We start from the raw sequence: 43,315 nt of genomic DNA, 5'->3' as shown, positions 1-43,315 counted from the left end.
CGGAGAGGGAGCCGAGCTGGAGAGGCGGTCGGGGACGTGCGGTGAGGGGGCGAAGACGGGGAGGCGGTCCGGGAGTGCGGTGAGAGAGCCGAGCCGGGGAGGCGCTCTGAGACGGGCGGTCAGTGACGGAGGAGCCGGTCGTGCGATCCGGGACGGGCGGTGAGGCGGCGGAGCCGGAGAGGCGGTCCGGGAGTGCGGTGAGGCGGCGAAGACGAGGAAGCGCTCCGGGACGCGCGGTCCGTGACGGAGGAGCCGGGCGTGCGGTCGGGGACGCGGCGCGTGGTCCCCGGGGTGTGGGCCGGTGGTCCTGGCGGTGCGGGCCGCCGGTCGTGGCGGTGTGGGCGAGTCGGGGGGCGTCGGGACGGTCGCGTGGGTGGCTGCCGGTCGGTGGCCGCGTCACGATGATCCGGCGGGCGGCCCGGAGGGCACGAGAGTTGTTGCCGGTTCGGCAAAACGCGAGGCAGCCGGGAGCCCTGCACCCGGCTGCCTCGCACCCGCTGCCGACAGGGCGCGCATACGCCGACGGCCCACCTGCTGGTCGCAGGTGGGCCGTCGGTCCGGGTGGGCGATACTGGGTTCGAACCAGTGACCTCTTCGGTGTGAACGAAGCGCTCTCCCACTGAGCTAATCGCCCGGGCGCAGGAAGAACATTACCCCATGTCAGCGGGTGGTTCCGACCGGGGGCCGAGCGGCGGGCACCACCCGCCCCCGAAGCCGCGTCACTGGTCCTTGATCTTCCACGGCATGACGAGGCCGAACTTCCACAGGTAGGTCCCGGCGAGCACGCCGATGATCACCAGCCCGATCACGGTCAGTGTGATGTTGCGGCGGCGCACCTTGGGGTCGAGGGCCCGCTGGGCCGCCTCGGTGACCTTGCGTTTGGTCCAGCGGAGCACTAGCTGTGCCCAGACGAACTCGGTCGCCCAGATGGCCATGCCGCCGAAGATCACCACCCAGCCGGGCCCGGGCAGCGGCAGCATGACGATCCCCGCGCCGACCACCGCGAGGCCGATCACGAAGACCCCGACCTGCCAGCTCAGGTGCAGGAACCGGCGGGCCTTGATGAATTCCGGCGCCCTTGAGCCGAGCCCGTGCTCGGCCTCCCGCCCGGCCTCCGGCCGGTCCGTCCTCGCCTTGTCCGCTGCCACGGCGACCTCGCCCGGCTCGTCACTCCCCGTATTCATACAGACAAACCCTACCTGAGTGAATCCAGTCACCGGAATGGTCGTAGGTCTGGTACGAGTTCTCGGCCGGAAGAGTTACGTAAACACACGCAAAACCCTCAGAGGGGTTTACAACGGCACCGTAGGTGGCATGTCGATTTCGCCGACGTGCGAATCCCCGAGCGCACACTGAGCGAAAGGCCCTGGCGCTTATGAACACCACGGTCAGCTGCGAGCTGCACCTGCGCCTCGTTGTGTCGAGCGAGTCCTCCCTGCCTGTCCCCGCAGGCCTGCGGTACGACACGGCCGACCCCTACGCCGTGCACGCCACCTTCCACACCGGAGCCGAGGAGACCGTCGAGTGGGTGTTCGCCCGCGACCTCCTCGCCGAGGGGCTTCACCGGCCCACCGGCACCGGCGACGTCCGCGTCTGGCCATCCCGCAGTCATGGTCAGGGCGTCGTGTGCATCGCCCTCAGCTCCCCGGAGGGGGAGGCACTGCTCGAGGCCCCGGCGCGGGCCCTGGAGTCCTTCCTGAAGCGAACCGACGCCGCCGTGCCGCCCGGCACGGAACACCGCCACTTCGATCTGGATCAGGAGCTCTCGCACATCCTGGCGGAGAGCTAGGTCGCGGCCCTTCCAAGCAGCCCGGCGCCGTCCACTCGGGGAGACGGCTCGGGCCAAGACAACCGCATACGGCACAGGCCGGCGCCGTCACCGTGAGCCGTCACGGAGGCGGCGTCGGGCTGTGCCCGCCCGGCTGCCCTCCGTGTGCTCCCACTGCCCTCCGTGCGCGTCCGACTGCGTTGCGTCCGGGCGGCGGCCCCGGGAACCCTTGGGGGATCGGCGGCGTTCTACAGGCGAGCGAGAGGTCGGGCACACACGGGTGCGGTGGGCGCTGTTGTCGCTACCATCGGCCAGCATCGGCGGGCGCCCGCCCGACCCCCCAGGCCAGGGAGCGAAACGTGCTGATCACCCACGACACCCGGTGCGCCCTCGACACCGTGGTGGATCTGGTGAACACCGCGCCGGAGGACGACGCGGCGGCGGACGGACTGCCCGATGTCCCGGCTCTTGCGGATTTCGTGCGAAACCACAAGATGAGCGATGTCGGCTTGCTCTCGGAGTTCGACCTCTCCGCGGTGCGCAGGGTCCGGGCGCGGTTCGCGGCGATCTTCGCGGCCCCGGACGCCCGGTCCGCCGCCATGATGATCAACGAACTGGTCGCCGCGGCGGGCACCACGCCCCGTCTGACGGACCACGACGGCTACGACTGGCATGTGCACTACTTCGCACCGGGCGCGTCCGTGGCCGACCATCTCGCAGCGGACTGCGGGATGGCACTCGCCTTCTTCGTGGTGGCCGGCGAGCAGGAACGGCTGCGGCGCTGCGAGGCACCGGACTGCCGCCGCGCCTTCGTGGATCTGTCCCGCAACCGCTCGCGGCGCTACTGCGACAGTCGCACCTGCGGCAACCGGCTGCATGTCGCCGCCTACCGGGCCCGGCGCAAGGAGGCGGCGGGCTGAGGAGGCGGCGGGCCGAGGTGTCCCCCGCCCGCCTCGGTGCGACGTCGGTCCCGGCGGGTGACGCCGGGACGGACGTGTACGGCTCACAGCAACAGCAGGTCGTGCAGCGCAGCCATGAGGAGCAGACACCCGATCACCGCAAGGAAGATCATCAGCGGTGGCTGGGAAAGGGCGAAGAGGCACCCGCGCGGCTCGTCCTTCGGCGGCGCGGCCTCGCTCTGTTGCGTGTCCAGCATCTCGCGGCCGATGATGGCGCACCCGGCAGCCACTCCGCGATCAACACACACGGATCTTGCGGGAGTTCGCCGAATACCACGAGGTCTCGTTCGGCTCGTGAACGATTCCGGACGTCCGTGGACCCACTGTGTCGTTTCAGTGAGTCATGTGACTGTCATATGCCGTGCTTCTTCAGGATGGCCTCGATGTCGCTGAAGTCCTCGGCCGAGTCGGCGGCCCGGGGCGCGCCGGTCCGGGGTCCGGCCGTGGGCCGGGGTGCCTCGCGTGCCGTTTGCCGGGGCGCCTCGCCCAGGGACGGCGCCGAGGCCGCGGGCGCCACCGCCTCCCGCTCGGCCCGCCCGGCCGCCCTGCGCCCGGCACCTCCGCGCCGCCGCTCCACGGCGCGTGTGCCGGCGAACAGCAGCCAGGCCGCGCCCAGCACCCCGAAGCCCGCCCAGGCGGTGGGGCTCAGGGCGGTGTCGGCGAGCCAGCCGACGACCCCGGTCATCACCAGGCCGACCGGCACGAGCGAGTAGGCCGCGAGGCGGGCCGCCGCCAGGAAACGCTTGCGGTAGGCCGTGACCACCGCGATACCCAGGCCCGCCGCGGACACGGCGGAGCAGACTGTCTCGGCAATCATCCGTCCTCCTGGCGGGCTCGTTCGTCGCTTCCATCGTGCACCGCCGGGTCCCCTCGATGCCATGCCCCGGCCAGACATCAGGGACATCTCCGGGTCCCCTCCTACTGGAGTGCCGGTCAACGGGCCTGGCGTGCCGGTCCCGGGCTCCATGGCCCCGCTCAGGTCCCGATTGGGTCGCCCGGGTCCGGCCTGGAAGACTGGTGGGCATGAGCGACTCCTCCCCCGCACGCACCGAAGCCCTCGTCCTCGACGTCTGGTGCGAGTTGCAGTGCCCCGACTGCCGCACCGCCCTGGACGACGTCCGCGCCCTGCGCGCCCGCTACGGCGACCGGCTGGAGCTGCGGCTGCGGCACTTCCCGCTGGAGAAGCACAAGCACGCCTTCGCCGCCGCCCAGGCCGCCGAGGAGGCGCTGGAACAGGGCAAGGGCTGGCCGTACGTGGAGGCAGTGCTGGAGCGGGTGGCGGAGCTGGACCGTCAGGGAGAACCCTTCCTGGTCGAGGTGGCCCGGGAACTCGGCCTGGACGCGGAGGAGTTCGACACCGCGCTGATCGACGGCCGGCACATCCTGGTCGTGGACGCCGACCAGGCCGAGGGCAAGGCGATCGGCGTGACGGGCACCCCGACGTACGTCATCGGCGGCGAGCGCCTCGACGGCGGCAAGAGCCAGGAAGGCCTGCGCGAACGCATCGAGGAGATCGCGGATCGGCTGCTGGCCGACCGGGAGGCCTGACCTGGGGCGGGGCGAGCGTCCGGGGCGGCCCTGACGGGATCGGCAGCCCCGCAACGGGATCGGCAGCCTGCACAAGGGGCTCAGCAGCCCCGTGACACGGGCACGGCAGCGCGGCGGCACAGGCACGGCAACCCCGCGACATGGGCACGGCAGCCCGGCGGCACGCGTACGGCAGCCCCGCCACACGGGCGCGGCAGCCCCGCGGCACAGCCTCGCCCGGTCCTACAGCAGGGGCACGGCAGCCCCCGCCGCACAGCCTCGCCCGGTCCCTACAGCAGAGGCTTGCTCACGGAATGGGTCACCGTCTCGTAGCCGAGTGACATGTACAGCCGCTCGGCCGGGGTGTTGCCCGCGAACACGTTGAGGCCGAGGACCGTCCGGCCGGCCTCGATCGCCTGGCGTTCCGCCAGCAGCATGAGCGTACGGCCGTGTCCTCGGCCACGGTGGGCCGCGTCGGTCTCCACGTCGAAGACGTACGCCTTGGCCTCCTCCAGGGCCAGCCACAGGGTGCCCACCCGGGGGCCCTCGTGCTCCAGCACGCTGAAGAGCATGCCCTCGGTCGCGAGCCCCTGTGGCAGCAGCCGCGCGTGATCGTCGCGGGCCTTGGCCCGGGCCGCGGCCTCGGGAATGCCCCGCCCGATCCACCCGCGCGCGTACCGCTCGCTCTCCGTCTCCTGCCAGGCCGCGAACTCGGCCTCGGTCATGGGCCGCGCGTGGCTGCCCGGCGGCAGCGCGGGCGGGGCGGTGCCGAGTCGTTTCTCCATGCCGCGGTTGCGCACGGTGTAGCCGAGCGCGCCGAACAGGCGCAGCGCGGCGTCCGCCGTGGCGGGCACCACCGCCTCCATCTGTGCGCAGCCCCAGCCCCGGGCCACCTCCTCCGCGGCGAGCGCGGCCACGGTGCCGCGGCCGCGCCGCCGGTCGGGCTCTGCGATCCGCAGGTCGATGACGCGGGCCACCGAGGCACCGAGGGACGGCGAGGTGCCGAGGTGGATCTCGCCGACGGAACGGCTGTTCACGCACACCGTGTAGCGGCGCGAGCGGGTTCCGTCGGAATGCTGCTGGAGCGGCTCGGCCGGCCGCAGGGTCGTGGTCATCACAGGTGTTCTACCCACGAGGACCGCCCGCGTCAGCCCGTTTTCCGGCTCAGGGGTCCAGGTCCTGCCCGGCCCGCTCGTCGAAGATCCGCATGGCCTCGGCGGTCACCGGGCCGCCGGTGCCGGGCAGTTCGCGGTCGTCGACCTGGTGCAGGGCCTGTACGTCCCGCAGGGTGGACGTCAGGAAGACCTCGTCGGCGCGACGGAGGACGTCCAGCGGCAGGTCGGTCTCCTTGGCGCCGACCCACTCGATCACCAGGGCCCGGGTGATGCCGGACAGACAGCCGGCGGTGACCGGCGGGGTGTGGATCTCGCCGTCCAGGACGACGAAGACGTTCGACCCGGTGCCCTCGCAGAGCTGCCCGACCGTGTTGCCGAACAGCGCCTCGGAAGCCCCGTGTTGATGGGCGCGGGCCAGGGCGACGACGTTCTCGGCGTACGAGGTGCTCTTCACGCCGGCGAGGGCGCCGCGTTCATTACGGGTCCACGGGACGGTGATCGCCGCGGTGGAGTCCGGGCGGCGGCTGGTCTCGCCGACGGCGACCACCAGGGTCGGGCCCTGTTCGCCACGGTCGGAGCCGAGCGGGCCGTGACCGCCGGTGTAGGTGATCCGCAGCCGGCCCAGCGGCACCGGGTTCGCCTCCAGGACGGCCGTACAGGCGCGGCGCACCTCGTCGGGGTCGGGGTCGGGCAGGCCGAGGCCGCGGGCCGAGCGGGTCAGCCGGTCGAGGTGCCGGGTGAGCGCGAACGGCGCGCCGTGGACCGCCTTGACGGTCTCGAAGACGCCGTCGCCGACGGTCAGCCCGTGGTCGAGGACGGAGATCCGGGCGGATTCCAGGTCCCGCAGCTCGCCGTCCAGCCAGATCCTCATAGGAGCGCCCCCTCTGTCTCGTCGTACGCCCCCGACGCTACCGCGAGCAGCCGCGACGCCTTCAGCTCGGTCTCCCGCCACTCCCCCTCCGGGTCGGACCCCCAGGTGATGCCGGCTCCGGTGCCGAAGCGCAGGGCGCCCGCGGCGCGGTCGATCCAGAAGGTGCGGATGCCCACGGCCAGCTCGGCGGTGCCCCGGTCGGCGTCCACCCAGCCGATGCCGCCGCAGTACGGGCCGCGCGGTGCCGTCTCCAGCGCCTCGATGATCCTGAGGGCGCTCGACTTGGGGGCGCCGGTGACCGAGCCGGGCGGGAAGGCCGCGTCCAGCAGCTCCGGCCAGCCGGCGTCCGCGCGCAGCTCGCCTCGGACGGTGGAGACGAGATGGACGAGCCCGGGGTGCTTCTCCAGGGCGCACAGGTCCGGGACGGTCACGCTGCCGGTCGCGCAGACGCGCCCGATGTCGTTGCGGACCAGGTCCACGATCATCACGTTCTCGGCGTAGTCCTTCTCCAGGAGGTCCGCCTCGGTGCGCCCGGTCCCCTTGATGGGTCCCGACTCGACGGTACGGCCGTCCCGGCGCAGGAACAGTTCGGGCGACGCGGTGGCGATCTCCACGCCGTGCTCCGGCAGCCGGATCGTTCCCGCGTACGGCGCCGGGTTGCCCCGGGCCAGCAGGGCGGTCAGGGCGTCCACATCGGCGGCCGGGTCGACCGGCGCGCTGAGCACGCGGCAGAGATTGGCCTGGTAGACCTCGCCGGCCGCGATGTGCTCACGGATGCGGTGGACGGCCGCCGTGTACGCGGCGCGGTCCAGGGAGGAGGTCCAGTCCCCCGGCTGCGGGCCCGGCCATCCGCCGGGCACCGGCGCGGGCACCGGCTCCTCGCGTACGTCCGCGAAGCGGGCGCAGGTCAGACGGCCCTCGAAGTCCGCGCAGACGGCCCAGAAGCCGGTGGAGTCCAGGGCGGCGGGATCGCTGGTGACGTCGAGCAGGCCGGTGGCGACGCGGTCGCCGAAGCGGGCCAGCGGGGGGAGTCCGGATGGGTGGTGGAACACGTGGTCGAGTCTAGGTCGGTGTCCGGGAGGTGGCTCCGGGATGTCCCGGAGGGGGCACTGACCACGGGGTCCGTCGGGTGCACCGCAGCACGCTGCGCAAACGCGTTTTTGTGCTGGCCCGGGAATCCGCTAGAGTTCAACACGTCGCCGGGACGCGGAAGCGGACCGAAACGACAAGCGGACGTAGCTCAGTTGGTAGAGCGCAACCTTGCCAAGGTTGAGGTCGCGAGTTCGAGCCTCGTCGTCCGCTCGAAGGAGAAGGGGTCGTCCCGATCCCCTTACACTCCTGGTGGAGTGGCCGAGAGGCGAGGCAACGGCCTGCAAAGCCGTCTACACGGGTTCAAATCCCGTCTCCACCTCCAAGGACGATTAGCTCAGCGGGAGAGCGCTTCCCTGACACGGAAGAGGTCACTGGTTCAATCCCAGTATCGTCCACTGGATCTTCGGGTCCTGGATCTTCTCGAAGATCCCCGCCCGCGCGATTAGCTCAGCGGGAGAGCGCTTCCCTGACACGGAAGAGGTCACTGGTTCAATCCCAGTATCGCGCACTGTCTGTGACTCACGGGTCACAGCCCGCGGACGATTAGCTCAGCGGGAGAGCGCTTCCCTGACACGGAAGAGGTCACTGGTTCAATCCCAGTATCGTCCACACAGCAAGAAGCCCCCGGCCGTCTCGTACGGCCGGGGGCTTCTGCGTGCGCTCAGCTGACGATCAGCTGGAGAAGAGCATGTGGCCGAAGCTCTTGTGGCGGTGGTGGCCGTAGTGACCGTGACCGCCGTGGCCGCCCTGCGGGGCGCCCCAGGCGGGCGCGGGCGGGGCCGCCGGGTAGGCCTGCGGGGCCGCGGGCGGGGGCGGCGGGGCCGGCTGCGACCACTGGGACTCCAGGCGGGTCAGCGCCTCCAGCTCGCCGTAGTCGAGGAATATGCCGCGGCAGCCGCTGCACTGCTCGATCTGGACGCCGTTGCGGTTGTAGGTGTGCATCGGCGCATGGCACTTCGGACACTGCATGGTCGGCTCAACTCCTCGCCGGTCGGTCCTGCTCAGGTGTTTCCCCAGGACAGACTCCGTCCGGCCCCGGGCGGTTGCAGCCTAGTCCGGGAATCCGGACCTGGGCCGACGCGGGCGCGGGAGGCCGGCGGGGACGGACGGCATGCGCGCGCAGGCGTCCACCACGGACTGTTCCACCTCGTCCAGCGGGCGGTCCGCGGCGAGCGCCTTGGTGACCGCCAGGGCAGCCGTCTGCACGGTGAGCGCGCGGGCCGGGACGTCCAGGGCGGGCCAGGGGTCGCCGTCCTCGGGTACGGCGGGACCGCCGGCCTGTCGGTAGGCGGTCAGGAAGCGGGTCCACTCGTCGGGCGGGAGGAGTCCGCAGGCGTACCAGGCGGCCGGGCGGGCGAGGTCCCAGGCCGGGACGCCGGCGCCGAGGTCGTCCACGTCGATCAGCCTCCACGGGCCGTCCGGTGCCGGGTGCCGGACGAGCTGGCCGAGGTGCAGATCACCGTGGCAGAGGGCCGGCGGGCCGGGCATCGGCGCCTCCGCCCGGGCCCAGGCGGGCAGGGCGGCCCAGGCGTCCAGGACGGGGCGGGCTGCCGTGTGCGTCGCTGTGCCGGGTGAGGTGCGGGGGGCCGAGCGGAGGGCCGAGCGGAGGCGGTCGAGGGCTCGGGCGGCCTTGGCGGGGCCGCGCATCGGGGGGAGGGCGGCGGGGACGGGGGTGCGGTGGAGGCGGGCCAGGAGGGTGGCGGCGGCCTCCCAGGGGGCGGCGTCCGGATCTTCCGGGTCCACGGGGACGCCGTACGGCCAGAGGGTCACCGGGCGGTCGTGCAGGGTGGCCGCGTCCGGGGTGAACGGGGGCAGGAGCAGGTCGGGGTGGCGGGCGGCCGTGGTGACGCGGAGGGTGAGCGCGGCGGGGTCCGTGTCCGCGGCGTGGGCCTTGGCGACGATGCCGGCGTGCCGGACGACGGTGGCGTCCTGGCGGTCGGCGAGGGGGGTGCTGGGGCAGGTGCAGGGGGTGGTGGGGGTACGGGGGTGAGCGGCGGCCTTGGCTTGGTCGGCCAGCGCGGATATGAGGGCGGGGTTGCCGGTGTCCGTATCTGCGGTCAAGGGTGCCTTCGTCGGGGCGGGGTGGGGTGTTGGGGCGAGGGTACTGGGGTGGGCGGGGCGGGGGGCCACTCACCGGCGCCTGCGGCGTGCGGCACGCTGCCGCTGACCGGGGGTCGGATAGCTGGCCCGCGCCGGCGGGGTGCCGCGCGGTGCCGCTGACCGGGGGTCGGATCGCTCACCCGCCCTGGCGGGGTGCCGCGCGGTGCCGCTGACCGGAGGTCGGATCGCTCACCCGCCCTGGCGGGGTGCCGCGCGGTGCCGCTGACCGGAGGTCGGATCGCTCACCCGCCCTGGCGGGGTGCCGCGCGGTGCCGCTGACCGGAGGTCGGATCGCTCACCCGCCCTGGCGGGGTGCCGCTGCGCCCACCCGTGCCGCCCCAGCGGCACGACTGCCCGCAGCTGAGTCGGTACGGCCGCCGTTGTCGGGTGTGCGTCGCCTCGGCGGCACGACCGCCCGTAGCTACGGCGGGTGGGCGCAGGCCCGGCGGCACGACGCCTACAACTAGGCGGGTACCACCGCCGCAGCCGGGTGGGCGCCGCCCCAGCGGCACGACTGCCCGCAGCTGAGTCGGTACGGCCGCCACTGCCCGGTGGGCACCGCCCCAGCCGCACGACCGCCCGCAGCTGAGTCGGTACGGCCGCCGCCCCGGCCGCACGACCGCTCGCAGCTGAGTGGGTGCTGTTGCCTAGCGTCGTCCGCTGGGCTTTTCCAGGGGCGCGGGGAGCTGTGTGATCAGGACCCGCTCGGGCGCAGTCGGTGTACGGACCGCAGGGCGAGCGGTGCTGAGAACGGCTCATGCCGGCGCAGCTCCCCAGCTGCGCCGGCATTTGTGCCGTCCGCGGTACCCCCGTCCCCACGGGGTTTCATGGGTGGATGTCCCCGCCCGGACCGCTCTTCCGGGCCTGGGGTCGCCGCTCAGCGCCCCAGCATCGCACCCACGGACGACGCCTGTGTGGCCACCGTCTCCCAGCCGTCGAAGACGAGCAGGAGCAGGGCCGCCAGGGGAAGGGCCATGAGCGTCGCCACCAGGGGGTGGCGGCGACCCGTCCGGCGGGGGGCGAACGCCGTGCGTCGCGGTGCCGTGTGGGCCATGGTCCCTCTCCTGACCGTTTCGGTTGTCGTCGGCAGCGGCGGGTGTCTGACCTCGGGGGACGAGTGCTGTCACCCGCCGCTTGACCTCAAATCTAGGCGCGCGGCGCACATCGGGCGTCATGCCCGCGTACCGATTGCCGGGCCTCCATGAGGATGAGCCATGACCTGGGAAGTACTCCCCTGGGTGGAGACGCGGGCCCAGGTCTCGGGGTCTTCCCGGAGGGGTCGTCCACTCTGTCCGCTTATTTCCGCAGCTTTCCATCAGGCAGGCGGAGTGACTTCGATCACTCCCGTCCGGGTCGGGAGGCGTGCCGGGGGTGGATCGGGATCCGGGGCGCGGGCGCGGCCGTGAGCCGTCGGCGACCAGGGGCCGGTGGGGGTACGACCCCGCGCACCGCATTCCCGCAGAACGTCAACCTCCCTGCCCCACCGAACGGTTGATGTCACCCCTGGCGTGAAGTCGCCGTAGACCGGAGCCTGCTGACCGGGTTTCACGTCCCCCGGACGGCCCACACAATCCGTCCGGCCGAGAGGGCGCGGCCTCTGCGCGCAGGCGGCCGTGGAAACGTAAGCTGTGCCACGTCACAGGGACCGGGCAGCGGGGATGAACATGGCGATGATGCGCCTGAGGCGCGAGGACCCGCGCGTCGTCGGCTCGTTCAGGCTTCACCGACGGCTCGGCGCGGGCGGGATGGGCGTGGTCTATCTCGGCTCCGACAAGAAGGGGCAGCGGGTCGCCCTGAAGGTGATCCGGCCGGATCTGGCGGAGGACCAGGAGTTCCGGTCGCGGTTCGCACGCGAGGTGTCGGCGGCGCGGCGCATCCGGGGCGGGTGCACGGCCCGGCTCGTCGCTGCGGACCTGGAGGCCGAGCGGCCCTGGTTCGCCACCCAGTACGTACCCGGGCCCTCCCTGCACGACAAGGTCGCCGAGGAGGGCGCTCTCGGCGCGGCGGACACGGCGGCGATCGGCGCGGCCCTGTCCGAGGGGCTGGTCGCGGTGCACGAGGCCGGGGTCGTCCACCGGGACCTGAAGCCCTCCAACATCCTGCTGTCCCCGAAGGGGCCGCGGATCATCGACTTCGGCATCGCGTGGGCCACCGGCGCCTCCACGCTCACCCACGTGGGGACGGCGGTCGGCTCCCCCGGCTTCCTCGCCCCGGAGCAGGTGCGTGGCGCGGCGGTCACCCCGGCGACGGACGTCTTCTCGCTGGGCGCGACCCTGGCGTACGCCTCGACCGGCGACTCGCCCTTCGGGCAGGGCAGTTCCGAGGTGATGCTGTACCGGGTGGTGCACGAGGAGCCGCAACTGTACGGCGTACCGGACGCGCTGGCCCCGCTGATCCGGGCCTGCCTCGCCAAGGACCCCGACGAGCGGCCCAGCACGCTCCAGCTGTCGCTGCGGCTGAAGGAGATCGCCGCCCGGGAGGCGCAGGGCCTGGACGGCGTACGGCCGCCCGCGCCGCGTGCCGCGGAGGCGGACCGGCCCACGGGACGGCTCGCCGACACCTACCCCGAGCAGCAGCGCACCCAGCGGCGTCCCTCCCCCGACACGCCGCTGCCGCGCGGCGGCACTCCGGCCCGGGGCGGTGTGCCCTCCGCGTCCTCCAGGGGCGCGGTGTCCGCACGAGGTGACGTGCCGTCCCGTGGCGGAGTGTCCTCGCGGGGCGGGGCGTCCTCGCGCGGCGGCAGCGGTGCGCGCGGTGGCGGTACCGCCGCCTCCTCCCGGTCCGGTACGGCGCGCCCCACGCCGGTGCCGCGCGGCGGCGGCCCGCGCTCCGGCGGCGGCCGGCCCGCTCAGCGCGGTTCCGGGCGGCCGGGGCAGCGCCCGGCGGGTGGCCTGCGGCGGCCGGCCAATCCGCGGCTGCTGCGGCAGCGGCTGTTCGTGTTCGTGGTGGTGACGCTGCTGGTGGCGCTCGGCATCGCGGTGGCCCAGGGCTGCCAGGGCCCGGCGCGCGGGCTCCGCGACGACGGTGTCCCGCAGCAGCGGCACACCCAGCCGAGCAACTCGCCGCTGGGCGACGGAACGTTCGTACCGGACCCGAACAAGTCGGCGGTGAGCCGCGACGCCGGGAACTGAGGGCCGCGTCCGGAAGGGCTCAGCGGGCGGGGGTACGCCCGGTCAGGACTCCGGTCGGCCCGTGGCCACCGCGTAGAAGGCCACCGCGGCCGCCGCGCCCACGTTGAGCGAGTCGACGCCGTGCGACATCGGGATGCGGACCCACTCGTCGGCGGCGACCAGCGCCTGCGTGGACAGCCCGTCGCCCTCGGCACCGAGCATGAGCGCCACCCGGTCCATCCTGTGCGGAGCGGCCTCGTCCAGGGCGCGGGCCTTCTCGTCCGGGGTGAGCGCGAGCAGGGTGAAACCGGCCTCGCGGACCGAGTCCAGGCCCTTGGGCCAGGTCTCCAGCCGGGCGTACGGCACCGAGAACACCGCGCCCATGGAGACCTTGACGCTCCGCCTGTACAGCGGGTCGGCACAGTCGGGCGACAGCAGTACCGCGTCCATGCCGAGGGCCGCCGCCGAGCGGAAGATCGCGCCGATGTTGGTGTGGTCGTTCACCGACTCCATGACCACCACCCGGCGGGCGGAGCGGAGCAGTTCGCCGGCCGTCGGCAACGGCTTGCGCTGCATGGAGGCGAGGGCGCCGCGGTGCACGTGGTAGCCGGTGACCCGTTCGGCGAGTTCCGGGCTGACGGCGTAGACCGGGGCCGGGAGTTCGTCGATGACGTCGCGCATGACGTCGATCCACTTGGCCGAGAGCAGCATCGACCGCATCTCGTAGCCGGCTTCCTTGGCCCTGCGGATGACCTTCTCGCCTTCGGCGATGAACAGGCCCTCGGCGGGCTCGCGCTTGCGGCGCAGCTCGACGTCGGTCAGGCCCGTGTAGTCGGTCAGGCGCGGGTCGTCGGGATCCTCGACGGTGATGAGATCGGCCACAGGGTGATACTGCCTTGTCCTGGGTGTGGTGCCAACGGCTGGGAAGGGATGGGTTACCCCGGGTTACGCGTGATCAGGCCAAGGTCACGCCGACGGCGCGGGGCCCACCCGCACCACCTCGCCGATGACGATGACCGCCGGGGGCTTCACGTCCTCGGCGCGGACCGTCTCGGCGACCGTGGCGAGGGTGGCGTCCACGCGGCGCTGCGCGGCCGTCGTCCCCTCCTGCACCAGGGCGACCGGCGTCTCCGGCGACTTGCCGTGCGCGACGAGCGTCTCGGCGATCTTCCCGATCTTGTCGACGCCCATCAGGATCACCAGGGTGCCGGTGAGCCTGGCGAGCGATGGCCAGTCGACCAGGGACCTCTCGTCGTCGGGGGCCACATGGCCGCTGACCACGGTGAACTCATGGGCCACTCCCCGGTGCGTGACCGGGATGCCGGCCGCGCCCGGCACCGAGATCGAGCTGGAGATGCCCGGAACCACCGTGCACGGGATGCCGGCCTCGGCGAGCGCCTGGACCTCCTCCATGCCCCGGCCGAAGACGAACGGGTCGCCGCCCTTGAGCCGGACGACCGCCTTGCCCTGCTTGGCGTGCTCGATGAGCGCGTTGTTGATGGCCTCCTGGGCCATGTAGCGGCCGTACGGGATCTTCGCCGCGTCGATCACCTCGACGTGCGACGGGAGTTCGGCGAGCAGGTCGCGCGGGCCGAGCCGGTCGGCGATGACGACGTCCGCCTCGGCGAGGAGTCGCCGGCCGCGGACCGTGATCAGATCGGGGTCGCCCGGGCCGCCGCCGACCAGGGCCACGCCGGGGGTGCGGGTGCGGTGGTGCGGGGCCACGAGGGTGCCGTCGCGCAGGCCCTCGACGACCGCGTCCCGGATCGCGGCGGTGTGCCGGGGGTCGCGGCCTCGCGCGTGCGTGGTGAGTACGGCGACGGTGACGCCCTCGCTGTGGCCCGTCGCCGGGGTCCACGCGGTCGCCTGGTCGGCGTCGTCGGAGCGGACGCACCAGACGCGGTGGCGCTCCGCCTCGGCGGAGGCGGCCGCGTTCGCCTCGGGGTCGCTGGTGGCGATGAGGGCGTACCAGGCCTCGGCGAGGTCGCCGTCCTCGTATCCGCGCCGCACCCAGGTGATCTCGCCCGCGTCCGCCATGGCCTCGACGGAGGGGGTCGCTTCCGGGGAGACGAGGACGATGTCCGCGCCGGCCGCGATGAGCGCCGGGAGGCGACGCTGGGCGACCTGACCGCCGCCAAGGACGACCACGCGACGGCCGGAGAGGCGGAGGCCTACGGGGTAGGCGGGGTGTTCGGCCATGAGGGGCGACTCCTCGTGCAGCTGTGCGATGGGCGCGCTGCACCTTCGGAGCGGCCCTGACGTGCAGATTTTAGGGTGTGGGCAGGGCCCGGGACACGGGTGGTCCGACAGCTGAACACCGGACCACCCGTCCTGCGGGGCCTACTTCTCCGTGACCCCCGCCGAATCGAACGTGGCCACCTCGTGCATGGCCCTCGCCGTGCTCTGGACCAGCGGCAGGGCCAGCAGCGCGCCCGTGCCCTCGCCGAGGCGGAGGTCGAGGTCGACCAGGGGGCGCAGGCCGAGCTTGTTCAGGGCCGCCACATGGCCCGGTTCGGCGCTGCGGTGGCCGGCGATGCAGGCCGCGAGGACCTCGGGGGCGATGGCCCGGGCGACGAGGGCGGCCGCGCCGGCGCTGACGCCGTCCAGGATCACCGGCGTGCGCAGCGAGGCTCCGCCGAGCAGCAGACCCACCATGGCCGCGTGCTCGAAGCCGCCGATCGCCGCGAGGACGCCGATCGGGTCGGCCGGGTCCGGCTGGTGCAGTTCCAGGGCGCGGCGGACGACCTCCGTCTTGCGGGCGAGCGTCTCGTCGTTGATGCCCGTGCCGCGCCCGGTCACCTCGGCCGGGTCGGCGCCGGTGAAGACGGAGATCAACGCGGCGGACGCGGTGGTGTTGGCGATGCCCATCTCACCGGTGAGCAGCGCCTTGTTGCCGGCCGCCACCAGGTCGCGGGCGGTCTCGATGCCCACCTCGATGGCCGCCCTGGCCTCCTCGCGGGTCATCGCGGGGCCGGTGGTCATGTCGGACGTACCACCGCGGATCTTGCGCGGCAGCAGGCCGGGGGTGGCCGGCAGGTCGGCGGCGACACCCACGTCCACGACGCACACCTCGGCGCCGACCTGGCCGGCGAAGGCGTTGCAGACGGCGCCCCCGCCGAGGAAGTTGGCCACCATCTGGGCGGTGACCTCCTGCGGCCAGGGGGTGACGCCCTGGGCGTGCACGCCGTGGTCGCCGGCGAAGATGGCGACGGCGGCGGGCTCCGGGATCGGCGGCGGGCACTGCCGGGACAACCCGCACAGCTGTGCGGAGATGATCTCCAGCATGCCGAGCGCGCCGGCCGGCTTGGTCATGCGCTTCTGGCGCTCCCATGCCTCGCCGAGCGCCTTGGCGTCGAGCGGGCGGATCTGTGCGACGGTCTCGGCGAGCAGGTCGTGGGGTTCCTCTCCGGGCAGGGCGCGGCGGCCGTACGTCTCCTCGTGCACCACCCAGGACAGGGGGCGTCGCTTGGACCAGCCGGCCTGCATCAGCTCGGGCTCGTCCGGGAACTCGTCGACGTACCCGACACACAGGTAGGCGACGACCTCCAGATGCTCGGGCAGGCCGAGCGCGCGGACCATCTCCCGCTCGTCGAAGAAGCTGACCCAGCCGACGCCGAGGCCTTCGGCGCGGGCGGCGAGCCAGAGGTTCTCCACCGCGAGCGCCGAGGAGTAGGGCGCCATCTGCGGCTGGGTGTGACGGCCGAGCGTGTGCCGGCCGCCGCGGGTGGGGTCGGCGGTGACGACGATGTTGACCGGGGTGTCGAGGATGGCCTCGATCTTCAGTTCCTTGAACTGCTTGGCCCGGCCCTTCGGCAGCGACCTGGCGTACGCCTCGCGCTGCCGCATCGCCAGTTCGTGCATCGTCCGCCGGGTCTCGGCGGACCGGATGACGACGAAGTCCCAGGGCTGCGAGTGGCCCACGGACGGCGCGGTGTGCGCGGCCTCCAGGACTCTGAGCAGCACCTCGTGCGGGATGGGGTCGCTGCGGAAGCCGTTGCGGATGTCGCGGCGCTCGCGCATCACCTTCAGGACGGCCTCGCGCTCGGCGTCGGCGTAGCCGGGCGCGGCGGGGCCGGTGGACTGTCGTGCTTCCGCCACTGCGGCCGTGCTCTCTTCCTGGTCGGCGGCCCTGGTCCGGAGGTCCTCCGCGTGCTGGACGACACCGGGGGTGGGCGCCGCGGCCGGCTCGCCGTCGCGAGGTGCGGGCACGACGAGGGGGTGCGGCGGGGTGGGCGCCAGATGCGGGGTGGTGGGCACCTGGCCCTCCACCGGCACGAACTCCCCGAACGGCTGCGGATCCGGCCCCACCGGGAGCCCGGAGGGCAACGGCTGCTCCGGGGTCTGCGCGTACGGGGCGTCCGGTACGGGGGTGTCCGCTGCCGGCTGCTGCGGTACGGCCTGGGCCTCGGCGGCGTGCGGGACGCTCTCGGCGAGCTGCGGGCCCTGGAGCGTGGCCTGCTCGGGCGCCGCGACGGCCTCGGGGGCGCCGTCACCGGCGGGTACGGCGTCCTGCCCGGGGGCGGCCGCGGGTGCGGCGGGCTGCACCGGGTTCACCTGCGACGCGTCGGCGTCGGGTACCTCTGCGGCGGCGGGGATGGGTGCCTCCGGCGGCTGGGGGGCGGTCGGCTGCGCGGCCTGGGCGGACGTCGGGTGGGCGGCGGCGACAGGCTCGGCGGCCTGGGCGGCCATCGGGTCGGCGGCCTGGACGGCCGTCGGGAGGGCGCCGTCGACCGCTACCTGGGCCGGAGCCGCGTCGTGAGCCTGGGCAGGGGGCGCGTCGGGGGCCGCGGCCGCGTTCTGGGCGGCAACCGTGTCAGCGGGTTCGCCCGCGCTGTGCGGGGCAACCGCGTCGGCCGACCCGACTGCGCCCTGGGGGGAGACGGGAGCCTGGACCTCGCCGGGCGCCTGAGGCTCGGCGAGCGCCTGGGCCTCGGCGGGAAGCTGAGGCTGTGCGGCGTCGGCGGCGCGCGCGGCGGCAGCCTGCTGCACGTCAGCGATCTGCTCGGCGCCGGTGGGCTGCCCGGCATTGGCGGTCTGCCCAGCGGCGCCGGCCTGCGCGGGACCGGCAGACTGCCCCGCGTCGGCGAGCTGCGCCGCACCAGCGATCTGCTCGGCACTGGTCGGCTGCGCGAGGTCGATGGGCTGTGCCACGCCATCGGGCTGCCCGGGAGCGGCCACCTGCGGCGCTTCGGCAAGCTGCGCGGCGTCGGCGGCCTGCGCGGAGTCAATGGGCTGCGCCGCGCCATCGGGCTGCGCGGGAGCGGCAACCTGCGGCGCCTCAGCAAGCTGCGCGACGTCGGCGGCCTGCGCGGGATCAATGGGCTGCGCCACGCCATCGGCCTGCGCGGGACCGGCAAGGGGCGCGACGTCGGCGGCCTGCGCGGCGGCGGCAACCAGCGCGGGATCGGCAGACTCCCCCGCGTCGGCGAGCTGCGGCGCACCAGCAACCTGCTCCGCACCGGTCGGCTGCGCGGGGTCGATGGGCTGCGCCACGCCATCGGCCTGCCCGGCAGCGGCAACCTGCGGCGCCTCGGCAGGCTGCCCGGCGTCGGCGGCCTGCCCGGCATCGGGAGCCTGCGCAGGACCGGCAGGCTGCCCCACGTCGCCGGACTGCGCCGCGTCAGCGATCTGCTCGACACCGGTCGGCTGAGCGGGGTCAATGGGCTGCGCCACGCCATCGGCCTGCCCGGCAACGGCAACCTGCGGCGCCTCGGCAGGCTGCCCGGCGGCGGCGGCCTGCCCGGCATCGAGAGCCTGCGCAGGAGCGGCAGACTGCCCGGCGGCGACAGCCTGCGCGGGACCGGCAGACTGCCCCGCGTCGCCGGACTGCGACGTACCAACGGCATGCCCGGCAGTGGCAGCCTGCGCTGCCTCGGTGAGCTGCGCGCCGCTGGCGGCCTGCCCAGCATCGAGAGCCTGCGTGGGACCGGCGGGCTGCGGCGCGTCAGCCATCTGCTCGGCACCGGTCGGCTGCGCGGCGTCGACGGACTGAGACGGGTCAACGGCCTGTCCAGCGGCGTCAGCCTGCGCGGAACCGGCAGGCTGCGCGGGATCGATGGGCTGTCCCGCACCATTGGCGTGCCCGGCTACGGCACCCTTTGGCACCTCGGCGAGCTGTGCCGCGTCGGCGGCCTGCGCGGCGGCGGCCTGCCCGGCGTCAGCGGGCTGCCCGGCGCCGGTGGGCCACGCGTCGTCGGCCGCCTCCGCCGGTGACGTCGGTTGAGCCGCGTCCGCCGTCACTGCCTGAGCCACCGCCTCGGCCGACGTACCGGAAGCCTCCGCAGGCAGCGCGCTCTGGTGCGTCGAGTCCGCCCCGCCCTGCCCGGCGCCCGAAACCTCGGCCACCCGCGCCGACCCTGGCTCTCCGTCAGCAGTCGCGGGCGCCGCGTCGTCACCGGAAGCCATGTCCTCCCCGGCCATGTCCGCCTGCGCGTCCTCGGCGTCCAGCGTCCCCGGTGCCGTGTACACCCCGTCGTGCGCATGGACCGGCTGGACCCCGTCATGGCCGTGCACGACCTGCACGTGCCCGGTGTCGCCGGTCGGGGACGCCGCCTGGCCGGTGAGGCGGGCCACCGCCGCCTGGGCCGCGTCGGACGGGCCAACCGTTTCGGCAGCCGGGGCCTGGGTGGCGACCTGGGCCGCGCCCCAGGGGGCCGCGCTCTGCGGAGCTGTCTGCGACTGGGCGTCGAGGTACTCGGGGCCGCCGGCCGCCGGTCCGGGCTGCCGTACCGGCGCTCCCGCGGGGCCGCGGTCGGCGAGGGAGCGGACCGGGCTGGCGGAGGTGTCGGGGATCGGCGGGCCGAGGTGCAGCGGGCGGCGCGGCGGCTGCGGGGCGGCCGTCGGGTCGTGCGGCGCCGAGAGGATGGGCGACGGCGGCACCGACGCCGGTCCCGTGTCGGGCAGGCGGACACCGCTGAGGTCGACCGAGCCGCTGTCACGGCCGGCCGTCTCGTGCGGGCCCGGCTCGTGGACGGCTTCCACCACCGGTTCCGGAGCGGGTGGCGGCACCTCGTTGCCCCACGCGCCCTGGGCACCCGGCAGCAGCAGGTCTTCGTCCTCGGCGGGCGCCTCGGAGAGGTAGGTGTACGCACCGTGCGCGGGGACGCCCGGCTGCTCCACCATGCCTGCGCTCTCCGGCTGCCCCTCGCACGGGACCTGGCCGGTGTCGGTCATGCGTACCCCTCGCCCATCGGTTAGTGCTCCTACGACCAGCTCACCCGGAACGGCGCACCGACCGCCCGCAGTGAAGAACGAGCGTCCGTGCCCAGCGGCACGAACGACCCGCCGGAAAAGGCGACAAAGCCATTCAGTGGCATTGTCCCGGCCGTCGTGCCGTCGCGACAGCAAGATCCGCGACAGCCCGCTGTGGACTGCGCCACGTTGCGCGTCCTCCGGTTCCGCAGTACCACACCCACCCCAAAACGGGCGTGCGTTCCGGACATTGGCGAACGAAGTTCGGGCCACCGGTGCGGTACAACGATCGGCCAGCCTACCGCGCGCGGTACGACAACAGGATCACGGGGCGCGATCCGGCAGTACCCCGCTGAGCAGGAACGCAACGTTCCGCTCGGTCTCGGTCCAGGCCCGCGTGTCGAGTTCGACGGACTGGAGCAGGGCGCACTCGACCCGGTATCCGTGCTCGGTCAGGTCGCGGCCGACGCGCTCGGCGGCGTCCCGGTTCGCGGCGTGCGTGACGATGCGCTGCGGGCGCCGGTCGGCGACCGCGGAGACGACGGCCGGTCCCCCGCCGCCGACCCGTACGACGTCCGGTTCGGGCAGGTTTTCGAGGACGTGCGGGGCGCTGCCGTGGACGATCTGGAGCTGGACGCCGAACCGGCGCGCGGCGCTGTCGGTGCGGGCGCAGGCGGCCGGGTCGTGGTCGACGGCGATGACGGCCGCGCCGGCGCGCGCGGCCTCGGCGGCGAACGCGCCGCTGCCGCAGCCGATGTCCCAGACGAGGTCGCCGACGCGGGGCCCGAGGCGGGCGAGTTGGGCGGCGCGCAGCAGCTGTGTCTCGCCCTCGCCGAGGCCGCCGGCCGGTCCGGCGCCGTAGCTCTCGTCGGGCTGCACCCAGCCGCGCGGGCCGGCGCCCGGGTCGCGCCCGGCGATCCAGCCGCCGCCCTCCTGTGCGCCGGCGGGCCCGCCGATGACGATGACGACGTTGGGGTCGCGCCAGGTGTGGTCGGGGGCCTTGTCGGAGGTGACGACGCTGACCTGTTCGTGCTCGGTGCCCAGTTCCTCGCAGATGACGAAGGTGCGGTGCACGCCCTCCAGGAGGAGGCCGAGTTCGGCGGGGCCGGCGCCCGGCGAGGTGAGCACGGCGACCTTGGTGTGGGCACGGCAGACGTTCACGGCCCGGCGCAGGGTGCGCGGGTGGGCGACGACGACCTGGGCGTCGTCCCAGGGCATGCCGGCGCGGGCGAAGGCGGTGGCGACGGAGGAGACGGCGGGGACGACCTCGACCTCCAGGCCGAACTCCGGTGCGCGCAGGGTGCGGACGACGCCGAAGAATCCGGGGTCGCCGTCGGCGAGCACGACCGCGGTGCCGCGGTGGGCGGCGATGCGGCGGGCGGCCAGGGCGAGGCTGCCGAGGCGGACGCGTTCGGCGGTGGGCGGGACCTCGGGCAGCGCCAGGTGGTGGGCGGCGCCGGCCACGAGGGTGGCGGCGCCGAGGGCGGCCCGTGCCGCGTCGGTCAGCGGCGAGCCGTCCCAGCCGATCACCGTGACCCGGTCGGCCATCGTCGTCAGTCTCCAGTGGTTCTGCGCAACTCTTCGGGGGCAGAGAGCCCGGGGCGGGCTCCGTGAGAGTACCTGGTGAGGCTCGGGGGGCTCAGTTCCAGTCCGAGTACGACGTGAAACCCCCCGTGTCGGCCAGCTGCTCGCTGACCCCGGCGAGGTCCTCCGGGAGCAGGCTCCAGACGATGACGTCCGTGCGCACCTCGGTCCAGGCACCGTCCTCGGTCCTGGCGCGGGCTATCCAGGCGTTGCGCAGGACGCCCTCGCTGATGCAGCCGATCTTCTGGGCCACCTGCTGGGAGGCGGTGTTGTCGGCGGCGGTGCGCAGTTCGAGCCGTTCGAACTTCTGGTCGTGGAAGAGCCACTGGGCGGTGGCGAGGACGGCTTCGGAGGCATAGCCCTCGCCGCGCGCCCAGGGGGCGATGACGTAGGCGATCTGGCTGGAGCGGACGCGCCAGTCCGTGTTCCTCAGATGCACGACGCCGACGAGCCGCTGGGTGAGGAACTCGGTGACGGCGAGGACGATGCCGCGGCCTTCGGTGCGTTCGTCGGGGGCGACGTGGGTGATCCACCGGTGGGCGTCGGCCTCGGTGCAGGGGTGCGGGACGGTGGTCCAGGCGACGACCTGTTCGTCGTTCATCATGTCGGCCAGGGCGGGCACGTCGTCCTCGTCGAGGGGACGCAGCACCAACCGCTCCGTGCTGATGGAGATGTTGGGGAAGGTGCTCGTCATGCGCCGCTCCGTAACCTTCGGAAATTCCTCGAAAGACCGTCAGGACCGTCAGGTCTGCTGAACTGCCCAGCATGCAGCATGAAACCACTGAACCGCACGACGGGGTCCACACCCGGTGAGGGAGTGGACCCCGTGCGTCGCGAAACGCCGTGTGCGTGCCGTCAGCCGCCGGTCCGCCGCACGGTTCAGAAGGACGGGATGACCGAGCCCTGGTACTTGTCCTCGATGAACTTCTTGACCTCGGGCGAGGTGAGGAGCTTGGCGAGCTTCTTGACCCGCGGGTCCTTCTCGTTGCCCTCCTTCACCGCGAGGAAGTTGCCGTACGGGCTGTTCTTCGCGGACTCCAGGACGAGGGCGTCCTGGGCGGGCTTGATGCCGGCGGAGATGGCGTAGTTGCCGTTGATCACGGCCGCGTCCACGTCGTCCAGGGAGCGCGCGGTCTGGGCCGCCTCGACCTCCTTGAACTGGAGGTTCTTGGGGTTCTTGGTGATGTCCTGCGGGGTCGCCTCGGTGCCGACGCCGTCCTTGAGGGTGATGAGCCCCTTCGCGGCGAGCAGCTTCAGGGCGCGGGCCTCGTTGACGGCGTCGTTCGGGACGGCGATGGTCGCACCGCTCTTGAGGGCGTCGGCCTTCTTGATCTTGTGGGAGTACAGGCCGAGCGGCTCCAGGTGCACCGTGACGACGGGCGCGATGTGGGTGCCGCGCTTCTTGTTGAAGTCGTCCAGGTACGGCTGGTTCTGGAAGTAGTTGGCGTCCACCGAGCCGTCCTCGGTCGCCGTGTTCGGCGTGATGTAGTCGGTGAACTCCTTGACCTCCAGGTCGAGGCCCGCCTTCTTCGCCAGCTTGTCCTTGACGAAGTTCAGGATCTCGGCGTGCGGGGTCGGGCTCGCGGCGACGACCAGCGGGCCGCTGTAGTCGGAGGAGCCGGAGTCCTTGTCCGAGCCGCAGGCGCTGAGCCCGAGGGTGAGGGCTCCGGCGGCGAGGACGGCGGTGGTGAGCTTGGCGGTGTTACGCACGAAAAGTGCCTTTCCTTAAGGGTGGTGCGACCCCGTGGTGGGTATGACGGGGAGTTCTGGGTGCTTACGCGACCTTGCTGACGTCGGCCGCCGTCGGCTCCTCGGCCTTCAGCAGGCGGAGCTTGGGCGCGGGGCCGGACCGGCCGCCCCGGCTGTGCAGGGAGCGGGCCGCGAAGTCGCCGGCGAACTGGATGAGGGAGATGACGACGGCGAGGATCGCGACGGTGATCCACATCAGCTCGGTCTCGAAGCGCTGGTAGCCGTAGCGGACGGCGAGGTCGCCGAGACCGCCGCCGCCGACCGTGCCGGCCATGGCCGAGTAGCCGATGAGGGCGATGATCGTGGTCGTGGTGGAGGCGATCAGCGAGGGCAGTGCCTCGGGGATCAGGACCTTGCGGACGATCGTCCAGGTGTTGCCGCCCATGGACTGCACGGCCTCGACCAGACCGTGGTCCACTTCGCGGACGGCCGTCTCGACCAGGCGGGCGAAGAACGGGATGCCGCCGATGGCGAGCGGCACGATCGCGGCGGTCGTACCGATGGTCGTGCCGGTGACCCAGCGGGTGAAGCTCATCAGCGCGACCATCAGGATGATGAACGGCATGGACCGGCCGATGTTCACGACCTGGCCGACCACCTTGTTGGCGACGACGTTCTGGAGCAGGCCGCCCCGGTCGGTGACGACGAGGAGGAGGCCGAGCGGAAGGCCGGCCGCGACGGCGATCAGGGTGGACCAGAGCACCATCGTGAACGTCTCGGAACACGCCTGGGACAGCAGCGGCTGCATCTCGGACCAGGTCACTTGGCACCTTCCTTCACCAGCAGGGCCTCCTGGCCCACCACGTCGATCTGGAGGCCCTGTTCGCGCAGGAACCCGACCGGCACCACGTTGTCCTCGTAGCGGCCGGGCAGTTCGATGCGCATGCGGCCGATCTGGAGGCCGCCGACGGTGTCGATGGCGGCGCCGAGGATCGAGATGTCGATGTTGTAGGTGCGCGAGAGCTGGGAGATGACGGGCTGGGTGGCGGCCTCGCCGTGGAAGGTGACGTCGAGGACGGTCCGGTCGCTGCCGGTGGCCTCGCCGCCGACGGGGAACAGCGCGGCGGCCAGCTCCGAGCCCGGGGTGGCCAGCAGTTCGCTGACCGTGCCGGACTCCACGATCCGGCCCTTCTCCATCAGGGCGGCGGAGTCGCAGATCGACTTCACGACGTCCATCTCGTGGGTGATGAGCAGGACGGTCAGGCCCAGCTGCCGGTTCAGGTCGCGCAGCAGTTGGAGGATGGAGCGGGTGGTCTCCGGGTCGAGGGCGCTGGTGGCCTCGTCGGAGAGCAGCACCTTGGGGTCGCCGGCGAGGGCGCGGGCGATGCCGACGCGCTGCTTCTGGCCGCCGGAGAGCTGGGCGGGGTAGGCCTTGGCCTTGTCGGCGAGGCCGACCAGGTCGAGCAGTTCCAGCGCCTTGCGGGAGCGGGCCCGGCCCGCCTGGCCGAGGATCTCCAGCGGCAGCTCGACGTTGTCCTGCACGGTCCGCGAGGAGAGCAGGTTGAAGTGCTGGAAGACCATGCCGATCCGGCTGCGGGCCCGGCGCAGTTCCCTGCCGGCGCGCGGGCCGCGCCCGGCCAGGGCGGTGAGGTCCTGCCCGGCGACGGTCACGGTGCCGGATGTGGGGCGCTCCAGCAGGTTGACGCAGCGGATGAGGGAGGACTTGCCGGCGCCGGACTGGCCGATGACGCCGTAGACCTCGCCTTCGCGGACGTGGAGATCGACGCCGTCGAGGGCGGTGACCTCACGGCCGCGGGAGCGGTAGACCTTGGTCAGGCCCGAGGTGGTGATCACGTGGGTTTCCGTCACTGTCGAGTGCGCGGGCGTGGGTGTGCCCGGGCACGGGTGCATGCGGTTCCGGCATGGAGAGTGGATGTGCGTCTCGTACGGCCTACGGCGCACGGACATGCCACGGGTCTCGCTTCGGGGCGCGAGGCTCAGCTGATGCGGGGGCCCTCTAGAAGGCGCACATTCGACACATCAGGCGACACATACAACGAGCACCGGGCGTCAGGGTCGCCTCGGTCGCAAGGATGCGGCAGCTCGTCGTGGTCATGCGATCAGTAAAGCAGACGAACGGTCCTGACCGACGGCCGCTGTCCGCATGGTGGACGACGGCGGACAGGGGCGAAGGGATGCTCATCCACGCACGGCGATCTCCACTCCCCCGTCCCTCACCAGTGCGGACAAGGCCGACAGCTCCCGCACCACCGGGCCGGCGTCCGGCTCGGCCGCCCGGCTGTTGTGGCCAATGCCACGGCGGGTCCCACCGGGGGGCGTACGGCGGGGGCGGCGGCGATGGGCCGTTTCCGCCGTAATAGGGTCACCGCATGCTCAATGCCCTGACGCTGGTGACCGGGGTCGCCGCGCTGTTGCTCGCCGCCTGGTGCGGCTGGGCCGCGTATCGCGACCAGCCGACGAAGGACTGGCACTTCATCGGCATGGCCGTGGTGTCGCTGCTGGCCCTCGTCCAGTTGGTGATCGGGGTCGTGCGGCTGGCGCGGGGCGAGAAGCCGGAGCAGGGCACGACGATCTTCGTGGCGTATCTGCTGGGCGCGTTCGCGTGCGTTCCGGCGGCGGGCTTCATGTCGCTGGCCGAGCGGACCCGCTGGGGTTCGGTGACGGTGGCCGCCGGCGGTGTGGTGCTGGCCGTGCTGGAAGTGCGGCTCTTCGACATCTGGGGAGGCTGAGGTGACGGCGGCGCAGGAGAAGCCGGCCCGCTTGATCAGCGGGCCGGGCATGCTGCTCGTCTGGTTCTACGGCGTGATGGTGGTCGGCGCGGTGTCACGGTCCGCGTTCCAGATCTCCACGGAGTTCGACCGGGCGCCGCTCGCGTACTCCCTGTCCGCCGTGGCCGGCGTGGTGTACGGGTTCATCACGTACACGCTGGTGCGAGGTGGGGAGACGGCGCGTCGGGCGGCGTTGGTGTGCTGCGCGGCGGAGCTTGCGGGTGTGCTGATCGTCGGTACGTGGACCTTGATCGAGCCGTCCGCGTTTCCGGATGCGACGGTGTGGTCGAAGTACGGGATGGGGTACATCTTCATTCCCGTGCTCCTGCCGCTTTCCGCGATGTACTGGTTGCGGAAAGCGCCCGCCCGGAGGGGCGCCTGAGGGGCGTGGGCGGCTGCGGGCACAAGGTGGTTGCTCGCGCAGTTCCCCGCGCCCCTTCCGGGGCGCTTCGCCTCACGCCGTCTGCGCGTACGCGCCCGCCTGCTTCTCCAGGACGATCATCTCCACGCCGTCGGCGCCCCTGGCCCTGCCGACCGTCTCGTAGCCGGACCGGCGGTACAGGCGGAGGTTGCCCTCGCTGCGGTGTCCGGTGAAGAGGCGGAACCTGGTGGCGCCGCGCTCGTCCGCCAGCGCGGCCTCGGCCGTGCGCAGCAGCCTGGCGCCGATGCCGTGGCCCTGGAGGCGGGGGTGGACGCAGAGTTTGCCGATGGCCGCGGCCCCGTCCTCGGTGACCTTGCCGCGCACCGAGCCGACCACCTCGTCGCCGAGCCGGGCGACGAAGACGCAGTCGGAGACGACCTCCTGACGGACGGAGTCCAGGGTCTGCACGAGCGGGTCGATGCGGTAGTTGCCGTACAGCGCCGCCTCGCTCTGGAAGCACAGGTACTGGAGCCGGAAGATCTGCTCCGCGTCCTGTTCGGTCGCCACCGAGATGGTCACGCTCATGCCCATGTGCGCATGCCTCCCGCTCACCTGATCACCTGTCGTCCCCCACTCCTATCCCCGCGCTTCGCGGGTCGCAACCTCCGGTGTGAGCAATCGACGCAGACATCCCAGACATCTGGAACGTTCCGGGCCCAGACTTCCCTGTGAGATACCCAACTCCCCCGCGATCTCCCGGTAGGTGAGGTCCTTCGGCGAGAGCAGCGCCTCGAGGAGACGGGGGCAGCGGCCGGGTAGGCGGCGGACCGCGTCCCGCAGGGCGCGGTAGCGGGCGTCGGTCAGGACGTGCTGCTCCGGCCCGGGGCGGAGGTCGTCGGCCGGGTCGGTGTCGTACGGCCGTTCAAGGCGGGTGGTGCGGCGGGTGCGGCGCGCCTCGGCGCGGACGGCCTTGCGCAGCCAGCCGTGCGGGTCCACCGGTGGCCCGTCGGTCTCCAGCCGCTCCAGGAGCCGGAGCCATACGGCCTGCTCCAGGTCGCCCGGCTCGCCTCCCCAGGCATATGCCTCCGCGGTGGCCTCGGCGGTGAGCAGGGGGTGCAGCGCGGCTACCAGGTCGTGCGTCATATGCGGAACGACGAGCCGCCCCGGCGGTGGGTTGCCGGGGCGGCGCACAGTCACCCCGAACGGAGTGCCGGGCGGTGCGGCGGTTGACGGCCGGGGCGCTGTCGGTCGTTCAGAAAGGCCGTCAGTCCTTCAGGAAGTCGGCGCGGGCGAGCAGCCCGGTGTCGGCGTTGTCGGTGAAGACGCCGTCGATCCCGGTCGCGAAGTACCTCTTGAAGGCGCCGAAGACATCGCCGTAGGCGTCGGCCGCGGTGCCCTTGCGGTACTCGGCCGGCAGGAAGGGGTTCTCGTTCCGCATGGTGTAGGGGTGCAGGATCAGGCCGACCTTGTGCGCGTCGGAGACCAGCGTGGTCGGCTCGGCCAGGGTGCCGTCCGCCTTCTTCGGGATGATCAGGTCCAGGGTCGGGCCGATGCCCTGGGCGTAACCGGCGATCTCGCGCAGGCCCTTGGGCGTGACGAGGTCGGCCACCGTACGCGGGTCGTTCGCGTCGACGAAGTCGTACGGGCGGCTGTTCGCCGAGGAGAGCAGCACGACGAGCGGGTTGTCGACCAGCCGGTTGAGCCGCTGGATGCTGGTGGGCTCGAAGGACTGGAGGATGACCGGGGAGTTCCGGCCGTCCTTGCCGTACTTGCGCAGCAGCTTGGCCACCCGCTCCTCCAGGCCGAGGCCCAGCTCGCGGAAGTAGGTGGGGTGCTTGGTCTCCGGGTAGATCCAGACCTGCTTGCCGCGCTTGCGGGTCTGCTCGTCCTGCCACCGCAGGACCTCTTCGAAGGTGGGGATCTCCCAGCGGCCGTTGTAGAGGGTGTTGTGCGGCCGGTTGGCCGGGACGCGCTCGACGGCGCGCAGCGTCTTCAGCTCGGCGAGCGTGAAGTCCTCGGTGAACCAGCCGGTGGTGGGGACCCCGTCGAGCACCTTGGTGGTCTTGCGGTCGGCGAGCTCCGGGTGGGAGGCGACGTCCGTCGTACCGCCGATCTCCGGCTCGTGCCGGCAGACCAGGTGGCCGTCCTTGGTGGGCACCAGGTCGCCCGCCTCGACCACGTCGGCGCCCAGGTCCAGGGCCAGCTCGTAGGAGCCGAAGGTGTGCTCGGGGCGGTAGCCGCTGGCACCCCGGTGGCCGATGATCGTCGGCACCGGCAGGCCCTTCAGCCCGCGGCCCCCGGGGCCGGCCGTGCGGGCCTCGGCGGCCCGGGCGGTGCCGGGCAGTCCGAGGACCGCTCCGCCCGCGCCGAGCATCGCGGCGCCGAGGAGCGCCCGCCGTCCCGTTCCCTGAGTCTGCCCGTTCGCCTGGTCGCTGTCCATGAGCGCCCTCCTGCCGCCTTCTCCATCGGTGCGGCCCGATCGTAGGGGCGTGCACATGACGAGAGGGAGGCCCCGGTCCGAACACCCGGGTGCTGTCGGATGTCCTGCGAACGGCGGAAGGTGACGGGCCGTCGGAGGCGGCGGGCCCCTGGCCGGCGCGATGTCCGTCACATCGCGGCAAGGCTGTTACGCGCCGTCCTCCGCACGCCACCGCAGGTAAACCCGCGTCAACACTTCGTAAGACCTCGGTGAACCGGGCGTCCCCGATGTGCGCGCGGCCCGGCGCCGCGAGTAATGTCCTCACCTGCACAGACTCATATCGCCCCCTTTGACATCGGAGGACCCGTTGTCCCGCTTCGCGCTCATCAAGGCAGTGCTCGGACCGATCATGCGCCTGATGTTCCGCCCACAGGTGGAGGGCGTGGAGCACATCCCCGGCGACGGTCCGGTGATTCTGGCCGGTAATCACCTCACGTTCATCGACTCGATCGTGCTGCCGGTGGTCACCAGGCGGCAGGTGTTCTTCATCGGCAAGGACGAGTACGTCACCGGCAAGGGCGTCAAGGGCCGGCTGATGGCGTGGTTCTTCACCGGCGTCGGCATGATCCCGGTGGACCGGGACGGGGCGAGCGGCGGTGTGGCCGCGCTGATGACCGGCCGGCGCATCCTGGAGGAGGGCAAGGTCTTCGGGATCTACCCGGAGGGCACGCGCTCGCCCGACGGGCGTCTGTACCGGGGCCGTACCGGTATCGCCCGCCTCACCCTGATGACCGGCGCCCCGGTGGTGCCGTTCGCCATGATCGGCACGGACAAGCTCCAGCCGGGGGGCCGGGGCATCCCGCGGCCCGGCCGGGTCACCGTGCGGTTCGGCGAACCCATGGAGTTCTCCCGGTACGACGGCATGGACCGGGACCGGTACGTGCTGCGGGCGGTGACGGACTCGGTGATGGCCGAGGTGATGCGACTGTCCGGGCAGGAGTACGTGGACATGTACGCCACGAAGGCGAAGGCCGCCTAGACCCCTCCGGCGGACCGGCGCTGCGCCGGCTTCCGTCCGCCTGCCGGTGGAATCTGACGCCGACACATCGGGCATTCGGCCGTATCAGGCGGCCATATGACCACACAACATGTCTGATTCAGACATGTCCAAACCTTCTCGGCGTACTCTGCTCCGTACCCCGATCGCCGTCGCCGGTGCGGGATTCCTGGCAGCCTGCACCAGCTCCGGTTCCGGGCCCAGTTCCGGCCCCCAACACGCGGACGGCGGGGAGAAGTTCGTCCCGGCCGGACCCCGGGGGTTCGTCAACCCGTCGGATCCGGAAGTCCTGGCCGCCGAGCGGAAACGCGGGGCCGGCCGCGTACGCACCTTCAGGTTCACCGCCGCCGAGGCCAAGCTGGACCTGGGCGGGCGGGCGGTCCGCACGTGGGCGTACAACGAGGAGGTACCGGGCCCGCTGGTGCGGGTCACGGCCGGTGACGTGCTCGACCTGACGCTCACCAACCGGCTGCCCGCCACGACCACGCTGCACTCCCACGGGGTACGGCTGCGCTGCGACATGGACGGCGTGCCGGACCTGACCCAGCGGGCGATCCACCCCGGGTCCGACTTCCGCTACCGCTTCGTCGCCGAGCACCCGGGCACCTACCTGCTCCACTCCCACGTGGGCATGCAGCCCGACCGGGCCCTGTACGCGCCGCTCATCGTCGAGGACCCCAAGGAGGCCCTCTCCTACGACAAGGAGTGGGTCGTCGTCCTGGACGACTGGCTCGACGGCGTGGAAGGCTCCACGCCCGAGGGGGTCCTGAGCCAGCTCAAGCCCGGCGGCTCGATGGACATGGGGAGCATGGCCATGGGCCCCGGCCACGGCAGCCCGAGCGCTCACCGGACGAGCGAGCACCCGTCGGCGTCCAGGAAGTCCGCGGGGAGGTCCACGAGGAAGTCGACGGGCCCCGACCGGGTGCTGCACAAGTCCCACAGCCGCATGCTGCACGGGGACGGTGGCAGCGTCGCCTATCCGTACTACCTGGTCAACGGGCGCCTGCCCGACGACCCGTCGGTGTTCCGCTGCCGTCCCGGCGACCGCGTGCGGCTGCGCATCATCAACGCCGGTTCCGAGACCGCCTTCCGGGTCGCGCTGGGCGACCACACGATGACCGTCACCCACACCGACGGCTATCCCGTGAAGCACAAGAGGACCGACGCCCTCCTCGTCGGCATGGCGGAACGGTACGACGTGCTGATCACCGCCCGGGACGGGGTCTTCCCCCTGGTCGCACTGCCCGAGGGCAAGAAGGGCAGGGCCGTCGCCGTGCTGCGCACCGGCAAGGGCAGCAAGAACCTTCCCCCGGCCGACGTCCACCCGGACGAACTCGACGGCAACACCGTCCCCGCGCGCCGTCTCCTGCCCGACGACTCCGTGGCCCTCGCCGACCGGGACCCGGACCGGGAGATGCGCATCAGGATCACCGGCACCATGCGGAAGTTCGACTGGGGTTTCGACCACAAGCCCTACTCCCCGCAGCAACGCCACCCGGTCCGCGCGGGTGAGCGGGTGCGGCTCACTCTCGTCAACGCCACGGACATGTGGCATCCGATGCATCTGCACGGGCACACGTTCTCGCTGACGGGGCTGGACTCCGTGGGGGCCCGCAAGGACACCGCGATGGTGCTGCCGCACCGGAAGCTGGTGATCGACTTCGATGCCGACAATCCGGGGTTGTGGATGCTGCACTGTCACAACCAGTACCACTCGGAGAGCGGCATGATGACGGTGCTGGGCTATAAACGCTGAGATCCGGGGCGGTTCGGTCGCGGGCCGGTCGGATCACCCGGTGCCTTCCGGCCTCTGGTCGTTCAGCAGGAACCACGCCACCGCCGACGCCGTCAGGAGGACTGCCGCTCCTGCTCCGGAGGCCAGGTGGAGTCCGTGGACAAAGGCCTCGCGGGCCGCGGTGAGCAGGGCGTCCGCCTGGTGCGGGGGCAGGTGCGCCGCGGCCTCCGCCGCCGCGCCCAGGGACTCGTGCGCCCCGGCCGGGGTGCCGGACGGGCCCGTGAAGTCGCGGTACACGCCCGTCACGATGGAGCCCAGCAGCGCGATGCCCAGGGCGGCGCCGAGTTCGTACGCCGTCTCGGAGACCGCCGAGGCCGCGCCCGCCTGGTCCTTGGGGACGCCGGCGAGGATGACGTCGGCCGTCACCGTGAAGGAGAAGCCCGCGCCGACGCCCACGACCAGCAGGGCGGCGCCGAGGACCGGGTAGCCGGTGGACTGGCCGAGCGTCGTCAGCGCGGCCAGGGCGATGCCGACCGCGGCCAGGCCGCCGGCTACCACCGCGCGGACCGAGAAGCGCCGGGCGGCCCGGCCCGCGAGGAGGCCGGCCGTCACCGCGCCGACGGCGGCGGGCAGTTCGGCCAGGCCCGCCTCGAACGGGCGTCGGCCCTGGACGAGTTGCAGGTACTGGGAGAGGAAGAACACCAGGCCGGACATGCCGAGCACGGTCAGCAGATCGGCGAGGACCGCTCCGCTGAAGCCGCGGCGCCGGAACAGCCGCATGTCCAGCAGCGGGACCGGCATGGTCAGCTGACGGTGGACGAAGCCGTACAGGGCCGCCGCGCCCAGCAGGCCGGTGCCCAGGGTCGTCCGGGTCAAGCCGTGGGTGGCGGCCTCCTTGACCGCGTAGACCAGGGCGATCATGCCGACCAGCGAGAGCAGGACGCTGCCGAGGTCCCAGGGGCCCGGGTCGGGGTTGCGGGACTCGGGCAGCGTGCGGATGCCGACCAGGACCAGCACGGCCATCACCGGCAGGTTGATCAGGAAGACCGAGCCCCACCAGAAGTGTTCGAGGAGGAATCCGCCGACGATCGGGCCGACGGCCGTACCGGCGGAGGCGGTGGCGCCCCAGATGCCGACGGCGAGGCTGCGCTCGCGCGGGTCGTGGAAGATGTTGCGGATCAGGGCCAGGGTGGCGGGCATCAGGGTCGCGCCGGCGACGCCGAGCAGCGCCCGGGCCAGGATCATCAGTTCGGGTGTCGTCGCGTAGGCGCCCAGCACGGACAGCGCGCCGAACGCCGTGGCCCCGCCCAGCAGGATCCGCTTGCGGCCGATACGGTCGCCGAGGCTGCCCATGGAGACCAGCAGACCGGCGATGACGAAGGAGTAGACGTCGCCGATCCACAGCAGCTGGGTGCCGGAGGGGTTCAGGTCTTCGCTGATGTAGGGGGTCGCCAGGCCGAGGACGGTGGCGTCGACGGCCACCAGCAGCACGGCCAGGACGAGGACGGAGAGCGCGAGCCAGCGGCCCGGGCGCTTCACCGCCTCGGTCGCCTGTGCCGGCCGCATGGCGCTGGTCATGATTCCTCTCTTCGCAGAGCGCCGCCGAGCAACAGCTCGGCGGTCATGGTCGGGAAGTCCCGGGAGGCCACGCGGCCGTCCAGGGTGGCCCAGGCGCAGGAGGCGATCAGCCCGTACAGCGCCTCGGTGAGCCAGACCGGGCTGAGGTCGATACGGAACTCGCCGTCGCGTTGTCCGCGCTGGAACAGGGCACCGATCCGGGCGTCCAGGCGCTGCCAGCCCTCGTTCTGCCGGTCGCCCTCCCACAGCTGGTTCTCGCCGTAGAGGAACGCGAGCAGTCCGGCGGCCGGCTGGATCTCGCGGACGAGCCTGCGGACGGCCTCGGCGGCGGAACCCTCCTCGGGCCGGGCCCGGTCCAGCGCCGCCTCGCACTCGGCGATGCCGAGCGCCTCCAGGGCCCGGACGAGCGCGTCACGGCCGGCGAAGTGGCGGTGCAGCGTGGCCCGGCTGATCCCGGCGGCCCTGGCGACCTCGTCCATGGTCGCGGTGGATCTACGGGTCAGCAGGGCGGCGGCGCTGCGCAGCACGTGGTCGCGATCGAGGGCCATGAGACAAGGTTAGCCCACATGAGACATTCATGTCTCATACTGGGCATGGCCGCCTCATGGGTAGAGGGGCGGGTGCTCGTCAGTGCCAGGGCAGCTGCCCGCGCCGCTCCCAGTAGGCGCGCGGGTCCTCCGCCAGCGTGTCGAGGCGGGTCAGCTGGTCCTCGTCGAGGTCGACGGCGGGGGCGTGGAGGTTGGCGACGAGCTGCGGGACGGTCGCGGCACCGGACAGGACGACACCGACCCAGGGCCGGCGCAGGATCCACGCGAGGGCGACCGCGTCACAGCCCATTCCGGTCGCGGCCGCTAGGGCCTTCAGCGCCTCCGGGGCGTACGGCTCGGCCAGCCTGCCGTTCGCCATGCCCTCCTTGACGATCACGGTGAGCCCGGCGTCGTGCGCCTCAGCGAGGGCGGGCCCGGCTGACGTCTCCAGGGCGTTGTACGTCGACTGAACGGTACGGAACAGGGGCTCGCCGTCGACCGTGACCGCGAGGGCGGCACGGATGGCGTCGGCCTGGGCGGGGCCGCTGGTGGAGAAGCCGACGGTGAGTCCCTGCGCGGCGGCCTCCGCCAGCCTGGCGTGCAGGTCCTTGTCGGTGAGGGCCGGGCTGTCCGGGGTCACCGAGTGGATCTGGTAGAGGTCGAGCCGGTCGCCGAGCAGGGCGTCGGTCTCGGCGCGCTGCCGTTCGTAGGTGGCGAGGCTGTGGTCCTTGACCTCGTGCGTCTCGGCGTCCGCCGACCAGCCGGCCGTGTACGTGTAGCCCCATTTGCTGCCGACGACCACGTCGTCGATGTCGGGGTGGGCGTTCAGCCAGTCGGCGAGGAACTCCTCGGAGCGGCCGTAGGAGCGGGCCACGTCGATGTAGCGGACGCCCTGGGCGTAGGCGGCGTCGAGGAGTTCGTGGGTGCGGGTGCGGAGTGCTTCGACGCTGCGGTTCTCTCCGAGGTCCTCGTCGCGGCCCAGGTTGATGTAGCCGGGGCGACCTACTGCGGCCAGGCCGAGGCCGATGTGACAGGTGGGGGTCGTCGCTGTGGCCAGTCGCGCGAAGGGCATCGCGGGCTCCGTTCGGTCGGCTCCGGTGAGGCTCCGACCAACGTAACCCTTGATGACCTTCGCCTCAGGACTCGGTCGGTGCGGTGTTTCGGCGAGTTCGGGTGCGCTGTGGTTCCTCGCGCCCTCGCGGCGGAGCCGCATATCGGTGGAGCCCCGCGCCCCTTTCGGGGCGCTCCCCTACCGCTTCTTCCTGGCCGTCGCCCACTCGTGCTGAGCCGCCACGTCCGCCTTGACCTCCGCGAGCTGGACGGCGACCGCGCTGGGGGCCGTACCGCCGCGCCCGTCGCGGGAGGCGAGGGCGCCCGGGACGTTGAGGACGGAGCGGACCTCCGGGGTGAGGTGCGCGGAGATCTTCGCGAACTGCTCGTCCGTGAGGTCGTCCAGCTCCTTGCCCTCGGCCTCGGCGACCTTGACGCACTCCCCCGCGACCTCGTGCGCCACCCGGAACGGCACGCCCTGCTTGACCAGCCACTCGGCGATGTCGGTGGCGAGGGAGAAGCCGGCCGGGGCCAGTTCCTCCATGCGCTCCCGGTGGACGGTGAGGGTGGCGACCATGCCGGTGAAGGCGGGGAGCAGCACCTCCAGCTGGTCGCAGGAGTCGAAGACGGGCTCCTTGTCCTCCTGGAGGTCTCGGTTGTAGGCCAGGGGCAGGGCCTTGAGGGTGGCCAGGAGCCCGGTGAGGTTGCCGATCAGGCGGCCGGACTTGCCCCGGGCCAGCTCGGCGATGTCCGGGTTCTTCTTCTGCGGCATGATCGACGAGCCCGTGGAGAACGCGTCGTGCAGGGTGACGAAGGAGAACTCCTTCGTGTTCCAGATGATGATCTCCTCGGCGATCCGGGAGAGGTTCACGCCGATCATCGCGGTGATGAACGCGAACTCGGCGACGAAGTCCCGGGAGGCCGTGCCGTCGATGGAGTTGCCGACGCTGCCGTGCTCGAAGCCGAGGTCGTGCGCGACCGCCTCCGGGTCCAGGCCGAGGGAGGAGCCGGCGAGGGCGCCGGAGCCGTACGGCGACACGGCCGTCCGCTCGTCCCACTGGCGCAGCCGCTCGGCGTCCCGGGACAGGGACTGGACGTGGGCCAGGACGTGGTGGGCGAAGAGCACCGGCTGGGCGTGCTGTAGGTGGGTGCGGCCGGGCATCGCCACATCCGGGTGGGCCTCGGCGAGGCCGATCAGGGCGTCCTGGAGGTCGGCGATCAGGCCGCCGATGATCCGGGCGTGGTCGCGCAGGTACATCCGGAAGAGGGTGGCGACCTGGTCGTTGCGGGACCGGCCGGCGCGGAGCTTGCCGCCGAGGTCGGGGCCGAGGCGCTCCAGCAGGCCGCGCTCCAGGGCGGTGTGCACGTCCTCGTCGGCGATCGTGCCCACGAAGGTGCCGGCGGCCACGTCGGCCTCGAGCTGGTCGAGTCCGGCGAGCATGCGCCGCAGCTCGTCCTCGGTGAGGAGTCCCGCCGTGCGCAGCACACGCGCGTGCGCACGCGAGCCGGCGATGTCGTAGGGGGCGAGCCGCCAGTCGAAGTGGACGGACGCGGACAGCTTCGCCAGGGCCTCGGCCGGACCGTCGGCGAAACGGCCGCCCCAGAGCCGTACGTCACCGCTGTTGCTGCTCACTTGCGTTGCTCCTCGAAGCTCTAGGTGTGCCACCGCCGCCTCCCCACCTTTCCAGGCGAGGAGGCGGCTGTCAGGCTGATGCGTGCGAGGTGAACCCGCGCGGGTTACGCGAGGTCCCGCTTGGCGGCGATCTTCGACGACAGGCTGTAGATGTCGATGAAGCCCTTGGCCGCCGACTGGTCGAACGTGTCGCCGGTGTCGTAGGTCGCGAGGTTGAAGTCGTACAGGGACTCCGTCGAGCGCCGGCCGGTGACGACGGCGCGGCCGCCGTGCAGGGTCATCCGGATGTCGCCGGTGACGTGCTGGTTGGCCTCGTTGACGAAGCCGTCCAGGGCGCGCTTGAGCGGGGAGAACCACTGGCCGTCGTAGACCAGTTCGCCCCAGCGCTGCTCGACCTGCCGCTTGTAGCGGGCCAGTTCGCGCTCGACGGTGACGTTCTCCAACTCCTGGTGGGCGGTGATCAGGGCGATCGCGCCCGGAGCCTCGTACACCTCGCGGGACTTGATGCCGACGAGGCGGTCCTCGACCATGTCGATCCGGCCGATGCCCTGGGCGCCGGCGCGCTCGTTGAGCTGCTGGATGGCCTGGAGGACGGTGACCGGCTTGCCGTCGATGGCGACCGGGACGCCCTCCTTGAAGCTGATGACCACCTCGTCGGCCTCGCGCGCGACGGCCGGGTTGGAGGTGTACTCGTAGATGTCCTCGATCGGGGCGTTCCAGATGTCCTCCAGGAAGCCCGTCTCGACCGCGCGCCCGAAGACGTTCTGGTCGATGGAGTACGGGGACTTCTTGGTGGTGGCGATCGGGAGCTGCTTCTCCTCGCAGAAGGCGATCGCCTTGTCCCGGGTCATGGCGTAGTCGCGGACCGGGGCGATGCACTTGAGGTCGGGGGCGAGGGCGACGATGCCGGCCTCGAAGCGGACCTGGTCGTTGCCCTTGCCGGTGCAGCCGTGGGCGACCGTGGTGGCGCCGTGCTTCTTGGCGGCGGCGACCAGGTGCTTGACGATCGTCGGCCGGGAGAGCGCGGAGACCAGCGGGTAGCGGTCCATGTAGAGGGCGTTGGCCTTGATCGCCGGGAGGCAGTACTCGTCGGCGAACTCGTCCTTGGCGTCCGCGACCTCGGCCTCGACGGCGCCGCACGCGAGGGCGCGCTTGCGGATGACGTCCAGGTCCTCGCCGCCCTGGCCGACGTCGACCGCAACGGCGATGACCTCGGCGCCCGTCTCCTCGGCGATCCAGCCGATGGCGACGGAGGTGTCCAGACCGCCTGAGTAGGCGAGTACGACGCGCTCGGTCACGGGTTTCTCCTCACAGTGCATTCGCTGACATGCATGAGTATGCAGAACTCTGCATGATTCGTCAATCTCCCCTTCGGTTGAACACGTGCAACCGCTTTCTCGTACTTCTCGCGGGACGCAGGCGCCGCGTTCGTCCGACGACGACAGACACTCCCGACCCGAGTGAGGCATTCGCATGTCCAGGGCTCTTCCGAAGTACAACAAGCGCCGCGTGGCGGTCATCGGCGGCGCCGCCGCCGTGGTGCTGTCCGGCGCGGTGATCGCCGGCTCCGCCCTCGCCGGTACCCCCGCCAGGAACGACGGCGCGAGCGGCGCCCGTACCCTGGCGAGCCCCGGGACGATCACCTGCCCGGACGTCGCCTCCAAGCTGCCCGCGGTCCCCGCCTCCGCGAAGGCCGAGGTCGACCGCAATCTGGCCCTCCTCCAGACCCAGATCAAGGAGGCCGAAACCCGGCTGGCCGACACCGTCGGCCAGGGCGGGCCCAACTTCGTGAACAACGCGATCCTCGGTCCCCTGAAGGACAAGCGCGTGGCCACCGTCAACCGCATCGCCACGGCGATCGGGCGGACGGCGGCCAAGCCGACCGGGCTGGACGCCCTGGCGCCCTGCACCCTGAACGCGAACGGCGGCGGGGCGTCCACCGGTGCCGCCCCGAGCGCCCCGGCGACCCAGCAGTCGGGCGCCGGTACGGCGGCGGGCGAGGGCGGCGCGGCCGGCGGGAACACCGGGGCGGGCACGATCACGTGCCCGGACGTCGCCTCCCAGCTCCCCGCGATCCCCGCGTCCGCGCAGGCCGAGGTCGACCGGAACCTCGCCCTCCTCCAGACCCAGATCAAGGAGGCCGACACCCGCCTGGCCGACACCGTCGGCCAGGGCGGACCGAACTTCGTCGACAACGCGATCCTCGGCCCGCTGAAGGACAAGCGCGCCTCCACCATCGACCGCATCGCCATCGCCATCGGCCGCACCTCCGCCAAGCCGACGGGCCTGGACTCGCTGGCCGCCTGCACCCTCACCCAGTGAGGTGACAGACAGCCGTGGCCGCCCCGTGGGAAGCGCCGGCCGGGGCGGCCACGGCGCACCCCCGTACGCCGATCCGGCAATTACTTAGACAGCCGAAGAAAATCCGCCGATACTCGGCAGACATGGGAAAGACCTATGAGCGCATAGACGGCAGGCTGCGCACGTTCATCGAGGAGCAGCCCCTCTTCTTCACCGCGACCGCCCCGCTCTCCGGCGACGGCACGGTCAACCTCTCCCCCAAGGGCCTCAGGGGCTCCTTCGCCGTGCTCGACGAAGTCACCGTGGCCTACCTGGACTTCGCCGGGTCCAACGCCGAGACCATCGCGCACCTCAGGGAGAACGGGCGGATCACCCTGATGTGGTGCGCCTTCCAGGGCCCGCCGAACATCGTGCGCGTGCACGGCCGGGGCGAGCCCGTCTTCCGCGACGACCCGCGCTTCCCGGAACTGCTCACCCGCTTCCCGGACATCGACCCGAGCCGGCACGGGCTGCGCGCGGTCATCGTCGTACGCGCCGAACTGATCCGGGACACCTGCGGATACGCCGTCCCCCACATGGCGTACGAGGAGGACCGTGACCTGCACGGCAAGCGCTTCGCCCGCGAGGACGACGCCTCGCTGAACGCCTACTTCGAGAAGAAGGACCACGTCGCGACCAGCCTGGACGGCCTACCCGGGCTGCCGTTGCCGCTGCCGCCGTCTACCGTCTGATCCATGCGCCCCGGTGTGGTCCTCGCCCTCGTCTCCGCCTCCGCCCTCGCCCTGCTCGGCGCCGCGCCCGGCCCCGGCCCGGTGCCGCTGCCCGCGGGGATGGCGGACACGGGCGGCGGCAGCCAGCTGATCGTCGCCCGGGCCCCGGACACCGAGGCCACGGCGGGCACGGTCAGCTGGTGGGACCTGCGGGACGGTCAGTGGATCAAGGCCGGCTCCGCGCCGGCCCGGTTCGGGGCGGGCGGGCTGGTCGACGGCGACAGCCGTGAGCAGGGCACGAACACGACCCCGACCGGGCTCTACGGCCTCCCCTTCGGCTTCGGGATCAAGCCCGCCCCGGCCGGCACACAGGTCACGTACCGTCCGGTGCGGGAGAGTTCCTGGTGGTGCCAGGACAAGGACTCCCGCTCCTACAACCGCTGGGTCGACCCGCTCCCCGCCGACTGCCGCGCCGCCGAGTCCGAGCACCTGGTCGACTACGGCACCCAGTACGCGTACGGCCTCGTCATCGCCTTCAACTACGACCGGCCCGTACGGGGACGCGGAGCCGGGATCTTCCTGCACGTCAACGGGCGGGCGGCGACGGCCGGTTGCGTGTCGGTGCCCGAGGACGCCATGCGGCGCATCCTCACCTGGGCCGACCCGGCGGCGAAGCCACACATCGCCATCGGCACGGAGAGCGGGGCGACGGCGGTCAGCCGCTACTGAGGCGGGAGATGACCCGGCCGGTCAGGGCTGGTGCTGCCGCTGGCGCTGAAGCCGCACACGGCACCCACGGTGGTGACGGCGAGCACCAAGTTCCCGGCCGCGTCCAGCGGTTCGGCGCCCGGCGCCGCCTCCGGGAACCGGACGGCCACCGGGGACACCGTCCAGACCCGCTGGGACCCCGTCCAGGTACGCGTCACCGTGAAGGACGGCAGGCTCACCGACGTCACGGCCGTCAGCTACCCGCAGGACAACCCGCGCGACCAGGAGATCAACAGCTACGCCCTGCCCCAGCTGCGGCGCGAGGCGCCGGCGGCGCGGAGCGCGGAGATCGACACGGTGTCGGGAGCGACGTACACCAGTGACGGTCACCGGCAGTCCCTCCAGTCCGCGCTGGACTCGGCGGGGCTCTGAACGCTCCCGCCATGCGGCACGTATCTGTGGGCCAAGGGTCAAGTCCCCACGGAGGAACCGTGACCACCACGCTCGCAGGCGGACGTGCCGCCCGCCGACAGACGATGCGCCGCATCCGCCCGCGCCGCTCCCCGGCCGTCCCGCTGCTGCTCGCCGTCTGGGCGGGCACGGTCGCCGTGCTGTGGCTCTGGTGGCAGGGCACCCCCTCCATCGCCGACGACACCGGCCGCATCCTGGGCGCGGGCCGGATCACCGGCCTGCTGGCCGGGTATCTGATGGCGCTGGTCGTGCTCCAGATGGCGCGCGTCCCGGCGCTGGAGCGGCGGGTCGGTTCCGACCGGGTGGCCCGCTGGCACGCGATGAGCGGCCGGTACACGCTGTGCCTGATCGTCGCGCACGTCTTCCTCACCATGTGGGGGTACGCGCGCCAGGCCGGCCGGTCGCTCGGCGACATCGTCCAGCAGACGACTGACTCCATCAACCAGCTGCCGGACATGGGCAAGGCGGCGATCGGCACGGGCCTGTTCGTGGTCATCGGGCTGACGTCCGTCGGCGGAATCCGCCGCCGGCTCCCGTACGACACCTGGTACCACGTCCATCTGCTGACGTACGCGGCGGTGTTCCTGACGTTCTGGCACCAGATCACCACCGGCAACGACTTCGCGGTGGAGCCCACCGCCAGGACCTTCTGGTACGGCCTGTACGGCGCGGTCACCGCGCTGGTGGTCTGGTACCGGATCCTCACCCCGATCCGGCTGAACCTCCGGCACCGCATGCGTGTGGAGGCGGTCATCGAGGAGACGCCGGGCATCGTGTCGGTGCTGATCGGCGGGCGGCGGCTGCACCGGATGGGCGCGGAGGCGGGCCAGTTCTTCCGCTGGCGGTTCCTCGCCCCCGGGATGCGGTTCAGCTCGCACCCGTATTCCCTCTCGGCCGCCCCGCGCCCCGACATGCTGCGGATCACGGTGAAGGCGATCGGCGACCACAGCGCCCGGCTGCGCGAGCTGGCGCCCGGGACGAGGGTGTGGGCGGAGGGCCCGTACGGCGCGCTGACCGCGCAGCGCCGCAGCCGGGGCAAGGTGCTGCTGGTCGCGGGCGGGGTCGGCATCACGCCGATGCGGGCGCTGTTCGAGACGCTGCCCGGCGCCGCCGGTGACATCACGCTCCTCTACCGGGCGAACACCACCCAGGACCTGGCGCTGTGGGACGAGCTGGCGGCCATCGCCGAGGAGCGGGGCGCCCGGCTGATGTACGCGGTGAACAGCCCGGAGGGCGAGCGGCCGGACATCTCCGCGGAGAACCTCCAGCGGAAGATCCCGGACATCGACCGGCACGACGTCTTCATGTGCGGTCCGCCCGGGTTCGCGCAGTCGGTGTACGAGGCACTGCGTGAGGCGGGGGTGCCCGCCCGACGTATCCACCACGAGTCGTTCGAGATGTGAAGCGGAGCTGCGAAGCGATGAGGAAGAGCCACCCCGTCCGGCGGGTCGTGCTGGCCACCGCCGCGACCGTGTCCGGTGTCGTGCTGCTGCTGTCGCTGAAGCCGGCGTCGGATCCGGCCGCCGCGTCGGCGGCGGGCGTGGCCCCGCAGGCGCCGGCGGCCGGGCAGGAGTCGCCGCAGGGCGGAGCGCGGGGCGGCGCCGCCCCGGCCGGCTCCGGCACGGTCACCGGTGACGCGGCGCAGACGCAGTACGGGGCTGTGCAGGTACGGCTGACCGTCAGCAACGGGAAGATCACGAAGGCGGAGGCGGTCCAGGCGCCGAAGGGCGGTCTGAGCGACCAGAAGACCCAGCTCGCCGTCCCCAAGCTCAACCAGGAGGCCGTGGCGGCGGGAACGGCGGACATCGACTCCGTCTCCGGAGCCACCTACACCAGCGAGGGCTACAAGAAGTCGTTGCAGTCCGCGCTGGACAAGATGAAGCCGGCGTCGTCGGGTTCCTCGGGTTCCTCCGGCTCGGCGCAGGCGCGGACGGTCACCGGGAAGGCGGTGCAGACCCAGTACGGGCCGGTCCAGGTGCGGATCACGGTCGCCGACGGGAAGATCACGAAGGCGGAGGCCGTCCAGGCGCCGAAGGGCGGTCTGAGCGACCAGAAGACCCAGCTCGCCGTCCCCAAGCTCAACCAGGAGGCCGTGGCGGCGGGAACGGCGGACATCGACGCCGTCTCCGGAGCCACCTACACCAGCACCGGCTACCGGCAGTCCCTCCAGTCGGCCCTGGACCAGGCCGGTGGCTGACACGGTGGCCGAGCCGGCGAAGGCACCCGCCGCGGTGCGTCACGCGGAGGAGGTCATGGGGACGGTCTTCTCCTTCGACGTCCGCGGCGGGGAACCGGACGCGGTACGGGCGGCGCTCGCGGAGGCCGTCGCCGGGCTGCACCGGGCGGACGCGCTCTTCAGCACGTACCGCGAGGACAGCGAGGTGTCGCGGCTCGCCCGGGGTGAGCTGGACGCCTCGCGGTGCGCGCCCGAGGTGGCCGAGGTGCTGGAGCTGGCCGCCGAGGCGGAGCGGGTGAGCGAGGGCTGGTTCAGCACCCGCTACCAGGGCTCGCTGGACCCCACCGGCATCGTCAAGGGCTGGGCGGCCGAGCGGGCGGCGCGGGCGCTCGCGGCGGTGGCCGGGGTGCGCGGGGTGAGCGTCAACGGGGGCGGGGACGTACAGCTGCTGGGCGCGCCGGAGCCGCGACGGGCCTGGCGGGTGGGGGTGGCCGATCCGCTCCGGCCCGGCGGGCTGGCGGCGGTGGTCTCGGCGGCGGGCACGGAGGAGTTGGCCGTGGCGACGTCCGGTACGGCCGAGCGGGGGGCGCACATCATCGATCCACGGACGGGGCGTTCCGCGGTGACCGATCTGGTGGCCGTGACGGTCGTGGGGCCACGTCTGACATTCGTCGACTGCTGGGCCACAGCGGCGTTCGCGATGGGTTCGCGAGCGGGGCTGGCCTGGCTGGAGTCCCTGCCGGATGTGGAGGCCCTGCTGATCACCGCGGGCGACGAGGTGCGGTGCACCGGGG

At 72.5% G+C, this 43,315-nt stretch carries 40 protein-coding genes and 6 tRNA genes (1 of these 46 running past the window's edge); 20 read left to right on the top strand and 26 right to left on the bottom strand.

Going from position 1 to position 43,315, the window contains the following annotated elements; translation table 11 throughout:
• Nucleotides 1-562: 562 nt before the first annotated feature.
• Both ACZ4WH_RS03275 and ACZ4WH_RS03270 read right to left on the bottom strand, forming a co-directional pair.
• Nucleotides 563-634: transfer RNA gene (locus ACZ4WH_RS03275), tRNA-Val, on the bottom strand.
• 85 nt (nt 635-719) lie between these two features.
• Nucleotides 720-1,184 (bottom strand): TIGR02611 family protein, encoded by a 465-nt coding sequence (locus ACZ4WH_RS03270; protein WP_468176080.1) that lies wholly within the window; start codon nt 1,182-1,184, stop codon nt 720-722.
• A 191-nt stretch (nt 1,185-1,375) separates the two neighbouring features.
• Here ACZ4WH_RS03270 and ACZ4WH_RS03265 point away from each other — a divergent pair, with 191 nt between their 5' ends.
• Both ACZ4WH_RS03265 and ACZ4WH_RS03260 read left to right on the top strand, forming a co-directional pair.
• A complete protein-coding gene (locus ACZ4WH_RS03265) occupies nt 1,376-1,789 on the top strand; it encodes an SsgA family sporulation/cell division regulator (RefSeq protein ID WP_004002642.1) in 414 nt (137 codons plus the stop codon).
• Between the two features lie 338 nt (nt 1,790-2,127).
• Entirely contained in the window at nt 2,128-2,688 is a 561-nt protein-coding gene (locus ACZ4WH_RS03260) for a CGNR zinc finger domain-containing protein (protein WP_468176078.1), read from the top strand.
• Nucleotides 2,689-2,771: 83 nt separating this feature from the next.
• Here ACZ4WH_RS03260 and ACZ4WH_RS03255 read toward each other — a convergent pair whose 3' ends face one another.
• Nucleotides 2,772-2,924: a hypothetical protein gene (locus tag ACZ4WH_RS03255; protein WP_014671572.1), complete on the bottom strand. Its 153-nt coding sequence runs from the start codon at nt 2,922-2,924 to the stop codon at nt 2,772-2,774.
• 155 nt (nt 2,925-3,079) lie between these two features.
• Nucleotides 3,080-3,544, bottom strand: a complete 465-nt coding sequence (locus ACZ4WH_RS03250) for a hypothetical protein (RefSeq protein ID WP_468176076.1) — start codon at nt 3,542-3,544, stop codon at nt 3,080-3,082.
• Between the two features lie 206 nt (nt 3,545-3,750).
• Here ACZ4WH_RS03250 and ACZ4WH_RS03245 point away from each other — a divergent pair, with 206 nt between their 5' ends.
• A complete protein-coding gene (locus tag ACZ4WH_RS03245) occupies nt 3,751-4,275 on the top strand; it encodes a DsbA family protein (RefSeq protein WP_468176074.1) in 525 nt (174 codons plus the stop codon).
• Nucleotides 4,276-4,544: 269 nt separating this feature from the next.
• On the opposite strand, the gene ACZ4WH_RS03240 is transcribed toward ACZ4WH_RS03245, so the two are convergent.
• Genes ACZ4WH_RS03240 through ACZ4WH_RS03230 form a run of 3 tightly spaced genes read right to left on the bottom strand, consistent with a single transcriptional unit; the run spans nt 4,545 to nt 7,292 of the window.
• On the bottom strand, nt 4,545-5,369 hold the full coding sequence (locus tag ACZ4WH_RS03240; RefSeq protein ID WP_468176072.1) for a GNAT family N-acetyltransferase: 825 nt from the start codon (nt 5,367-5,369) through the stop codon (nt 4,545-4,547).
• A gap of 49 nt (nt 5,370-5,418) precedes the next feature.
• Complete coding sequence (locus ACZ4WH_RS03235) at nt 5,419-6,240, bottom strand: aminotransferase class IV (RefSeq protein ID WP_468176070.1); 822 nt, start codon at nt 6,238-6,240, stop codon at nt 5,419-5,421.
• Nucleotides 6,237-7,292 (bottom strand): chorismate-binding protein, encoded by a 1,056-nt coding sequence (locus tag ACZ4WH_RS03230; protein WP_468176067.1) that lies wholly within the window; start codon nt 7,290-7,292, stop codon nt 6,237-6,239. The genes ACZ4WH_RS03235 and ACZ4WH_RS03230 overlap by 4 nt, the downstream gene beginning before the upstream one ends.
• A gap of 177 nt (nt 7,293-7,469) precedes the next feature.
• On the opposite strand from ACZ4WH_RS03230, the gene ACZ4WH_RS03225 reads away from it, so the two are divergent.
• The 5 genes from ACZ4WH_RS03225 (at nt 7,470) to ACZ4WH_RS03205 (ending at nt 7,941) form a co-directional block, all read left to right on the top strand.
• Nucleotides 7,470-7,542, top strand: a tRNA-Gly gene (locus ACZ4WH_RS03225).
• A 38-nt stretch (nt 7,543-7,580) separates the two neighbouring features.
• Nucleotides 7,581-7,654: transfer RNA gene (locus ACZ4WH_RS03220), tRNA-Cys, on the top strand.
• Between the two features lies 1 nt (nt 7,655).
• Nucleotides 7,656-7,727, top strand: a tRNA-Val gene (locus ACZ4WH_RS03215).
• Nucleotides 7,728-7,768: 41 nt separating this feature from the next.
• A tRNA-Val gene (locus ACZ4WH_RS03210) sits at nt 7,769-7,840 on the top strand.
• A gap of 29 nt (nt 7,841-7,869) precedes the next feature.
• Nucleotides 7,870-7,941, top strand: a tRNA-Val gene (locus ACZ4WH_RS03205).
• 63 nt (nt 7,942-8,004) lie between these two features.
• Here the strand turns inward: ACZ4WH_RS03205 and ACZ4WH_RS03200 are convergent.
• From ACZ4WH_RS03200 to ACZ4WH_RS03190, 3 genes are all read right to left on the bottom strand, one after another.
• Nucleotides 8,005-8,301: a TFIIB-type zinc ribbon-containing protein gene (locus ACZ4WH_RS03200; protein WP_468176065.1), complete on the bottom strand. Its 297-nt coding sequence runs from the start codon at nt 8,299-8,301 to the stop codon at nt 8,005-8,007.
• Nucleotides 8,302-8,382: 81 nt separating this feature from the next.
• Nucleotides 8,383-9,393 carry a phosphotransferase family protein gene (locus tag ACZ4WH_RS03195; protein WP_468176063.1) on the bottom strand — a complete coding sequence of 337 codons (1,011 nt, stop codon included), beginning with the start codon at nt 9,391-9,393 and terminating at the stop codon, nt 8,383-8,385.
• A 916-nt stretch (nt 9,394-10,309) separates the two neighbouring features.
• Nucleotides 10,310-10,486, bottom strand: coding sequence for a hypothetical protein (locus ACZ4WH_RS03190; RefSeq protein ID WP_014671580.1), 177 nt, complete (start codon nt 10,484-10,486; stop codon nt 10,310-10,312).
• Nucleotides 10,487-11,090: 604 nt separating this feature from the next.
• Between ACZ4WH_RS03190 and ACZ4WH_RS03185 the strand changes: the two genes are divergently transcribed.
• Entirely contained in the window at nt 11,091-12,563 is a 1,473-nt protein-coding gene (locus tag ACZ4WH_RS03185; protein WP_468176061.1) for a serine/threonine-protein kinase, read from the top strand.
• A gap of 42 nt (nt 12,564-12,605) precedes the next feature.
• Here the strand turns inward: ACZ4WH_RS03185 and ACZ4WH_RS03180 are convergent, their stop codons facing one another.
• The 8 genes from ACZ4WH_RS03180 to ACZ4WH_RS03145 all read right to left on the bottom strand — a co-directional run bounded on the left by ACZ4WH_RS03180 (nt 12,606) and on the right by ACZ4WH_RS03145 (nt 24,860).
• The gene (locus tag ACZ4WH_RS03180) at nt 12,606-13,424 is read right to left on the bottom strand and encodes a TrmH family RNA methyltransferase (protein ID WP_468176059.1); all 819 of its coding nucleotides are present in this window, start codon (nt 13,422-13,424) and stop codon (nt 12,606-12,608) included.
• A gap of 84 nt (nt 13,425-13,508) precedes the next feature.
• The gene (cobA, locus tag ACZ4WH_RS03175; protein WP_468176057.1) at nt 13,509-14,741 is read right to left on the bottom strand and encodes a uroporphyrinogen-III C-methyltransferase; all 1,233 of its coding nucleotides are present in this window, start codon (nt 14,739-14,741) and stop codon (nt 13,509-13,511) included.
• Between the two features lie 141 nt (nt 14,742-14,882).
• On the bottom strand, nt 14,883-19,715 hold the full coding sequence (cobT, locus tag ACZ4WH_RS03170; RefSeq protein WP_468176055.1) for a nicotinate-nucleotide--dimethylbenzimidazole phosphoribosyltransferase: 4,833 nt from the start codon (nt 19,713-19,715) through the stop codon (nt 14,883-14,885).
• A gap of 342 nt (nt 19,716-20,057) precedes the next feature.
• Nucleotides 20,058-21,281, bottom strand: coding sequence for a precorrin-6y C5,15-methyltransferase (decarboxylating) subunit CbiE (gene cbiE / locus ACZ4WH_RS03165; RefSeq protein WP_468176053.1), 1,224 nt, complete (start codon nt 21,279-21,281; stop codon nt 20,058-20,060).
• Between the two features lie 91 nt (nt 21,282-21,372).
• Nucleotides 21,373-22,011 carry a GNAT family N-acetyltransferase gene (locus tag ACZ4WH_RS03160; RefSeq protein ID WP_468176051.1) on the bottom strand — a complete coding sequence of 213 codons (639 nt, stop codon included), beginning with the start codon at nt 22,009-22,011 and terminating at the stop codon, nt 21,373-21,375.
• 185 nt (nt 22,012-22,196) lie between these two features.
• Complete coding sequence (locus tag ACZ4WH_RS03155) at nt 22,197-23,027, bottom strand: MetQ/NlpA family ABC transporter substrate-binding protein (protein ID WP_468176049.1); 831 nt, start codon at nt 23,025-23,027, stop codon at nt 22,197-22,199.
• A 64-nt stretch (nt 23,028-23,091) separates the two neighbouring features.
• Nucleotides 23,092-23,829 (bottom strand): methionine ABC transporter permease, encoded by a 738-nt coding sequence (locus ACZ4WH_RS03150; RefSeq protein ID WP_468176048.1) that lies wholly within the window; start codon nt 23,827-23,829, stop codon nt 23,092-23,094.
• The gene (locus ACZ4WH_RS03145; protein ID WP_468176046.1) at nt 23,826-24,860 is read right to left on the bottom strand and encodes a methionine ABC transporter ATP-binding protein; all 1,035 of its coding nucleotides are present in this window, start codon (nt 24,858-24,860) and stop codon (nt 23,826-23,828) included. Before ACZ4WH_RS03145 ends, ACZ4WH_RS03150 begins: the two co-directional genes overlap by 4 nt.
• Nucleotides 24,861-25,396: 536 nt before the next feature.
• Between ACZ4WH_RS03145 and ACZ4WH_RS03140 the strand changes: the two genes are divergently transcribed.
• Together ACZ4WH_RS03140 and ACZ4WH_RS03135 are read left to right on the top strand one after the other, a co-directional pair.
• Complete coding sequence (locus tag ACZ4WH_RS03140; RefSeq protein ID WP_364865740.1) at nt 25,397-25,756, top strand: hypothetical protein; 360 nt, start codon at nt 25,397-25,399, stop codon at nt 25,754-25,756.
• A gap of 1 nt (nt 25,757) precedes the next feature.
• Nucleotides 25,758-26,177 carry a hypothetical protein gene (locus tag ACZ4WH_RS03135; protein ID WP_468176043.1) on the top strand — a complete coding sequence of 140 codons (420 nt, stop codon included), beginning with the start codon at nt 25,758-25,760 and terminating at the stop codon, nt 26,175-26,177.
• Between the two features lie 72 nt (nt 26,178-26,249).
• Here ACZ4WH_RS03135 and ACZ4WH_RS03130 read toward each other — a convergent pair whose 3' ends face one another.
• The 3 genes from ACZ4WH_RS03130 to ACZ4WH_RS03120 form a co-directional block, all read right to left on the bottom strand.
• The gene (locus ACZ4WH_RS03130; protein ID WP_468176318.1) at nt 26,250-26,747 is read right to left on the bottom strand and encodes a GNAT family N-acetyltransferase; all 498 of its coding nucleotides are present in this window, start codon (nt 26,745-26,747) and stop codon (nt 26,250-26,252) included.
• A 45-nt stretch (nt 26,748-26,792) separates the two neighbouring features.
• Nucleotides 26,793-27,299, bottom strand: a complete 507-nt coding sequence (locus ACZ4WH_RS03125; RefSeq protein ID WP_468176041.1) for a sigma-70 family RNA polymerase sigma factor — start codon at nt 27,297-27,299, stop codon at nt 26,793-26,795.
• 121 nt (nt 27,300-27,420) lie between these two features.
• Nucleotides 27,421-28,596 carry a glycerophosphodiester phosphodiesterase gene (locus ACZ4WH_RS03120; protein ID WP_468176039.1) on the bottom strand — a complete coding sequence of 392 codons (1,176 nt, stop codon included), beginning with the start codon at nt 28,594-28,596 and terminating at the stop codon, nt 27,421-27,423.
• Between the two features lie 328 nt (nt 28,597-28,924).
• On the opposite strand from ACZ4WH_RS03120, the gene ACZ4WH_RS03115 reads away from it, so the two are divergent.
• Together ACZ4WH_RS03115 and ACZ4WH_RS03110 are read left to right on the top strand one after the other, a co-directional pair.
• On the top strand, nt 28,925-29,614 hold the full coding sequence (locus ACZ4WH_RS03115) for a lysophospholipid acyltransferase family protein (protein ID WP_468176037.1): 690 nt from the start codon (nt 28,925-28,927) through the stop codon (nt 29,612-29,614).
• A 124-nt stretch (nt 29,615-29,738) separates the two neighbouring features.
• Nucleotides 29,739-31,388, top strand: a complete 1,650-nt coding sequence (locus tag ACZ4WH_RS03110; RefSeq protein WP_468176035.1) for a multicopper oxidase family protein — start codon at nt 29,739-29,741, stop codon at nt 31,386-31,388.
• Between the two features lie 33 nt (nt 31,389-31,421).
• On the opposite strand, the gene ACZ4WH_RS03105 is transcribed toward ACZ4WH_RS03110, so the two are convergent.
• The 5 genes from ACZ4WH_RS03105 to ACZ4WH_RS03085 all read right to left on the bottom strand — a co-directional run bounded on the left by ACZ4WH_RS03105 (nt 31,422) and on the right by ACZ4WH_RS03085 (nt 37,453).
• Nucleotides 31,422-32,945 (bottom strand): MFS transporter, encoded by a 1,524-nt coding sequence (locus ACZ4WH_RS03105; RefSeq protein ID WP_468176033.1) that lies wholly within the window; start codon nt 32,943-32,945, stop codon nt 31,422-31,424.
• Nucleotides 32,942-33,493, bottom strand: a complete 552-nt coding sequence (locus tag ACZ4WH_RS03100) for a TetR/AcrR family transcriptional regulator (RefSeq protein WP_468176031.1) — start codon at nt 33,491-33,493, stop codon at nt 32,942-32,944. Before ACZ4WH_RS03100 ends, ACZ4WH_RS03105 begins: the two co-directional genes overlap by 4 nt.
• Nucleotides 33,494-33,572: 79 nt before the next feature.
• Nucleotides 33,573-34,544 (bottom strand): aldo/keto reductase, encoded by a 972-nt coding sequence (locus ACZ4WH_RS03095; RefSeq protein WP_468176029.1) that lies wholly within the window; start codon nt 34,542-34,544, stop codon nt 33,573-33,575.
• Nucleotides 34,545-34,721: 177 nt separating this feature from the next.
• Complete coding sequence (argH, locus tag ACZ4WH_RS03090) at nt 34,722-36,155, bottom strand: argininosuccinate lyase (protein WP_468176027.1); 1,434 nt, start codon at nt 36,153-36,155, stop codon at nt 34,722-34,724.
• Nucleotides 36,156-36,259: 104 nt separating this feature from the next.
• The gene (locus ACZ4WH_RS03085) at nt 36,260-37,453 is read right to left on the bottom strand and encodes an argininosuccinate synthase (RefSeq protein WP_468176025.1); all 1,194 of its coding nucleotides are present in this window, start codon (nt 37,451-37,453) and stop codon (nt 36,260-36,262) included.
• Nucleotides 37,454-37,628: 175 nt separating this feature from the next.
• On the opposite strand from ACZ4WH_RS03085, the gene ACZ4WH_RS03080 reads away from it, so the two are divergent.
• From ACZ4WH_RS03080 to ACZ4WH_RS03050, 7 genes are all read left to right on the top strand, one after another.
• Complete coding sequence (locus ACZ4WH_RS03080) at nt 37,629-38,477, top strand: hypothetical protein (protein WP_468176023.1); 849 nt, start codon at nt 37,629-37,631, stop codon at nt 38,475-38,477.
• 122 nt (nt 38,478-38,599) lie between these two features.
• Entirely contained in the window at nt 38,600-39,187 is a 588-nt protein-coding gene (locus ACZ4WH_RS03075) for a pyridoxamine 5'-phosphate oxidase family protein (protein ID WP_468176021.1), read from the top strand.
• 3 nt (nt 39,188-39,190) lie between these two features.
• Entirely contained in the window at nt 39,191-39,895 is a 705-nt protein-coding gene (locus tag ACZ4WH_RS03070; RefSeq protein ID WP_468176019.1) for a L,D-transpeptidase family protein, read from the top strand.
• A 27-nt stretch (nt 39,896-39,922) separates the two neighbouring features.
• Complete coding sequence (locus ACZ4WH_RS03065; RefSeq protein ID WP_468176316.1) at nt 39,923-40,306, top strand: FMN-binding protein; 384 nt, start codon at nt 39,923-39,925, stop codon at nt 40,304-40,306.
• 59 nt (nt 40,307-40,365) lie between these two features.
• Nucleotides 40,366-41,748, top strand: a complete 1,383-nt coding sequence (locus ACZ4WH_RS03060) for a ferredoxin reductase family protein (protein WP_468176017.1) — start codon at nt 40,366-40,368, stop codon at nt 41,746-41,748.
• A 17-nt stretch (nt 41,749-41,765) separates the two neighbouring features.
• Nucleotides 41,766-42,542, top strand: a complete 777-nt coding sequence (locus tag ACZ4WH_RS03055) for an FMN-binding protein (RefSeq protein ID WP_468176015.1) — start codon at nt 41,766-41,768, stop codon at nt 42,540-42,542.
• Nucleotides 42,535-43,315 carry the 5' portion of an FAD:protein FMN transferase gene (locus ACZ4WH_RS03050; RefSeq protein ID WP_468176013.1) on the top strand. It continues 23 nt past the right edge of the window, so the window shows 781 of its 804 coding nt (coding positions 1-781); its start codon is at nt 42,535-42,537; its stop codon lies off the right edge, out of view. Before ACZ4WH_RS03055 ends, ACZ4WH_RS03050 begins: the two co-directional genes overlap by 8 nt.

The organism is Streptomyces sp. NPDC029138, assembly GCF_055564375.1.
This window is presented reverse-complemented; position numbering and strand designations above follow the sequence as displayed.

What these genes read in the sequence shown, in the direction of transcription:
- ACZ4WH_RS03270 (WP_468176080.1), bottom strand. Translation starts at nt 1,184, where the DNA reads ATGAATACGGGGAGTGACGAGCCGGGCGAGGTCGCCGTGGCAGCGGAC.
- ACZ4WH_RS03265 (WP_004002642.1), top strand. Translation starts at nt 1,376, where the DNA reads ATGAACACCACGGTCAGCTGCGAGCTGCACCTGCGCCTCGTTGTGTCG.
- ACZ4WH_RS03255 (WP_014671572.1), bottom strand. Translation starts at nt 2,924, where the DNA reads ATGCTGGACACGCAACAGAGCGAGGCCGCGCCGCCGAAGGACGAGCCG.
- ACZ4WH_RS03250 (WP_468176076.1), bottom strand. Translation starts at nt 3,544, where the DNA reads ATGATTGCCGAGACAGTCTGCTCCGCCGTGTCCGCGGCGGGCCTGGGT.
- ACZ4WH_RS03245 (WP_468176074.1), top strand. Translation starts at nt 3,751, where the DNA reads ATGAGCGACTCCTCCCCCGCACGCACCGAAGCCCTCGTCCTCGACGTC.
- ACZ4WH_RS03240 (WP_468176072.1), bottom strand. Translation starts at nt 5,369, where the DNA reads ATGACCACGACCCTGCGGCCGGCCGAGCCGCTCCAGCAGCATTCCGAC.
- ACZ4WH_RS03235 (WP_468176070.1), bottom strand. Translation starts at nt 6,240, where the DNA reads ATGAGGATCTGGCTGGACGGCGAGCTGCGGGACCTGGAATCCGCCCGG.
- ACZ4WH_RS03200 (WP_468176065.1), bottom strand. Translation starts at nt 8,301, where the DNA reads ATGCAGTGTCCGAAGTGCCATGCGCCGATGCACACCTACAACCGCAAC.
- ACZ4WH_RS03190 (WP_014671580.1), bottom strand. Translation starts at nt 10,486, where the DNA reads ATGGCCCACACGGCACCGCGACGCACGGCGTTCGCCCCCCGCCGGACG.
- ACZ4WH_RS03185 (WP_468176061.1), top strand. Translation starts at nt 11,091, where the DNA reads ATGAACATGGCGATGATGCGCCTGAGGCGCGAGGACCCGCGCGTCGTC.
- cobA (WP_468176057.1), bottom strand. Translation starts at nt 14,741, where the DNA reads ATGGCCGAACACCCCGCCTACCCCGTAGGCCTCCGCCTCTCCGGCCGT.
- cobT (WP_468176055.1), bottom strand. Translation starts at nt 19,715, where the DNA reads ATGACCGACACCGGCCAGGTCCCGTGCGAGGGGCAGCCGGAGAGCGCA.
- cbiE (WP_468176053.1), bottom strand. Translation starts at nt 21,281, where the DNA reads ATGGCCGACCGGGTCACGGTGATCGGCTGGGACGGCTCGCCGCTGACC.
- ACZ4WH_RS03160 (WP_468176051.1), bottom strand. Translation starts at nt 22,011, where the DNA reads ATGACGAGCACCTTCCCCAACATCTCCATCAGCACGGAGCGGTTGGTG.
- ACZ4WH_RS03140 (WP_364865740.1), top strand. Translation starts at nt 25,397, where the DNA reads ATGCTCAATGCCCTGACGCTGGTGACCGGGGTCGCCGCGCTGTTGCTC.
- ACZ4WH_RS03130 (WP_468176318.1), bottom strand. Translation starts at nt 26,747, where the DNA reads ATGGGCATGAGCGTGACCATCTCGGTGGCGACCGAACAGGACGCGGAG.
- ACZ4WH_RS03125 (WP_468176041.1), bottom strand. Translation starts at nt 27,299, where the DNA reads ATGACGCACGACCTGGTAGCCGCGCTGCACCCCCTGCTCACCGCCGAG.
- ACZ4WH_RS03120 (WP_468176039.1), bottom strand. Translation starts at nt 28,596, where the DNA reads ATGGACAGCGACCAGGCGAACGGGCAGACTCAGGGAACGGGACGGCGG.
- ACZ4WH_RS03110 (WP_468176035.1), top strand. Translation starts at nt 29,739, where the DNA reads ATGTCCAAACCTTCTCGGCGTACTCTGCTCCGTACCCCGATCGCCGTC.
- ACZ4WH_RS03105 (WP_468176033.1), bottom strand. Translation starts at nt 32,945, where the DNA reads ATGACCAGCGCCATGCGGCCGGCACAGGCGACCGAGGCGGTGAAGCGC.
- ACZ4WH_RS03100 (WP_468176031.1), bottom strand. Translation starts at nt 33,493, where the DNA reads ATGGCCCTCGATCGCGACCACGTGCTGCGCAGCGCCGCCGCCCTGCTG.
- ACZ4WH_RS03095 (WP_468176029.1), bottom strand. Translation starts at nt 34,544, where the DNA reads ATGCCCTTCGCGCGACTGGCCACAGCGACGACCCCCACCTGTCACATC.
- ACZ4WH_RS03080 (WP_468176023.1), top strand. Translation starts at nt 37,629, where the DNA reads ATGTCCAGGGCTCTTCCGAAGTACAACAAGCGCCGCGTGGCGGTCATC.
- ACZ4WH_RS03075 (WP_468176021.1), top strand. Translation starts at nt 38,600, where the DNA reads ATGGGAAAGACCTATGAGCGCATAGACGGCAGGCTGCGCACGTTCATC.
- ACZ4WH_RS03070 (WP_468176019.1), top strand. Translation starts at nt 39,191, where the DNA reads ATGCGCCCCGGTGTGGTCCTCGCCCTCGTCTCCGCCTCCGCCCTCGCC.
- ACZ4WH_RS03055 (WP_468176015.1), top strand. Translation starts at nt 41,766, where the DNA reads ATGAGGAAGAGCCACCCCGTCCGGCGGGTCGTGCTGGCCACCGCCGCG.